At 46.0% G+C, this 57,671-nt stretch carries 48 protein-coding genes (2 of these 48 cut by a window edge); 33 read left to right on the top strand and 15 right to left on the bottom strand.

Features of this window, described 5'->3' with window-relative positions; translation table 11 throughout:
* The 15 genes from AC4OGX_RS04815 to AC4OGX_RS04745 form a co-directional block, all read left to right on the top strand.
* Nucleotides 1–382 carry the 3' portion of a toxin-antitoxin system HicB family antitoxin gene (locus tag AC4OGX_RS04815; protein ID WP_493328811.1) on the top strand. It extends 194 nt beyond the left edge of the window, so only the last 382 of its 576 coding nucleotides appear in the window; its start codon lies off the left edge, out of view; it ends in the stop codon at nucleotides 380–382.
* 1 nt (nucleotide 383) lies between these two features.
* A complete protein-coding gene (locus AC4OGX_RS04810) occupies nucleotides 384–680 on the top strand; it encodes a type II toxin-antitoxin system RelE/ParE family toxin (RefSeq protein ID WP_493328810.1) in 297 nt (98 codons plus the stop codon).
* A 58-nt stretch (nucleotides 681–738) separates the two neighbouring features.
* Entirely contained in the window at nucleotides 739–1,725 is a 987-nt protein-coding gene (holA, locus tag AC4OGX_RS04805; RefSeq protein WP_493328809.1) for a DNA polymerase III subunit delta, read from the top strand.
* 219 nt (nucleotides 1,726–1,944) lie between these two features.
* On the top strand, nucleotides 1,945–3,309 hold the full coding sequence (gene pepV, locus AC4OGX_RS04800; protein WP_493328808.1) for a dipeptidase PepV: 1,365 nt from the start codon (nucleotides 1,945–1,947) through the stop codon (nucleotides 3,307–3,309).
* Between the two features lie 111 nt (nucleotides 3,310–3,420).
* On the top strand, nucleotides 3,421–5,235 hold the full coding sequence (lepA, locus tag AC4OGX_RS04795) for a translation elongation factor 4 (protein ID WP_493328807.1): 1,815 nt from the start codon (nucleotides 3,421–3,423) through the stop codon (nucleotides 5,233–5,235).
* 10 nt (nucleotides 5,236–5,245) lie between these two features.
* The gene (gene hemW, locus AC4OGX_RS04790) at nucleotides 5,246–6,469 is read left to right on the top strand and encodes a radical SAM family heme chaperone HemW (protein WP_493328836.1); all 1,224 of its coding nucleotides are present in this window, start codon (nucleotides 5,246–5,248) and stop codon (nucleotides 6,467–6,469) included.
* A 372-nt stretch (nucleotides 6,470–6,841) separates the two neighbouring features.
* The gene (gene hrcA, locus AC4OGX_RS04785; RefSeq protein WP_493328806.1) at nucleotides 6,842–7,891 is read left to right on the top strand and encodes a heat-inducible transcriptional repressor HrcA; all 1,050 of its coding nucleotides are present in this window, start codon (nucleotides 6,842–6,844) and stop codon (nucleotides 7,889–7,891) included.
* A 27-nt stretch (nucleotides 7,892–7,918) separates the two neighbouring features.
* Nucleotides 7,919–8,626 (top strand): nucleotide exchange factor GrpE, encoded by a 708-nt coding sequence (gene grpE / locus AC4OGX_RS04780; RefSeq protein ID WP_493328805.1) that lies wholly within the window; start codon nucleotides 7,919–7,921, stop codon nucleotides 8,624–8,626.
* Between the two features lie 30 nt (nucleotides 8,627–8,656).
* Complete coding sequence (dnaK, locus tag AC4OGX_RS04775) at nucleotides 8,657–10,525, top strand: molecular chaperone DnaK (protein WP_493328804.1); 1,869 nt, start codon at nucleotides 8,657–8,659, stop codon at nucleotides 10,523–10,525.
* Between the two features lie 131 nt (nucleotides 10,526–10,656).
* Nucleotides 10,657–11,856 (top strand): molecular chaperone DnaJ, encoded by a 1,200-nt coding sequence (dnaJ, locus tag AC4OGX_RS04770; protein ID WP_493328802.1) that lies wholly within the window; start codon nucleotides 10,657–10,659, stop codon nucleotides 11,854–11,856.
* Nucleotides 11,857–12,575: 719 nt separating this feature from the next.
* Nucleotides 12,576–13,238 (top strand): response regulator transcription factor, encoded by a 663-nt coding sequence (locus AC4OGX_RS04765; protein WP_493328801.1) that lies wholly within the window; start codon nucleotides 12,576–12,578, stop codon nucleotides 13,236–13,238.
* A 4-nt stretch (nucleotides 13,239–13,242) separates the two neighbouring features.
* A complete protein-coding gene (locus tag AC4OGX_RS04760) occupies nucleotides 13,243–14,154 on the top strand; it encodes a sensor histidine kinase (protein ID WP_493328800.1) in 912 nt (303 codons plus the stop codon).
* A 65-nt stretch (nucleotides 14,155–14,219) separates the two neighbouring features.
* A complete protein-coding gene (locus AC4OGX_RS04755) occupies nucleotides 14,220–14,894 on the top strand; it encodes an ABC transporter ATP-binding protein (RefSeq protein ID WP_493328799.1) in 675 nt (224 codons plus the stop codon).
* Nucleotides 14,895–14,897: 3 nt separating this feature from the next.
* Complete coding sequence (locus AC4OGX_RS04750) at nucleotides 14,898–17,771, top strand: ABC transporter permease (RefSeq protein WP_493328798.1); 2,874 nt, start codon at nucleotides 14,898–14,900, stop codon at nucleotides 17,769–17,771.
* A gap of 147 nt (nucleotides 17,772–17,918) precedes the next feature.
* Entirely contained in the window at nucleotides 17,919–18,728 is an 810-nt protein-coding gene (locus tag AC4OGX_RS04745) for a DUF5808 domain-containing protein (protein ID WP_493328797.1), read from the top strand.
* A 192-nt stretch (nucleotides 18,729–18,920) separates the two neighbouring features.
* Here AC4OGX_RS04745 and AC4OGX_RS04740 read toward each other — a convergent pair whose 3' ends face one another.
* On the bottom strand, nucleotides 18,921–19,259 hold the full coding sequence (locus tag AC4OGX_RS04740; protein ID WP_493328795.1) for a LysR family transcriptional regulator: 339 nt from the start codon (nucleotides 19,257–19,259) through the stop codon (nucleotides 18,921–18,923).
* A 120-nt stretch (nucleotides 19,260–19,379) separates the two neighbouring features.
* Between AC4OGX_RS04740 and AC4OGX_RS04735 the strand changes: the two genes are divergently transcribed.
* Nucleotides 19,380–20,969, top strand: coding sequence for a carboxylesterase family protein (locus AC4OGX_RS04735; protein WP_493328794.1), 1,590 nt, complete (start codon nucleotides 19,380–19,382; stop codon nucleotides 20,967–20,969).
* A 310-nt stretch (nucleotides 20,970–21,279) separates the two neighbouring features.
* On the opposite strand, the gene glgX is transcribed toward AC4OGX_RS04735, so the two are convergent.
* The 3 genes from glgX to AC4OGX_RS04720 all read right to left on the bottom strand — a co-directional run bounded on the left by glgX (nucleotide 21,280) and on the right by AC4OGX_RS04720 (nucleotide 25,227).
* Nucleotides 21,280–23,406, bottom strand: a complete 2,127-nt coding sequence (gene glgX, locus AC4OGX_RS04730) for a glycogen debranching protein GlgX (protein ID WP_493328793.1) — start codon at nucleotides 23,404–23,406, stop codon at nucleotides 21,280–21,282.
* 142 nt (nucleotides 23,407–23,548) lie between these two features.
* Nucleotides 23,549–24,172, bottom strand: coding sequence for a response regulator (locus AC4OGX_RS04725; protein WP_493328792.1), 624 nt, complete (start codon nucleotides 24,170–24,172; stop codon nucleotides 23,549–23,551).
* Between the two features lie 23 nt (nucleotides 24,173–24,195).
* Entirely contained in the window at nucleotides 24,196–25,227 is a 1,032-nt protein-coding gene (locus AC4OGX_RS04720; RefSeq protein WP_493328791.1) for a sensor histidine kinase, read from the bottom strand.
* A 395-nt stretch (nucleotides 25,228–25,622) separates the two neighbouring features.
* On the opposite strand from AC4OGX_RS04720, the gene AC4OGX_RS04715 reads away from it, so the two are divergent.
* The 6 genes from AC4OGX_RS04715 (at nucleotide 25,623) to AC4OGX_RS04690 (ending at nucleotide 33,137) form a co-directional block, all read left to right on the top strand.
* The gene (locus AC4OGX_RS04715; protein ID WP_493328789.1) at nucleotides 25,623–26,552 is read left to right on the top strand and encodes an ABC transporter ATP-binding protein; all 930 of its coding nucleotides are present in this window, start codon (nucleotides 25,623–25,625) and stop codon (nucleotides 26,550–26,552) included.
* Between the two features lie 10 nt (nucleotides 26,553–26,562).
* On the top strand, nucleotides 26,563–27,693 hold the full coding sequence (locus AC4OGX_RS04710) for an ABC transporter permease (RefSeq protein ID WP_493328788.1): 1,131 nt from the start codon (nucleotides 26,563–26,565) through the stop codon (nucleotides 27,691–27,693).
* The gene (locus tag AC4OGX_RS04705; RefSeq protein WP_493328787.1) at nucleotides 27,680–28,831 is read left to right on the top strand and encodes an ABC transporter permease; all 1,152 of its coding nucleotides are present in this window, start codon (nucleotides 27,680–27,682) and stop codon (nucleotides 28,829–28,831) included. Before AC4OGX_RS04710 ends, AC4OGX_RS04705 begins: the two co-directional genes overlap by 14 nt.
* A gap of 143 nt (nucleotides 28,832–28,974) precedes the next feature.
* Nucleotides 28,975–30,366: an MATE family efflux transporter gene (locus AC4OGX_RS04700; RefSeq protein ID WP_493328786.1), complete on the top strand. Its 1,392-nt coding sequence runs from the start codon at nucleotides 28,975–28,977 to the stop codon at nucleotides 30,364–30,366.
* A gap of 73 nt (nucleotides 30,367–30,439) precedes the next feature.
* Nucleotides 30,440–32,170 carry an AAA family ATPase gene (locus AC4OGX_RS04695; protein WP_493328784.1) on the top strand — a complete coding sequence of 577 codons (1,731 nt, stop codon included), beginning with the start codon at nucleotides 30,440–30,442 and terminating at the stop codon, nucleotides 32,168–32,170.
* A 139-nt stretch (nucleotides 32,171–32,309) separates the two neighbouring features.
* The gene (locus AC4OGX_RS04690; protein ID WP_493328783.1) at nucleotides 32,310–33,137 is read left to right on the top strand and encodes a P-loop NTPase; all 828 of its coding nucleotides are present in this window, start codon (nucleotides 32,310–32,312) and stop codon (nucleotides 33,135–33,137) included.
* 46 nt (nucleotides 33,138–33,183) lie between these two features.
* Here AC4OGX_RS04690 and AC4OGX_RS04685 read toward each other — a convergent pair whose 3' ends face one another.
* Together AC4OGX_RS04685 and AC4OGX_RS04680 are read right to left on the bottom strand one after the other, a co-directional pair.
* Nucleotides 33,184–33,474, bottom strand: coding sequence for a hypothetical protein (locus tag AC4OGX_RS04685; RefSeq protein ID WP_493328782.1), 291 nt, complete (start codon nucleotides 33,472–33,474; stop codon nucleotides 33,184–33,186).
* Between the two features lie 130 nt (nucleotides 33,475–33,604).
* Nucleotides 33,605–34,300, bottom strand: a complete 696-nt coding sequence (locus AC4OGX_RS04680; protein WP_493328781.1) for a S1 RNA-binding domain-containing protein — start codon at nucleotides 34,298–34,300, stop codon at nucleotides 33,605–33,607.
* 394 nt (nucleotides 34,301–34,694) lie between these two features.
* Here AC4OGX_RS04680 and AC4OGX_RS04675 point away from each other — a divergent pair, with 394 nt between their 5' ends.
* Entirely contained in the window at nucleotides 34,695–36,347 is a 1,653-nt protein-coding gene (locus AC4OGX_RS04675) for a putative manganese-dependent inorganic diphosphatase (protein WP_493328780.1), read from the top strand.
* A 119-nt stretch (nucleotides 36,348–36,466) separates the two neighbouring features.
* A complete protein-coding gene (locus tag AC4OGX_RS04670; RefSeq protein ID WP_493328778.1) occupies nucleotides 36,467–37,069 on the top strand; it encodes a flavin reductase family protein in 603 nt (200 codons plus the stop codon).
* A 196-nt stretch (nucleotides 37,070–37,265) separates the two neighbouring features.
* Here the strand turns inward: AC4OGX_RS04670 and galT are convergent, their stop codons facing one another.
* From galT to AC4OGX_RS04655, 3 genes are read right to left on the bottom strand one after another with little or no spacing between them, the layout of a single operon-like run.
* Nucleotides 37,266–38,756: a UDP-glucose--hexose-1-phosphate uridylyltransferase gene (gene galT / locus AC4OGX_RS04665; protein ID WP_493328777.1), complete on the bottom strand. Its 1,491-nt coding sequence runs from the start codon at nucleotides 38,754–38,756 to the stop codon at nucleotides 37,266–37,268.
* Between the two features lie 3 nt (nucleotides 38,757–38,759).
* A complete protein-coding gene (galE, locus tag AC4OGX_RS04660) occupies nucleotides 38,760–39,758 on the bottom strand; it encodes a UDP-glucose 4-epimerase GalE (RefSeq protein ID WP_493328776.1) in 999 nt (332 codons plus the stop codon).
* Nucleotides 39,759–39,799: 41 nt separating this feature from the next.
* Complete coding sequence (locus tag AC4OGX_RS04655) at nucleotides 39,800–40,969, bottom strand: galactokinase (protein ID WP_493328775.1); 1,170 nt, start codon at nucleotides 40,967–40,969, stop codon at nucleotides 39,800–39,802.
* A 135-nt stretch (nucleotides 40,970–41,104) separates the two neighbouring features.
* Between AC4OGX_RS04655 and AC4OGX_RS04650 the strand changes: the two genes are divergently transcribed.
* Nucleotides 41,105–41,983: an AraC family transcriptional regulator gene (locus AC4OGX_RS04650; RefSeq protein WP_493328774.1), complete on the top strand. Its 879-nt coding sequence runs from the start codon at nucleotides 41,105–41,107 to the stop codon at nucleotides 41,981–41,983.
* A gap of 40 nt (nucleotides 41,984–42,023) precedes the next feature.
* Here the strand turns inward: AC4OGX_RS04650 and AC4OGX_RS04645 are convergent, their stop codons facing one another.
* Both AC4OGX_RS04645 and AC4OGX_RS04640 read right to left on the bottom strand, forming a co-directional pair.
* Complete coding sequence (locus tag AC4OGX_RS04645) at nucleotides 42,024–44,666, bottom strand: FtsX-like permease family protein (RefSeq protein ID WP_493328772.1); 2,643 nt, start codon at nucleotides 44,664–44,666, stop codon at nucleotides 42,024–42,026.
* A 282-nt stretch (nucleotides 44,667–44,948) separates the two neighbouring features.
* Nucleotides 44,949–46,340, bottom strand: coding sequence for an MATE family efflux transporter (locus tag AC4OGX_RS04640; protein ID WP_493328771.1), 1,392 nt, complete (start codon nucleotides 46,338–46,340; stop codon nucleotides 44,949–44,951).
* 130 nt (nucleotides 46,341–46,470) lie between these two features.
* Here AC4OGX_RS04640 and AC4OGX_RS04635 point away from each other — a divergent pair, with 130 nt between their 5' ends.
* The 4 genes from AC4OGX_RS04635 (at nucleotide 46,471) to AC4OGX_RS04620 (ending at nucleotide 50,895) form a co-directional block, all read left to right on the top strand.
* Nucleotides 46,471–47,202 carry a polysaccharide deacetylase family protein gene (locus AC4OGX_RS04635; RefSeq protein WP_493328769.1) on the top strand — a complete coding sequence of 244 codons (732 nt, stop codon included), beginning with the start codon at nucleotides 46,471–46,473 and terminating at the stop codon, nucleotides 47,200–47,202.
* A 61-nt stretch (nucleotides 47,203–47,263) separates the two neighbouring features.
* Nucleotides 47,264–48,058, top strand: a complete 795-nt coding sequence (locus tag AC4OGX_RS04630) for a tRNA threonylcarbamoyladenosine dehydratase (protein ID WP_493328835.1) — start codon at nucleotides 47,264–47,266, stop codon at nucleotides 48,056–48,058.
* Between the two features lie 270 nt (nucleotides 48,059–48,328).
* Nucleotides 48,329–49,177, top strand: a complete 849-nt coding sequence (locus tag AC4OGX_RS04625; RefSeq protein ID WP_493328767.1) for a YitT family protein — start codon at nucleotides 48,329–48,331, stop codon at nucleotides 49,175–49,177.
* Nucleotides 49,178–49,578: 401 nt separating this feature from the next.
* The gene (locus tag AC4OGX_RS04620; RefSeq protein ID WP_493328766.1) at nucleotides 49,579–50,895 is read left to right on the top strand and encodes a replication-associated recombination protein A; all 1,317 of its coding nucleotides are present in this window, start codon (nucleotides 49,579–49,581) and stop codon (nucleotides 50,893–50,895) included.
* Here the strand turns inward: AC4OGX_RS04620 and AC4OGX_RS04615 are convergent.
* From AC4OGX_RS04615 to AC4OGX_RS04605, 3 genes are read right to left on the bottom strand one after another with little or no spacing between them, the layout of a single operon-like run.
* Nucleotides 50,872–51,384, bottom strand: a complete 513-nt coding sequence (locus AC4OGX_RS04615; RefSeq protein WP_493328765.1) for a DUF4364 family protein — start codon at nucleotides 51,382–51,384, stop codon at nucleotides 50,872–50,874. The genes AC4OGX_RS04620 and AC4OGX_RS04615 overlap by 24 nt on opposite strands.
* Nucleotides 51,377–52,303: a tRNA modification radical SAM protein MnmL/YtqA gene (gene mnmL / locus AC4OGX_RS04610; protein ID WP_493328764.1), complete on the bottom strand. Its 927-nt coding sequence runs from the start codon at nucleotides 52,301–52,303 to the stop codon at nucleotides 51,377–51,379. Before mnmL ends, AC4OGX_RS04615 begins: the two co-directional genes overlap by 8 nt.
* A complete protein-coding gene (locus AC4OGX_RS04605) occupies nucleotides 52,304–53,452 on the bottom strand; it encodes an NAD(P)-dependent malic enzyme (RefSeq protein ID WP_493328763.1) in 1,149 nt (382 codons plus the stop codon).
* Nucleotides 53,453–53,764: 312 nt separating this feature from the next.
* Here AC4OGX_RS04605 and rho point away from each other — a divergent pair, with 312 nt between their 5' ends.
* Entirely contained in the window at nucleotides 53,765–55,114 is a 1,350-nt protein-coding gene (gene rho, locus AC4OGX_RS04600; RefSeq protein ID WP_493328762.1) for a transcription termination factor Rho, read from the top strand.
* A 92-nt stretch (nucleotides 55,115–55,206) separates the two neighbouring features.
* Here rho and AC4OGX_RS04595 read toward each other — a convergent pair whose 3' ends face one another.
* Nucleotides 55,207–55,968 (bottom strand): sulfite exporter TauE/SafE family protein, encoded by a 762-nt coding sequence (locus AC4OGX_RS04595; RefSeq protein ID WP_493328761.1) that lies wholly within the window; start codon nucleotides 55,966–55,968, stop codon nucleotides 55,207–55,209.
* A gap of 274 nt (nucleotides 55,969–56,242) precedes the next feature.
* Between AC4OGX_RS04595 and rpmE the strand changes: the two genes are divergently transcribed.
* From rpmE to prmC, 3 genes are all read left to right on the top strand, one after another.
* On the top strand, nucleotides 56,243–56,443 hold the full coding sequence (rpmE, locus tag AC4OGX_RS04590; protein WP_122643086.1) for a 50S ribosomal protein L31: 201 nt from the start codon (nucleotides 56,243–56,245) through the stop codon (nucleotides 56,441–56,443).
* A 130-nt stretch (nucleotides 56,444–56,573) separates the two neighbouring features.
* The gene (locus AC4OGX_RS04585) at nucleotides 56,574–57,581 is read left to right on the top strand and encodes a DUF1385 domain-containing protein (protein WP_493328760.1); all 1,008 of its coding nucleotides are present in this window, start codon (nucleotides 56,574–56,576) and stop codon (nucleotides 57,579–57,581) included.
* A gap of 4 nt (nucleotides 57,582–57,585) precedes the next feature.
* Nucleotides 57,586–57,671: the 5' portion of a peptide chain release factor N(5)-glutamine methyltransferase gene (prmC, locus tag AC4OGX_RS04580; RefSeq protein WP_493328759.1), read on the top strand. 781 nt of this gene lie beyond the right edge of the window; 86 of the gene's 867 nt are visible here — the first part of the coding sequence; its start codon is at nucleotides 57,586–57,588; its stop codon lies beyond the right edge, outside the window.

Here is a 57,671-nt window from a genome sequence, read left to right as displayed (position 1 = left end):
ACCAAACAAAAGTTACAAGGGTACCTTTAATGTCCGTATTGCACCAAAGCTTCATAGGAAAGCTGCATTATGTGCGGCAGATGAAGGTATTTCTTTGAATGCATTGGTAGAAAAAGCAATTTTGGCTTATACGGATAATAATTATAATGAAATAGCGGATATTTGTAAAAGTACCCATGAACCTGTTTTTTTGACAAAGAGTGGTGAAGGTGATCTTGTGGTTATGGATATTGAAACCTACAATAATAGAGAAACAGCGTTAGATCTGCGCGAACATTTAAGTGAAGTGGAGGAACTGAGGAGAGGTGGGGTGAAAGACATTCCGGTTGAGGAGGTCAGTGAACGTATGAGAAATGTGATTAAGGGGCGACTTCATGTATAGGGTGGTTGTAGCGCCAATAGTCTCAGATATTTTATTGGGATATGCAGACAGGTTTGCGATTGATAATGGTCTGGAATGTGCTATGAACTTTGTAGAAGCTTTTGATGAAACAGTGGATTCATTAAAAGAACTACCACAGCGCGGAGTGAATAAATTACGTTATATCCCTGCATGTTATCATATGATTCCATTATGGAAGCATTTATGGCTGGTTTACCAAATAAACGAGGCAGACAAGAAAGTTTATATTGATTATCTGATCGATGACCGCTCTGATTACGGGCGTCTATTCAAATAGCAGAGGATCAGGAAAATATTTTGCAAAATATAGAACTTTCCTATATAATAATCATATTATGAAAAGTTTGAATGAAGATTTAAAAACAGGACAATTTAAGCAGATCTATCTTCTCTATGGGGAGGAGAATTATCTGAAGAAGCAGTACAAGAATCGGTTTATCAAAGCGATGCTTCCGGACGGGGATACAATGAATTACGCCTATTATGAAGGGAAGGGTGTAGAGGTCAGGGAGGTCATCGACCTTGCAGAGACGCTGCCGTTCTTTGCCGAGCGCCGTCTGATCGTGTTTGAGAATACCGGGTTCTTTAAAAGCGCCGGGGCGGACCTGGCGGACTACATCAAAGAGATGCCGGATACCACATATTTTATTTTTATTGAAAATGAGGTGGACAAGCGCAGCAAGCTTTTCAAGGCTGTAAAGGCAAAGGGCCATATTGTGGAGCTGCCGTTCCAGGATGAGATGACGTTAAAGAAGTGGATCCTGGGGCAGGTGCGTAAGGAGAATAAGCAGATATCAGAGTCTACGGTTACTTATCTTTTGAACAAGGTTGGAACTGATATGGAGAACATCCAGAAGGAGCTGGAAAAGCTGTTCTGCTACACCTTGGAAAAGGACAGCATCCTGCCTGAGGATGTAGACGCAGTCTGTGTTACACAGATTTCCAACCATATTTTTGACATGGTCAATGCAGTTGCTGAAAAAAGGCAGGAGAAAGCACTGGATCTGTACTATGAGCTTCTTGCGTTAAAGGAGCCTCCGATGCGAATCCTATATCTGATGACCAGGCAATACAGGATACTGCATCAGGTAAAGGATCTAATGAAGAAAGGATATGGAAGGAAAGAAATTGCATCCAAAGCCGGACTTCACCCATTTGCAGCAGGAAAATATATGGACCAGGCGAAGCAGTTCCGAAGCGGGGAGCTTAGGGCTGTGATGGAGGACAGTGCGGATATTGAAGAACGTGTGAAGACCGGGCGGCTGACAGATACACTTGCAGTTGAACTCTTTATCGTAAAATATTCATCTAAACGGAGTTAAAGGGGAGCAGACAATGGAAGTGGAGGCGGCATATTTTAGCCGTTCGTTTTCATCGTCTGCTTCCTGCTATTTCAACAGATAATACAAATTTGGTGTTGCTCTTGAGGTACAGTAAGACAGATCCCCAACCATAGGTGAGGCCTTTTACGAGTCTTGGATTCATGGTATAATGGGCTTAATTTGTTTGGACGAGTATAATAAAATCATAGGAGGATAAAAATGGACTATACGAATTTAAATCAAAAGCTTGACGAAATGAAAGATGAAATCATTGCCGGGATCAGGGAGAGCATCCAGATTCCCAGTGTGAAGAGTGCCCCGATGGAGAATGCTCCTTATGGGACCGGTCCGAAGAACGCACTGGAACATGCATTGAAATTAGGAGAACAGTTAGGGTTTCAGGTGAAGAATGTAGATGACAGAGCCGGATGGGTGGAATTTGGTGAAGGAGAAGAAATGGTCGGAGTCCTGGGACATCTGGATGTAGTTCCGGCAGGAGCAGAAGGATGGGACTATCCTGCATTCGGAGGTGAAATCCATGATGGTATCATGTATGGACGGGGCGTTCTGGATGATAAAGGGCCTACAGTCGGGGCAATCTATGCTCTTAAAGCTATCCGTGATCTGGAGCTTCCTATAAATAAAAGAATCCGGGTAATCTTTGGAACAGATGAGGAAAGTGGAAGCAGCTGTATCCGCCACTATGTTGAATCAGGGGAAGAGATTCCAAGTATCGGATTTACCCCGGATGCAGAATTCCCATTGATATTTTTTGAAAAGGGAATGACTGTCCTGATCGCCGGAAGGAAACAGGCAGAGCAGGGAAGGATCCGAGTGTTAGAATTCCAGGGCGGTACGGCTCCCAATATCGTAATGGAGAAATGCCGTCTGGTTTTAGAAGGAATCCATGAAATTCCACATAAGGAACATATTATTGTCAGCACAAAGGACGGCAATACGGTTATTGAAGCAGAGGGAATAGGTGCTCATGGGAGCAAGCCGGAACTGGGAGTCAATGCAGCAGTCCTTCTATTGGAGGCGGTGAAGGACATTGAAATCGGCGGCACCTTCCAGCAGGTGAGAGACTTTATCCTGGATCAGGTTGGCAAGGAGACGAATGGAGAGACACTGGGAATCCTCTATCAGGACGAGGAGACTGGCGAGACAACAGTGAACTTAGGAATGATAGGTCAAAAAGAAGGAGAATTTTATTTTACACTGGATATCCGCTATCCGAAGAATGGAGAGCATGACAGGGTTTACAATAATCTTGCAGATATCCTTACAAAATACGGCCTGGAGGTGCTTCACCATGACACGGTTGATCCATTGTATATGCCCAAGGACTCTGAGCTGGTACGGAAGTTAATGAAAGTTTACAGGGAACTGACCGGCAGAGACGAAGAGCCTCTGGCGATCGGTGGGGGAACCTATGCAAAAATGCTGCCGAATATGGTAGCATTTGGCCCGGCTTTTGCATGGAATGCGGATGTCATTCATAAACCAAATGAAAGAGTACTGGCAGAGGAACTGATCTTAAGTATCAAGCTGATCGCTGACGCAATGGTGGAACTGGCGCAGTGATGAAAAGCTGCCATTTTTTCCTGCTTTTTTCAAGAAAGAGTTGCAAAGCGGTGAAGCGGCGTGATAGGATAACAATGTTCATTAGATAGGAATAAATTGGAGGAATGTAAATTGTCAGGAATAGATCAGAGTAAAATACGGAATTTTTGTATCATTGCGCATATCGACCACGGCAAATCTACTCTGGCAGACCGTATTATTGAGATGACCGGACTGCTTACAAGCAGGGAGATGCAGTCACAGGTCTTAGATAATATGGAACTGGAGCGGGAACGCGGGATCACGATCAAGGCGCAGACGGTCCGCACCGTATATAAAGCGAAGAATGGGGAGGAGTATATCTTCAACCTGATTGATACACCAGGACACGTGGACTTTAATTATGAGGTATCCCGAAGCCTTGCAGCCTGTGACGGGGCGATCCTGGTCGTGGATGCGGCCCAGGGTGTGGAAGCGCAGACGCTGGCGAATGTGTATCTTGCATTGGATCATGATCTGGATGTTATGCCGGTCATCAATAAGATCGACCTTCCAAGTGCCGAGCCGGAGAGGGTAAAAGAAGAGATCGAGGATGTAATTGGAGTTGATGCAGAGGATGCACCGCTGATCTCCGCGAAAACAGGTTTGAATGTGGAGGAGTTGCTTGAGCAGATTGTTGAGAAGATCCCGGCACCGGGCGGAGATCCGTCCGCACCGCTTCAGGCATTGATCTTCGATTCTGTTTATGATTCTTATAAAGGAGTCATTGTATTCTGCCGGATCAAAGAAGGTTCAGTCAAAAAAGGGACTCCGATCCGCATGATGGCTACCGGAGCAACGGCAGATGTGGTAGAGGTCGGATATTTTGGAGCAGGCCAGTTCATTCCATGTGAAGAACTCAGCGCCGGAATGGTTGGTTATATCACCGCCAGCCTCAAAAATGTAAAAGACACCCGTGTGGGTGATACGGTAACGAATGCAGAAAATCCATGTGCAGAGCCATTGCCGGGATATAAGAAGGTCAATCCAATGGTCTACTGCGGGATGTATCCGGCAGACGGGGCAAAATATCCTGACCTTCGGGATGCCCTGGAAAAATTACAGCTTAACGATGCGGCACTCCAGTTTGAAGCGGAGACATCCGTTGCGCTGGGATTTGGTTTCCGCTGCGGTTTCCTGGGACTCCTTCATCTGGAGATCATACAGGAGCGTCTTGAGAGGGAATACAACCTGGATCTGGTAACGACAGCGCCGAGTGTTATCTATAAGGTGCATAAGACAAACGGAGATGTGATTGAACTGACGAATCCGACGAACCTGCCGGACCCCGCAGAGATCGAATACATGGAGGAGCCTGTCGTAAAGGCGGAGATTATGGTGACCTCTGAATTTATCGGAGCCATCATGGATCTCTGCCAGGAACGCCGCGGAGAATATCAAGGAATGGAATATATAGAAGCAACACGTGCGGTGCTGCATTACCATCTCCCGCTGAACGAGATCATCTATGATTTCTTTGATGCTCTGAAGTCACGTTCCAGAGGATACGCTTCCTTTGATTATGAGATGCTGGGATATGTGCGGTCTGAGCTTGTGAAGCTGGACATCCTTATTAATAAAGAAGAAGTGGATGCGCTTTCCTTCATCGTCCACAGCGGTACAGCCTACGAACGTGGCAGAAAGATGTGCGAGAAGCTGAAAGAGGAGATCCCCCGCCAGCTCTTTGAGATCCCGATCCAGGCTGCAGTAGGAAGTAAGATCATTGCCAGAGAGACGGTGAAAGCGATGCGTAAGGACGTTCTTGCAAAATGCTACGGCGGTGATATTTCCCGTAAGAGAAAGCTTCTGGAAAAGCAGAAGGAAGGAAAGAAGCGTATGCGTCAGGTGGGCAGCGTAGAGATCCCACAGAAGGCATTTATGAGCGTGTTAAAGCTGGATGACAAGTAGAAGTGAAGAAATGAAAGAAGAACTGGAATTATATCTGCATATTCCATTCTGTGTGAAAAAATGTGCTTACTGCGATTTTTTATCTGCTCCGTCAGATGAAAAGACTCGGCAGGAGTACGTGCATACACTGATACAGGAAATAGAGGGATATGGGGCAGATTTTTATGACAGATACCGGGTGTCTGCCATTTTCGTTGGAGGAGGAACCCCTTCTATATTGGAAGCAGGACAGATCGAAAAGATATTTGACGCACTGCGCCGGAATTTTCAGATTGCAGAACATGCGGAGATCACGATTGAGGTCAATCCGGGGACGGTGACACAGGACAAGCTTTCGGCCTGGAAGAGGGCAGGGATCAACCGTCTGAGCATCGGCCTGCAGTCCACTGATGACAGAGAGCTTAAAATGCTCGGCAGGATTCATACCTGGGAGCAGTTTCGTGAGACCTATCACATGGCGCGGGAGCATGGATTTGATAATATTAATATTGATCTGATCTCAGCCATCCCCGGGCAGACCGTGGAAAGCTGGACAAAAACGCTCAGGCAGGTGGCAGGTTTAGATCCGGAGCATATTTCAGCGTACAGCCTGATCATAGAAGAGGGAACACCTTTTTATGAGCGGTACGGAAAGGAAGAGCCAGCACAAAGGAATTCTTTTGAAAAACAGGCCAAAGATCCCTTGCTGCCGCCACTTCCCGATGAAGATACGGAGAGGGAAATCTATGAATTGACCGTTGATCTGTTGTCTGGATACGGTTACAACAGATATGAAATTTCGAACTATGCAAAAGAAGGTTTTGCCTGCCGCCACAATCTCGGATATTGGGAGCGTACAGAGTATCTCGGTATCGGACTGGGCGCTTCCTCCCTGCTTAGCAGCAAACGCTTCCATAATACTGCAGATTACAGGACTTATATAGAGAAGGTAAAGAAAAAAGAAGATATCAGAGAAGACATAGAATTACTGTCTAAGAGCGAGGAGGCTGAGGAATTTATGTTTCTGGGGTTAAGAAAAACCAGAGGGATCTCAGCGAAAAGATTTTGTGATATTTTCGGAAAGCCTGTTCTGGAGGTCTATGGAGCGCAGATAGAAAAGTTATGCAAAGAAGGCCTGCTTGAGATATCAGGAGATGATATCAGATTGACAGAACATGGGATTGATGTCAGCAATACCGTGTTTGTAGAATTTTTGGACCCGGATTTTTTTCACGGGCATCCAATAGAACTTTAGAGGCACTTAAAGGTCCGGCACAGCATTTTATGGATGGAATTTGATGTACGGCATCAAATTCCATTGAGGGCTGAGCCGAGTTTTCATCAGGAAAACTCAGCGAATCCCTCATATTCCGCAAAATACTGCGCCGGACCTTTTAGTGCCTATTAGTGAACGATACAGCCCGAAAAAACGGCATCTCCGTGCTCCGCCGCCCCATAACAGACGAGTGAACTGTTACTATTAAAATTTAAAGTATAAAAAATATATAAAGAGTGTTGACAAAAGGAAATCTCAGTGCTATCTTAATATACGTAAGGTGTTAGCACTCAAAACTAAAGAGTGCTAATAAGCAGAAAATCAATACTCTGCGAAGGAAAGGAGGAGCCTATGGCAGGAATCACAGAACTGAGTGAGAGAAAAATGGTTATTCTTAAAGCGATCATTCAGAATTATCTGGAGACGGGAGAGCCGGTTGGTTCGCGAACCCTTTCTAAATACACGGACTTGAATTTAAGTTCAGCAACGATCCGCAATGAGATGGCAGACTTAGAGGATCTGGGGTATATTTTCCAGCCTCATACTTCTGCAGGACGTATTCCTTCTGATAAGGGATACAGGCTCTATGTTGATATGCTGATGGTAGAAAAGGAGCAGGAGATCATAGAGCTGCGCAACACCATGCTTGAGAAGACGGATGAGGTCGATAAGGTATTAAAGCAGGCCGCCAAGGTTCTTGCAGCGAATACGAATTATGCGACCATGATCTCAGCACCGGTCAACAGCAGGAACCGGTTAAAGTTCATCCAGCTTTCCCAGGTGGATGAAGAGCAGATCGTAGCAGTGATCGTGATGAACGGCAACGTCATCAAGAATAAGATCATTGAAGTCAGTGAAACCTTAAGTAATGAACATTTATTTAAATTGAATATGCTGCTCAACACGACATTGAACGGAATGTCGATCGAAGAGATCAACTTAGGGCTGATCGCAAAGTTGAAAGAGCAGGCAGGCATTCACAGCCAGGTAATCAGTGATGTTCTGGATGCGGTAGCCGAGATCATACATGTGAGTGATGACATGGAGATCTACACAAGCGGCACCACCAACATTTTCAAATATCCGGAACTAAGCGACAAGGAAAGCGCACAGGAGATCATCAGTGCATTTGAAGAAAAGCAGCAGCTGGCGGAGCTCGTTACAGAGACCCTTGCCAGTGAAGAGAATCATGGAATTCAGGTATACATCGGAGATGAAGCGCCAGTGAAGACCATGAAGGACTGCAGCGTTGTGACAGCAACCTACGAATTGGGCGAGGGCATGAAGGGTACGATCGGTATCATAGGTCCCAAGCGTATGGATTACGAACATGTCATGAAGTCGCTGAAGACTCTGCAGAACGAGTTGGATGCAATTTATTACAAAGACCCAAAAGAATAGGAAGGTGAATAGCTGGTGGAAGAAAATATGAGCAAAGAGGATATGGTAAAAGAAGCAGTAGAAGAGGCGAAGGCAAAGGCGGCGAAAGAGGCCGAGGAAGCTGCGAAATGCGCTGAGGAAGCCAAAGCCTGTGAAGAAGCCGCCGATACAGAGGATGCGGCAGCAGAAGAGGCCGAAGGCGAAGCAGAAGATTCTGCAGATGAGACAGCAGATGATGCAGATACCGAGGCAGAAGCTGAGGATGGTAAAGAGAAGCCGGGCAAAGAAAAGAAGCTGTTCGGCAGAAAGAATAAGAAAGATAAAAAGGACGAGAAGATTGAAGAGCTGACTGACCGGCTCACTCGTCAGATGGCAGAGTTTGATAACTTCCGCAAGCGTACGGAAAAGGAGAAATCCCAGATGTACGAGATTGGAGCGAAAGATATCATAGAAAAGATCCTTCCGGTCGTTGATAATTTTGAACGCGGCCTGGCAGCTGTGCCAGAGGAGGATCAGTCCAATCCTTTCGCACAAGGGATGGAAAAGATTTATAAACAGCTGATGACTACATTGGAAGAGATCGGTGTCAAGCCGATCGAGGCAGTAGGCAATGAGTTCAATCCGGATTTCCACAATGCAGTGATGCATGTTGAGGATGAAGAGCTGGGAGAGAACATCGTAGCCGAGGAGTTTCAGAAGGGCTACACATACCGCGACAGTGTAGTGAGACATAGTATGGTAAAAGTTGCAAATTAATTTGAGAAAATAATTCAGGAGGAAATGATCATGGGCAAAATCATTGGTATTGATTTAGGTACAACAAATAGCTGTGTAGCAGTTATGGAAGGCGGACAGCCGGCAGTTATCGCGAATACAGAAGGAGCAAGAACAACTCCGTCAGTCGTAGCATTTACAAAGACAGGGGAGCGTCTGGTAGGTGAGCCTGCAAAACGTCAGGCAGTAACAAATGCAGACAAGACAATCTCTTCCATCAAGAGAGAGATGGGTTCTGATTATAAGGTAACAATCGACGACAAGAAGTATTCTCCACAGGAGATTTCTGCAATGATCCTTCAGAAGCTGAAAGCAGATGCAGAAGGATACTTGGGAGAGAAGGTTACAGAGGCAGTTATCACAGTTCCGGCTTATTTCAACGATGCTCAGCGTCAGGCTACAAAGGATGCTGGTAAGATCGCAGGTCTGGATGTAAAACGTATCATTAACGAGCCTACGGCAGCAGCTCTGGCTTATGGACTGGATAACGAAAAAGAGCAGAAGATCATGGTTTACGACTTAGGTGGAGGTACATTCGACGTTTCCATCATCGAGATCGGTGACGGAGTTATCGAAGTATTATCTACAGCAGGTAACAACAGACTTGGTGGAGATGACTTTGACCAGAAGATCACAGACTACATGTTAGCAGACTTCAAGGCAAAAGAAGGTGTTGACCTGTCTACAGATAAGATGGCTCTCCAGAGATTAAAAGAAGCAGCTGAGAAAGCAAAGAAAGAGCTTTCTTCTGCAACAACAACAAACATCAACCTTCCGTTCATCACAGCAACAGCTGAGGGACCGAAGCATTTCGATATGAACCTGACAAGAGCAAAATTCGATGAATTAACTCATGATCTGGTTGAGAAGACAGCAGAGCCAGTCAGACGTGCACTTTCCGACGCAGGAATCGCTGCATCTGAATTAGGCCAGGTACTGTTAGTAGGTGGATCTACACGTATCCCGGCTGTTCAGGAGGAAGTAAAACGCCTGACAGGAAAAGAACCAAGCAAATCCTTAAACCCGGATGAATGTGTTGCACTTGGTGCTTCCGTACAGGGTGGTAAGTTAGCAGGAGATGCAGGCGCAGGCGACATCCTTCTTCTGGATGTTACACCACTGTCACTTTCTATCGAGACTATGGGCGGTGTTGCAACAAGACTGATCGAGAGAAATACAACGATCCCGACCAAGAAGAGCCAGATCTTCTCAACAGCAGCAGACAACCAGACAGCCGTAGATATCAACGTTGTACAGGGTGAGAGACAGTTCGCAAGAGACAACAAGTCCCTCGGACAGTTCAGACTGGATGGAATTCCGCCGGCTCCACGTGGAATCCCGCAGATCGAAGTTACATTCGATATCGATGCAAACGGTATTGTTAATGTTTCCGCAAAAGACCTCGGAACAGGGAAAGAGCAGCACATCACGATTACAGCAGGCTCCAACATGTCTGATGATGACATCGACAAGGCTGTAAGAGAAGCAGCTGAATTCGAGGCTCAGGATAAGAAACGTAAAGAAGCGATCGACACAAGAAACGAAGCAGACGCTATGGTATTCCAGACAGAGAAGGCAATCAAAGAGGTTGGCGACAAGCTGGATGCAACAGATAAAGCAGCAGTTGAGGCTGACTGCCAGGAATTAAAAGATATCCTTGCAAAATCAGCTCCGGAAGAGACGACAGAGGCTCAGGTTGCTGAGATCAAAGCAGCAAAAGACAAACTGATGGAAAGTGCTCAGAAACTTTTCACCAAGATGTATGAGCAGGCTGGTGCAGCAGGAGCAGGCCCGCAGGCAGGCCCGGCACCTGAAGCAGGTCCGGCACCGGAAGGATTCACAGGTGACGACGTAGTGGACGGAGATTACAAAGAAGTCTAAGATGTCCGTAAGGATGTGCCAAAAAAATGGCGGCACATTCATGAAAAAGGGTTCTACGAGGCCGCGAAAAGCGGTTTCGTAGAATTTCTTTGTACCAAATCATAAGCAGACAGATGAAAGGGTAGAGTGTTATGGCAGAGTCAAAAAGAGATTATTACGAGGTGCTTGGCGTAGGCAGGGATGCTGACGATGCAGCGATCAAAAAAGCATACCGTGTCTTGGCGAAAAAGTACCATCCGGATATGAATCCGGGCGATGCCGAGGCTGAGAAGAAGTTCAAAGAGGCATCCGAAGCGTATGCAGTACTTAGCGACCCTGAAAAACGCCGCCAGTATGACCAGTTTGGACACGCAGCATTTGAGGGTGGAGCAGGCGGAGCCGGAGGCTTCGGCGGATTCGACTTCAGCGGTGCTGATTTCAGTGATATATTTGGAGATATTTTCGGAGATTTATTCGGCGGAGGCGGCAGAAGAGGCGGCCGTGCTAACAATGGTCCGATGAAGGGCGCCAATATACGCAAGAGCATCAGGATCACATTCGAAGAGGCAGTCTTTGGATGTGAGAAAGAGATGGAGGTCGTTTTAAAAGACCCATGTACTACATGTAACGGAACGGGAGCAAAACCGGGAACATCACCTGAGACCTGTCCGAAGTGCGGAGGTAAGGGACAGGTGGTCTACACATCCCAGTCCTTCTTCGGTACCGTACAGAATGTTCAGACTTGTCCGAACTGCGGCGGCTCAGGAAAGGTGATCAAGGAAAAATGTTCCTCCTGTTCAGGAACTGGATTTACATCAAGCAAGAAGCGGATCCAGGTATCCATTCCGGCAGGTATTGACAACGGCCAGAGTGTAAGGATCCGTGAGAAAGGTGAGCCGGGAGTCAACGGCGGACCAAGAGGAGACTTGCTGGTAGAGGTGAACGTATCCAGACATCCGATCTTCCAGAGACAGGATATGCATATCTTCTCAACTGTGCCGATCACATTTGCACAGGCAGCATTAGGCGGAGATGTGAGAATTCCGACAGTGGACGGAGATGTCATCTATACCGTAAAAGCCGGGACAAAGACAGATACAAAAGTACGCCTGAAAGGAAAAGGTGTACCTTCCTTAAGAAATGCACAGGTGCGCGGAGACCACTATGTAACACTGGTGATCCAGACACCGGACAAATTAAGTCCGGAGGCAAAAGAAGCGCTGCGTGAGTTCGACAGACTGTCAGGGAATTCTCTGAATCAGGATGTAAGTACAGGAAACAGCAGCGGGAAATCCGGTAAAGGGAAGAAAAAAGGGTTCATGGATAAGATGAAAGAGGCCTTTGACGAGTAATAGAATTGTGAAAATAAAGAGTGTACCGTCCCTGAAATGAATAGACGGTACACTCTTTTTGTATACTAATATCTTTTATAGATATCACCTCGATTGCCTGCATCTACGACACATATAATTAAATTGCCATTATCTATAGATAATGCGATATGTGCCTACACGTAACAGATTATATCCTTGGTATCCTTGTAATGGTTTGGTGTCACCATTCGGTAGATTATAGATTGCTTTATAGATTAAAGTCCTTTTGTCTTTTGGCTGTTTTAGAATAAACTTTTGGGCTTTTTTATCAATATCAATTTTGTAAGTCATTGATTGTCAGTCCTGCCTCTCTTAAAGCATCCTCAAAAGGAATGGTATCATGCTCAGATTCGTTTAGATATTGCTCTGCTAAACGCTCACAGGACATGTCGTCCTCTATCTCATCATGTAAAAGGTGAGTGTAAAGTCTATGAAATTAACAAGTTATGTTTTTAAAAATACTTACAAAAAACCATTGATAAATATAACCCAAAAGGTTATGGTTAAAACAAGTCAAAGATACGCAAACAAAGCCGCATCGTAGATACAGTATACAAAAGAAAATATTCAGATGATAAAATAGACGACAAATTGCTGCCAATTAATAATAGAATAATGCATTTAAGAGGAGTTTTTTGAAAGTGCAAAAAACCAGGCATTGAAAAAAAGAAGCAGCTATAAAATTCAGGGAGACGATTATGACAGTGGCAATTATTGAGGATGACAGATTATTAAACCAGGCGTTAGATATTGCCCTGAGGAAAGAGGGCTATCGCACGCTGTGTTTGTATACAAAGGAGGAGGCGCAGCACGCAGTGAGTGACAGTGCTGATCTTCTTCTCATTGATATCGGGCTTCCCGACGGGGACGGCATCGGGCTGTACCGGGAAGTAAGACAAAAGTGGAAGATCCCGGCCATCTTCCTGACTGCGAGGGACGAAGAAGAGGATATACTGGCAGCTTTTGATGAAGGGGCGGAGGATTATGTCGTAAAGCCGTTTTCTATGAAAGTGCTGCTCAAGCGGGTTGAGACAGTATTGAGAAGAAGCAGTGAAGACCGAAAAGTTACTTTCCGGGATATTGTATTATACATCGACAGAAAGCAGGCATTGATAGAGGGACAGCCGATCGGACTGACCTCCAGGGAATACCAGCTGCTGGAATATCTGATGATGAATCAGGGACGGGTGCTGACCAAAGAAAATATTCTGGAAAAAATCTGGGGAGTGGACGGGCAGTTTGTGGTGGACAATGCAGTAAGTGTCACGATCAACCGTCTGAGAAAGAAGCTTGGGACAGAATCAGGAAAACCGGAATACATTAAGAATGTATTTGGATTGGGATACCGGATGGGAGAGTAAGCACATGAATTTCGAGATGCTGGTAGTCGTTATGATCAGTCTGTCTGCCGGGGCAGGGATGATGTTTTTTAGACAAAGGAGCTGCAGGAAAAGGGAACTAAAACGGCTTGAAAAGCTTACATACGATATTTTGAATGAGCGCCGGATCCAGGCAGGGGCAGTGGGCGAAGAGACACTGTATGGGAAGATAGAATATCAACTGATGCGGGTGCAGGAGATGCTGGTGGGAAGAAAAGAGGAGGCAGAAAAGAGCCGTGACCAGATACAGAAACTGATCTCGGAGATCGCCCATCAGATGAGGACGCCGCTGACGAATATGGAGACCTATCTGGGATTTATGAAGGACGAGCCGGAGGAAGTAACACCGGAATATGTGGCGGCACTTAAACAAAGCGAGGAGAAGCTGCACTTTCTGGTTGAAAGCTTTATCAAGATGTCCCGTCTGGAGCAGCACATCATTCAGATACATAAAGAAGAAATCGACATGCTGCAGACTGTGCGAAACGTGTTAGGACAGATCCAGGGCAATGCAGAGAAAAAAGAGATTCAGTTTGACATTGCATTTCCCGAAAAAGCGGTCTGCGCCCATGATGCCAACTGGCTTGGAGAGGCGCTTTACAATATCTTAGAGAATGCAGTAAAGTATAGTGAAAATGGCGGGAGAGTAGAGGTGACCGTCTCGGAGAATGAAATGTTTATGAAGATCCGGGTGAGAGACTATGGGCTTGGTATCAGTGAGGGCGAAGAAAACAAGATTTTCCAGAGATTTTACCGGGGAAGGCTTGTTACCACACAGGCAGGATTCGGAATCGGTCTGTACCTTGCAAGAGAGATCGTAAGCCTCCACGGCGGGTTTCTGACAGCCAGGAGGATGAAACAGGGATTATTGATGGAAATCAGGATTCCGGTTTGTTAGAAGTTTGTTAGATTTCTGCCTTACACTAAGTGTATCAACGTAAAAACAAAAGGAGAACACACTTTATGGAGATGTTAAGGGCAGCAGGTCTGAAAAAATATTATATCACGGACACCTACGAGGTTCATGCACTGGACGGGGTGTCTTTTTCAATTGAGGACGGAGAATTTGTAGCAGTCATCGGGACATCGGGCAGCGGAAAAACGACCCTGCTTAATATGCTGGGCGGTCTGGACATCCCTACAGAAGGGGGCGTCTGGATCCGAGGGAATAGTCTGAAAGACATGGAACCCGAGGAGCGGACGATTTTTCGCAGGCGCAGCATCGGTTTTGTGTTTCAACAGTATAATCTTGTTCCTGTGCTTAGTGTATACGAGAATATTGTTCTGCCGTTGCGGCTGGACGGGGCGGAAATTGATGAAACGCTGCTGGACGAAATTACAGAGCTTCTGGGAATCCGTGATAAGCTGGAGCGTTTACCGGAGACTCTATCAGGAGGTCAGCAGCAGAGAGCGGCGATCGCCAGGGCACTTATGGTAAAACCAGCCATTCTTCTGGCGGATGAACCCACAGGAAACCTGGATTCCGCGACCAGTATGGATGTAGTCGGACTTTTAAAGTCCTGCGCTGCAAGATTTCATCAGACAGTTATCGTGGTCACACATCAGGAAGAGATCGCGCAGATGGCAGACCGCATCATCCGGCTGGAAGACGGGCGGATCGCCGGGCAGGAGGGGTAAATCATGGCAGGAAAAGGAGTTACCCCAAACAACAACCATTTTGTAATAAAAATGCTTTCCAAAGAATTTGCGAAAAGCAATAAAGGCAGGAACCGAATCCTTTTGGGAGCAGTGATTTTGTGTATTGTTACGCTGACGGTGGTGTTCGGTATTTCTTATGGAAAGGTGCAGGCAGAGTGCACAAAAGCAGCCAGGGCGGCGGGCACAACCGCGTCTGTAAGTATTCAGGATGCGGATGCGTCCCAGTATGCGGTCGTAAAGGGGCTTGATTTTGTAAAGCAGGCGGGAAGACACGTAAGCGTGGGCGAGGCAGAGGCAGAAGGAAAGCCTGTCTGCAGGATAAAATGGCTGGATGAACAGGCGTGGGAAAATCTGATAAAGCCTGCCTATACCGGAATTCATGGGGAATATCCCAGAAAAGAGCAGGAGATCATGCTTTCCAGGAGAACGCTGAGAGCCCTGAAAATTGACCAACCGAAAAAGGGGATGATGATCAGCCTTGAAGTATCGGTGGGGATTTTTAGGACCAAACAGGAGAAGTTTCGGTTAAGCGGATGGTATACAGATTACATGGATGAGACCTCCGGTCCTGCCCCGGGCTATGTTTCCGATGCAAAGCTTATGAACTGGGGGTTTTGGCCGGATGAAAGTGCAGATATTTTAATCCGTCAGTCCGATAAGATGGACTGGCAGGAGACAGAAGAAAAATTGTACAGTAAGGTGCCGATGAAGAGCTTGGGCCAGCGGATTTCAGCATCTAATACCTATGCCTATGATGCGGTCAGCCAGCTGGCGGGAGGGTATGGGATGGCGGTACTGGGGGCCGTTGTGGTCTTAAGCGGCATGTTCTTTCTGCTTTATAATGTGATGCAGATCTCAATGGCAGGAGATGTGCGGCAGATGGGGCTTTTGAACACCCTCGGGACAACGAGAAAACAGATCCGTAAGATCTATTATGGACAGATTGTAAGGATACTGATTCCGGGAGTGTCAGTCGGTGTATGTTTGTCCTCTGGCATTTTAGTGGCGCTTCTCCCACGGATTCTGGGGACACAATACCTGAACGGATATGGCGGAGCAAAAGAACTTGTGATTTTCCGTCCTGAGATTCTGGCTGCTTCCGTGGTATTTGTGAGTCTGCTGACGATGGGGGTGGCGGCAGGAGTTGTTTACCGTGTGGTCAATGCATCCTGTGTAGAAAGCATGCATTATACGGGGGTGACGGCCGGGAAGAAACTGCAAAAGGTAAGACCGGGAAAGAGAAAAAAGAGAGGTGCCGGCCTGGAACTGTGGTATATGGCGTGGCAGAATCTGCTCAGATACCGGGGACGTTTTCTTGTGACGGTACTGTCTCTGTTTCTCGGAGCGGAGGCGTTTCTTGGAGTGATCGTGGTTACTTCAGGAAGCGATTATACACATGTGATAGAGAAAAGGCCGGATTTTCTGATTGCCGGACAGTTTGGCAATTTTGGGCAGGAGATGGGATATGGCAGTGAGTATAAGTCACGGGATGCCGGCGAGGACCCCATGAAGACCGAAGGGGATGCATTTGTGTTACTGTATGGAAATGACTATGATGAATTTTCACCGATTTCTTCCGATGTTAGGACAAAATTATTAAATCTGGATGGTGTGGATCAGGAGAAGTCTTATATCATGGAAGGCGGGTATATGATTTCTACGATATCCCGGAAAGGCATCCGGCCTATGCAGAGTGAGGATACAGAGTCTCAAAGTGAGGATACGGATTCTCAAAGCGGGAGTGCAGAGTTCCAAAGTGAGGACACAGGGGCTCAAAATGAGCACCTGGAAGAAAAAGAGGGCGTTGGTTTTGGCTATGATTCTGGGTTTGGAATGGTGGAGGGGTTCAATGAAGATGTGATCCAGATTTTGAGCCGGGAAGAAATTAAGGATCTGAAGAAATATGTGGAGGCGAAAAAACTTCCGGTAGATATAAAAAGCCTGGAGCAGGGAACAGGCGTTATGATCCTTCATGACCATAAAATGACGCCGGCACAGGAAAAGCTGGCACAGGAGAGTGTGGGGGAACCGGTGTATTTTACCAGCCTTATGTCGAAGCAGGAGAAGATTAGGTGGAACCAGATGACAGCCGGGGAAAGAGAATCAGCAGTAGAAAGAGGAGAGGGAAGAGGGAAGCAATCGGAAACTTTTCAGATCAGCGGTTACCTGGATAACCAGGCAGACGGATTTCCCCATATCCGTCAGACATGGCACGGATCAGAGGGCGATCTTTACTATCTGATCAGCAGGGAAGGCTTTGAGAAGCTTCCGACAGAAAAGAAGACTCTTTATATGGAGCTGAATGTGGAGAAAGAAAAAGAGCCCAAAATCAAACGTGAGATACAGAAGATTGTTTCTCTGGAAAATATGAGCCGGGCGCAGGATAGCGGGACAGATGTGGATGCCGGAACCGGAGAGGCGGGAATTTTCTATATCAGTAAATCGGATCTGCATTCCGAGGCAGCTGCTTATATACGCGGCACCCGGCTGATTTTGGGCAGTATCAGTGCAGTACTTCTATTTGCCGGACTTACGAATTATTTTAATGTTGTGATCACCGGGATCTTGGCGCGGAAAAAAGAGCTGGAAGTGATGTATAGCATTGGAATGACAAAAAAGCAGATGTGGAACATGTTTTTGGCTGAGGGAGGCTTTTACTGCGGACTTTTGGGACTTCTGACGCTGACTGCAGGAAGTTGGATCCTGCAGTGGATTTCTTTCTATATGGAGAAAAAGCTTTCCTACTTTGAGTTTCATAATCCGGTTGGATGGGGGCTTGTGCTGTTTGGCGGGTTTGTGGTAATCTGCCTGGCGGGGACTGAGGCTGCGGTACGCAGCAGGGAGAAATGCAGGTGATGATTCGCTGCTGAATCTGCAATACACATGAAAGGGTACCGCTAAAACTAGATTGTTGACAAAATAGTAAAAAAGTGGAATAATTTTTTCAGGAGTTCCAGAATTTATTGTAAAAGGTACAGTGCCATAAGTTAGGAAGTGATATAAATGCTTTTAATTCTCGATAGTGTAATTCTATTAGAAAGTGTTATGTTTGGAATATTCAGTTCAGATCATCGTAAGAAGAATAGGCTGTTTTTATTGGGAGTTTTTATTGCAGGAATCCTTTCTTTGGCTGGAGTAATGCATAATAATGTGTTGATCTGGGGGATGTTTATTGCAGGGCATATTATTTTGCTTGCGATATATTTAATAAGTTATTATCATGAAATAACGAATCATGTTGATCAACAAGATCTAAAAACGTTATTAAGGAAGTATGTAAAAATACCAACTTGTTTTTACTTATTATTGATTATAGCTGTTTCATATGCTCTATTAGCGGAAACGAACTCTGGCGATTTTGTTTCTGTTACAATCATATTGATTCTAGTTTTTGCAGCGGGAATTTATAATTTTGTGGAAAATAAGATTATTAATAATTTGTCCGATGAACAGATTAAGAAAATAGAACCACAAGATTTAAGACAATATATATATAGAAAGAATGCTCTTGTGGGTATATATTCTATTATTTTTTCTATATCGGTAGGCATATTTTATATTTGTATGTTCGATTCCATGAATGAAAATACAGTTGTATTAATATTCTTCTTAGAACTTATAATAAATATGACCATTTATGGGGTATGTTACCATAAAGTAAAGGGCAAATTCATGGCAGAAGATCAATATCCCAAGTGGCAGTTAATGGTCCCTAAAAGAGTTGGTGTAGGATATACATTCAATTTTAATTGTCCTTTTACTTACATTATATTAGGGATCGTAGTTGTAGTAATCATAATATCGCTTTTATAATCTATAAATGTAGAGGTGAAAGGCCAGGAGAATTTTTTGAGGAATTAGATAATACCTAGAATAGTGGTAAGAAGGACTGATTTAGTAATTCTTGACAGGCGTAGCAGTTTCGATAGCTGCTACGCTATTTTTGTGGACAGCGTTATTATTTATATAGTTTTAAAACTATATAAACATAGAAAAATATATATTTTACATTATATCAAAACACCTATCCGGCAGCAAAAAGGAAGCTGCTTCTACACAGAAGGAGACCTGGCGCGAGGGATTCTTTGACAGGCTGGCCAGTTCCGACTTGGCATCTGTGATGGCCCCCAGGATCATATCCGTATACTTTAAGAAAATCTTCCCGCTTTCATTCAGCCGGATCTGTTTTCCGATGCGGTCAAATAAAGGGGTGCCTAATTCCGTTTCCAGGCGTTTGATCGTCTGGCTGAGTGATGGCTGGGCGATATGCAGTTCCCGGGCGGCAGCAGAGATCTGCTGGCAGCGGGCAGTGGCCTGAAAATAGTAGAGCTGAAGCAGTTCCATGATAACTCCTTTCTGGAAACAGTAATGAGATCTATAAGACAGTATATCGGATAACTGATATCAGCGCAATACAGTTACAATAATAGGTTCAAATAAAGGAAAAAGTGGAGGAAAAAGGAAATGACAAACTCAGAGAACGTGGCACCTGGCAGTATGAAAAGAGAAGCAAAAATCTGCAGAGTAAAAATGAAAAGCGGAATTCTGCGGGGAACCTGTGAGGAGGGATACTTATGTTTCCGTGGGATCCCTTATGGGCATGCAGAGCGTTTCAAAGCACCGGAAACAGCGATATGGGACAAAGAGCTTGATTGTACTGTATTTGGGAAAAAAGCGATCCAGGTTTATGATATCCCAAGACCATGGATAAAGGAGCTGCCAAAGCGTGAGGAATTTAGCGAGGACTGCCTGAACCTGAATATTTATGTTCCATCCCAGGAACCGGCGGATATACCAGAAAGCGGTCTTCCTGTGCTGGTAGAGATTCACGGCGGCTCCTTTCAGAATGGCAGCAATCAGGGGCACTCACCACAGAGGGTGATCCGGGATCATTCGTTTATCTATGTGGCGATTAATTACCGGCTTGGCGCTCTTGGATTTTTACCTTTGGAGGGGATGCTCGGGGAAGAGTATAGGGGCAGCGGCAACTGTGGGATACTGGATCAGCTGTGTGCACTCAAATGGATTCATGAAAATATAGAAGCCTTCGGCGGGAATCCGGGCAAAGTAACATTACTGGGAAGTTCAGCCGGAGCAAAATCAATTGGTGCGCTGATGATGATGATCGATAAAACCAATGATTACGTGGATCAGGTGATCTTATCCAGTGGTGCTTCACAAAGTATCCGAAGCATGGACACGGGTACAAAAACTACACAGAAGTTCTTGGAAACGGCAGCAGAAGTTTTGGGATATCCGGTAATGGCAGTGGATTTGTTGACATTACCAGCAGATGACATCCTGCGAGTGCAGAAGCAGTTTGTGGACTGTCAGGGGAATACCTGCATGTTTGGTCCTGTAGCAGATGGGTTTGTACTGCCTGAAAATTGGGAAGCTTTTGCACAGGAAGGGACACTGTGGTCCGGCAATGCCATGATCGGCAGCAGCCGGAATGAGCTGTGGTTTATGGAAATGATGAATCCTCTGCTCTATCAGAGTGCAGAGGCCGAGGCCAGGGGGCTGTTCGGATGTAATGCACCTCTGGCGGTATCTGCGTATGAGAAATTGACAGCATGTGAGAGAGAAAAAAGTGGATGCGAACCAACAGTTGAGTTTAAAAATCGAACCTGGGTCAGAGTTTTTTCGGATTATATGTACCGGATGTACAGCTATAGACTGGCTGCACGGCTGAGTGAAAAGGGCTGTAAGGTATGGCAGTATAGTGTTGAATTTCCGCCTGCAATGCATTGCTTCGATCAGACGCTGGCCTTTGAGGATCCCTCCATGATTTTTATGGGGAATAAGGATGGCCTGGAGACGGCAGAGGCTGTAGGGAAAGCGATCTATGAGAGCTTTGCCGGATTCGTCGAGTATGGAGCACCCAATGGTAAGCCTAAGGATAGCTGTGAAGAGATCCCGGAATGGCTTATGGAATGGCAGCCGCTGTCTGATGAAAAGGCCTGCCAGATGTCCTGGGATAAAAACAGCAGAGTGGTGGAGATACCTGAGGATGATGTGCTGGAAGGATTCCCGGAGGGGGTGTACAGGCTGTAGTCAGTACAAAGTTCATGTAACGCCGGACGAAAAGATTAATCATTCCCCTGTTTCCTGCAATTCCTGTAACATGATTTGCTCAATCTTCATTACGTCCGGCTGCGTTGAGGTAAAATGCACCGCTCTATGCAGCAAATTATAGACTACCCGCTATAATTTTCAGTCTCTGCTTTATCTCCTTAGAAAATAAGTCTCCTGCCTTTTAGGACAAGAGACCTACAAACTTTTTCACGGCCTATTTATGATTCGCATGGGCGGAAGCGAACTACGTTTCCGCGGTCTATTTCTATTTCGCATGACCGGGAGCAGACTACTTTTCAAGATGGCTGCCCAACCCTGCCACAAACACAATCACCGACCGTCCCCCCAGCAGTACGCTTCCGTCCGCCCTAGGCATCCTGCCTTCTGCAAAGGTAGTATGCCGGGGATCTCCGGTATTCACCGCAATATACCATTCCCTTCCTTTTGGGAGCTTTGGCAGCGCCAGATCCAGCGCTCTCCAGTAAGGATTCACCGCCACATACACCACATCATCCTTTTTCTTTTCCAGGTCATAGCCTGCAAACATAACGCAGACAGTCCTGGATTCCGGATCTGTATCCAGTGTCCATGGCATCAGCCCGTGAACGCTTGTATGAGGAAAACCATAAGTACTTCCTTCCAGATCTTTCCGTATGACATCATGTTCCTTGCGGAATGCGATCATATACCGGAAAAATTCGAACAACTCTTTGTTTTTCTCAAGCAGGCTCCAGTCCAGCCAGGAGATCTCGTTATCCTGACAATACGGATTGTTATTGCCAAACCGGGTATCTCCAAATTCATCTCCGGAAAGAAACATCGGGGTCCCCCGGCTGCACATCAGGACAGCGCAGGCGTTCATCATCATCCGAAGCCGCAGCGAAAGCACATCAGGGTTGTCTGTCTCCCCTTCCACACCGCAGTTCCAGCTGTTATTGTCGTCGGAACCGTCTGTATTATTCCATCCGTTCGCCTCGTTGTGCTTCTCATTGTAGGAATAGAGGTCATTTAAGGTAAAACCATCATGACAGGTCAGAAAATTGACGGAGGCGCTTAAGCCTCTGGAATCGGGATCATAAAGATCCGGGGATCCCAGCATTCTCTGCGCGGCAGCCTGTGCAAGCCCGCCGTCCCCTTTTAGGAAACGTCTCATATCATCCCTGTATTTTCCGTTCCATTCGGCCCAGCGGCGCCAGGAGGGGAAGGAACCGACCTGATAGAGTCCCCCGGCATCCCAGGCCTCGGCGATCAATTTGACTGTACCAAGGATCGGGTCAAAGGCAAGACTCCTTAATAGAGGCGGCTGGTTCATAGGGGAGCCGTCCTCATTTCGTCCCAGAATGGAGGCAAGGTCGAAGCGGAAGCCATCCACCCGGTAATCCGTCACCCAGTAGCGCAGGCAGTCCAGGATCAGCTGCTGAACCACAGGGTGATTGCAGTTCAGTGTATTGCCGCAGCCGCTGAAATTGTAATAATAGCCATCCGGGGTGAGCATATAGTAAATGTTGTTATCAAATCCTTTGAAACAGAAGCTAGGTCCTAATTCATTGCCCTCGGCAGTATGATTGAACACCACATCCAGGATGACATCGATCCCGTTGTCGTGAAGCGCCTTGATCAGTTCCTTTAATTCCCGTCCTTCCCGGTTATATTCGATGGAGGAGGCATAGCTGGTATTGGGGGCAAAAAAGCAGACGGAATTGTATCCCCAGTAATCCAGAAGCATTTGGTCATTGACCATTCTGACATCCCGCATCTCATCAAATTCAAAGACCGGCATCAGTTCCACGGCGTTGATCCCTAACTTTTTCAGATAAGGAATCTTATCATTGAGTCCCAGGAATGTGCCGGGACAGCAGACATCGGCGGAGTCATCCCTTGTAAAACCACGCACATGGGTTTCATAAATGATCAGATCCTCCATGGGAATCTGCGGCTGCGCTTCCAGACCCCAGTCGAAATTATTGCGGACCACTCTGGCACGGTAGCCGTGCTCACAGCAGTTTGTGACGCCCCAGCGGCTCTGCCCCGTCACGGCTCTTGCATAGGGGTCGAGGAGAATCTTGGACTTATCGAAACGAAGCCCCCTTTTCTCATCGTAAGGGCCGTCCAAACGGTAGGCGTATTCGAATTCTTCAATGTCCAGGCCGAATACGATCATGGAATAGACGAAGCCGATCTTATAATTGTCCGGAAACCGAAGTGCCGCGAATGGTTCTTCTGCCATGCGGTGGAAGAGCAGCAGCTCGCAGGATGTGGCGCCGTGTGACTGGATCGTAAAATTCACCCCGCCGGGGATAATCGTTGCACCGAAATTATTGAAAAATCCGGGACGGACCTGAAAGCCTTCTATGGTATCTAAAGGTTTTAACTGGTCAGTGGGGACAAGAGACAGGTCAGTAGCATGTACAGTCATAGAAACATCCTTTCTTCTGCAGAACAGTTTGTGATGATGCAGAACGTTCTGAAATCAAAGTTACTATTTACAGTCAGATAGAAGCAGTAACAAAGAAAATAGTGACAAATAAAGTAGTGACAAATAAGATGGTACCGTTCGGTCAGGACTTATGCTGGTAATAGAATACGGCCACCTGAGTCCGGTCCCGCAGGTTCAGTTTTTCTAAGATAGAACTCAAGTAATTCCGCACGGTTCCCTCACTTAAATAGAGCCGGGAGGCGATTTCTTTGTTGCTCATCCCTTCTGCGATCAGTTCGATGATCTCCAGTTCCCTGTCGTGGATGTCATAGTCCTCATAGCAGAAGGCAGGTGTTTTCTGCAGCAGAGAGGGGATCTTCGATACGATCTCATTGCCAAATACGGTCTGCCCTGAGAACACGGCGCGGATGGCAGGAACGATATTCTGGTAATCCTGTTTCAGCAGATACCCCTTTGCCCCAAGCTTTAGAGCCTTGATAATATATTCATCATCCGAAAATGTGGTCAGCAGAAGGATCCGCGCATCCGGGAATTCTTTCAGGATCTGGGCAGAAGCATCCAGCCCGCTCATTTCCTTCATGCGGATATCCATAAGCAGTACATCCGGCCGGAACCTGCGGTACAGAGAAACCGCCTCGGTCCCGTCGCTGCCGCATGCCGGGACATGAAAATCCTTCTGTGCCTCCAGGATCGTTTTCAGCGCTCCTGCCACCAGGAAATCATCGTCTACGATTAATATGTTCATAATAACACTCCTTTAAAGAAAATTTATGAAGAACGCTCCTTTGGGATCGTAATAAAGATCCGAAAGCCATTTTGTGTCTGGATCTGGATATTGCCTTTCAGGGTATACACCCGTTCCTTCATATTGATCAGACCGATCCCCTGGTCCGTCAGGTCTGTGCCTGTTCCGTTATCTTCGATACAAAGCTGGTATAGGGCAGGATGCTCCCTCATGACCAGACGCACCTGTGAGGCATGGCTGTGTTTGATGATATTGGAAAGAGCCTCTTTCGTGATACTGATAAAACTGTATTTGATGTCTCTGGGAATTTCCCGGTCCATATCATACTGAAAGAAAACAGAACAGAATGTAAAATCTTTTAGAAGTCCTCTGATGGCCTCCTCTAAGTTTATGGCTTCATCGTGAAGGTCATGCACACTGCTTCGGATGCTGTCCATCGCAGAATTCAAGGTGGACTCCAGGGTATTCAAAGAATCAGAGAGCCCAGGCGCCTGATTCACTGCCTTCAAGGCTCCCACCATTAAGATGGAGCGGGAGAGAAGGTGCCCCACATTATCATGGATCTCCCGTGCGATCCGGTTGCGTTCCTTTAAGGTTGCCGTATAGATCTCATAATCCTGTTTCTCTAAAAGTGCGTGGTTCTTCTCCGTGAGAAGCAGGTTTAATTCCCTGCTGTCATCACGGGTGTGCCTGTATAATGAATCCAGCTGTTCATAACTTCTTGTTCCCCATTCCAGATAATAGGCCAGCGCGATCCCAAACAGGCTGAGACACAATGGAAATATATCTGTGGTTCTGATCCAGAAGAAATAGAGGCTTACACAGCCCCCTGCCAGAACAGCGAAGTATGCATTTCTGCGAAAAAGTACATATGAAACAGCAGGGAAAAAATACAGGAATGCCGGATCGAACCAGGCAGCGGCCAGAAAAAGAAGTGTATAGATAAGGATAAAAGGGCGGCTGTCTATAAAATAGTCCATACAGCATAAAATCAGTGCAGTCAAAAGAGCCAGTACAAAGTAAAAATCTGCACTGACAGAAAAAAGTGTAAACAAACAAAAGACAAATAACAGGCAAGAATCCTTCATACTTCTCATGGAATACTCCTTCATGCCGACCAGTAAGGTATACTTATTGGACTACTAATGTCCAATAAGGTATAAATAAGTTACCACCAGTATACCACAAATGCTAAGCTCGTAAAACACCTCGCTAAGGATTTGGGTATATGTCTTACTAAAGTGCGGAAATACCGCACTAAGTGCGAACATTATACCACAAATGCTAAGCTCGTAAAACACCTTGTGTCTGATTCGATTACTAATGTGACATTTGTCATGTGCATGTTATGACGGATGACACTACTATCCCTCATGAGATTCCTTTATACTATGAGTATAGAAAAGCGGTCACGGCAATACATAGGGATCGGAATATAGGAGGAATGAACATGATTAAGATAGAGAATCTGGTTAAGAGCTATGGCAGTCTTGTGGCACTCGATCATCTGAATCTGGATATAAAGGAGGGTGAGATCTTTGGTCTGCTGGGACCTAACGGCTCAGGGAAAACAACCGCGATCAGCTGTATGCTGGCACTCTTGAAATATGAGAAGGGCACCATAGAGATCATGGGGGAGAAGATGACCCCGGACAATTATAAGATCAAGCAGCAGATCGGGATCGTGCTGCAAAATGTGGCAGTGTTTGATGAGCTGACAGTCTACGAAAATATCGACTATTTCTGCGGGCTGTACGTGAAAGAGAAAGCACGAAGAAAGGAACTGGTAGAGGAAGCCATCCGGTTTGTCGGTCTGGAAGAGTATGTGAAGATGCGGCCAAAGAAGCTGTCGGGAGGCCTGCTTCGAAGGCTCAATATCGCCTGTGGGATCGCACACAAACCCCGGCTGATCATCCTGGATGAGCCGACGGTTGCAGTAGATCCTCAGAGCAGAAACCGGATCCTGGAGGGGATCAAGGAGCTGAACAGACAGGGCTCTACCATTATTTACACCTCACATTATATGGAAGAGGTAGAGCAGATCTGCACCCGGATTGCCATCATGGATCACGGCAGGAGTATTGCAGTGGGAACCAAAGAAGAGTTAAAGAGTATGATCAAGACGGGCGAGACAGTTACCATAGAGGCGGTCGTGCTGGAAGAGGAACACATCCAGGCAGTCAGGAAGCTTCCACATGTGTTTGATGTGAAATACGAGTCACAGATCCTGACGGTCCGCTGTACCGGGGCAAAGCACAATCTGGTCAGGATCCTGAATTATCTGCAGGACGAGAATATTTCTTTCGGAAGAGTCTTCTCGGAGCTGCCGACGCTAAATGATGTTTTCCTGGAGATCACAGGAAAAGAGCTGAGGGATTAGGAGGGAGCATATGTTACATTTAATGAAATATGACGTGAAAGTAAAGCTTAGGAATTTCAATGAGATCTTCTGGCCTTTGATATTTCCTTTGATCCTGGGCACATTTTTCTATCTGTCATTCGGAAAAGTAGAGGAAGCTGATTTCGAGACCGTGCCGGCGGCAGTTGTGGTCTCACAGGAGGAAGGGGCAGATGAGACGTTTCTGGAATTCCTGGATGGAGTAGAGTCGGACGATACAAAATTGATCGAGACCCGTAAGATGAAAGAGAAGGATGCCCTTGAGGCTTTGAAAGAGAAGAAGATAGCCGGGATCTTTTATGCAGGGGAGAACCCGTCGTTGAGTGTGGGCGGTGTGGGATTTAAGGAGAGTATTCTGCAGTCTCTTCTGGAAAGCTACGAGGATGCAAAGAAGACGATGGAAACGATCGCGGCAGAGCATCCACAGGGGCTTATGGCGGCTGCTAAGCAGATGGAAAGTTATCAGGAGCTGGTGAAGCAGGTTTCTCTCGGAGGAAAGACGACGAACGGCAATGCCTCCTTTTTCTACGCGCTGATCGCAATGGCCTGCATGTACGGCTGTTTTATCGGATTTGGCTCCGCTATGGCGCTGCAGGCGAACCTGACGGCCCTGGCGGCAAGAAGATGTGTGACACCGACTCATAAGATGAAACTGATCCTTTCGGAAATGCTGACGGCATTTGGGCTTCATTTTATGAATGTGGTGATCCTGATCTTATATCTGCGTTACGGCCTTCACATGGAGTTCACCGGGCAGATGCCGCAGATGCTGCTTGTGTCCTTTGTGGGCTGCATGATCGGGGTATCCATGGGTCTTTTTATCAGCAGTCTGGGAAGGATGGGGGAAGGAATCAAGACTGCCATTCTTCTGGGAGTCTCTATGATCTGCAGTTTCCTGGCGGGCCTGATGAATGGAAATATGAAAGATATCGTGGAGCGAAACTTACCGATCATCAACCGGATCAATCCGGCGGCACTGATTTCGGACGCATTTTACTGTATCAATGTCTATGATGATCCGGCACGGTATACGCGGAATCTGGTAACACTGGTCATCTTTTCGGTGATATTGACGGCAGGCTCATTTTTGGTAGTCAGGAGGGAACGTTATGACAGTATTTAAAGGCTATCTTAAGATCATAAAACAAAACAGACCCATCATCCTCTTATATATGGTCATCTTTTTTCTCATTACGCTGATGATCCAGGCAGCTACAAAGCAGAGCTTAAGCGGCGCTTATCAGGCGGAGAGCGTGAAGATCGGGTTTGTGGATGAGGATGGCGGCAGCCTGGCACAGGGACTTAAGGAGTATCTGGGAAAGTACCATCAGGTGATTCCTATGGAGAATCACAAAGAAGAGCTGCAGGAAAATCTGTTTTATGGGAATATACAGTATATTGTGAAGATTCCTGCCGGATTTGAAGAAAAATGTCTCAGGCAGGATGAAAAGCTGTCGGTGACCAAGATCCCGGGGTCCTATACAAGCTTTTATGTTGACCAGCAGATCAACAGCTTTCTAAACAGCGCGAAAACCTATGATGCTGCAGGTTATACGCTTGAAGAGACAGTGAAAGCCGTCAATCAAAAGCAGGAAGTCAAAGTCACCATGCTGGATGAAAGCGGCAATGCGGGAGTTTTTCCCGGATACAGCTCTTACTACCGCTTTATCCCGTATATGATGATCAATATTTTATGTTATGTGTTGGGAAATATCCTGTCTGCGTTCCATAAGGAGGATATCCGCAAAAGAATGCAGGCAAGCGCTGTTTCAGTACAGCGGCAGAATCTGGAAGCCCTGCTGGCAGCATTTTTGTTCGGCGTTGTCCTCTGGGGGATCAGTGTTGCAGGCTCGTTCCTGCTGTACGGGAAAGAATTCATGAATAGTGAAGGAATCCTGTATTATATCCTGAATGCCTTTATTATGCTGATCGTAGCGCTGGCAATGTCCTATCTGGTGGGGATGCTGACGAGTAATATCAATGCGTTAAACGGAGTTGTCAATACCCTTTCTCTTGGAATGGGATTTCTGTGCGGCGTATTCGTTCCTATGGAAATGCTGGGAAAGGGCGTTAAGACGGTGGCCCAGTTCTTTCCGGTGTACTGGTACGAGAAGATCAACGATCTGCTGGCCGGGTTTGGAACGGTCACCGGAAGTATCCGGACGGAGATCTTCCAGGCGTATGCCATTCAGCTGGTGTTTGCGGCGGCGATCCTGTGTGTGGCAATGGTCGTGGGAAAGAGAAGGCAGCTGGGAAATTAACCGGAATTTAGAAAATTTTGTCCTGTACCTTTTGGTAAATTTATGGTAAACTTCTTGTAGAAAAGATGTTCTCTGTCATATGCGGAGGACATCTTTTCTAGTGCGTATCTGAATGCAGAATAAGGAAAGGTTATGGATAGGAAATGTTTGGAAAAAACAGGGTACATAAAACGAATGAATTAGACATCAACTGGGGAAAATTTTATAAAAGTGTATTTGCTTTAGTGATCCCCATGGCGCTGCAGAACCTGATCAATGTGGGAGTGACTGCGGCGGATGTTATTATGCTGGGAAAGGTGGGGGAGACGGCGCTCTCCGGTGCATCCCTTGCAGGGCAGGTCCAGTATATCATGGTTCTCTTTTTATTCGGGCTGACCTCCGGTGCGACGGTGCTGACGGCCCAGTATTGGGGAAAAGGAGACAAAAAGGCGATCGAGAAGATCCTGGCGCTGGGAATGAAAGCGGCGATTGCTGTCACAGCTGTATTTACGATTGCGGCACTGGTGATTCCAGGGGTGCTGATGAAAATTTTTACGAATGACCCGGCTGTCATTGCGCAGGGAATCCTGTATCTTCGAATCGTAGCATTTTCTTATGTGCTGATGGGAATTACACAGGTATATTTGTACGTGATGCGGAGCGTGGAACGGGTGGTCGTGGCAACGGTGGTGTATCTGGTGTCTCTGATCGTCAATGTGATCTTAAACGCCATCTTTATTTTCGGCCTCCTGGGATGCCCGGCTATGGGAATACAGGGCGCGGCACTGGGAACTCTCGCTGCCAGGTTCGTGGAATTGATCCTGGTCTTTGGATATGCAAGGCTGTTTAATAAAGATATTAAGTTCAGGATCGGATATTTCCTGAGATCGGATAAGCCGCTTATGCAGGATTTTCTGCGTTATGCACTGCCGGTTGTGATGAATGAGGTCATGTGGGGGCTTGGGACGGCAGCAAATACGGCGATCCTGGGACATATGGGAAGTGCGGCTGTAGCTGCAAACTCCGTGGCACAGGTGGCAAGACAGCTGGCAACCGTGGTCGCCTTTGGACTGTCCAGCGCTACCGCGATCTATCTGGGAAAGACCATCGGGGAAAAGAAATTCGAACATGCAAAGGCATATGCCCGTCATTTTTTCATCCTCAGTGTTGTGATGGGGGCCATCGGCGGTGTGCTGATCCTGATCGCATCTCCGATCGCAACATCATTTTTGTCACTGACGGATGCGGCAAAGGAATATCTGCGTTTTATGTTCTTTGTAATGTCTTATTTTGTAGTTGCACAGGCGTATAACACGACCATGATCGTAGGCGTGTTCCGTTCCGGCGGTGATACCCGTTTTGGTCTCATACTGGATGTTTCAACCATGTGGGGCGGATCCATCCTCTGCGGGTGGATCGCGGCGTTTGTATTCAAATGCAGCGTCCCGGTTGTCTATATGATCCTCATGTGCGATGAATTACTGAAAGTACCGGTCAGCGCAATCCGGTATCGAAGCTATAAGTGGATCAAAGATATTACGCGTGAAATGGAGTAAAGCAGGATAATCGTTGCTTTTATCCGCCAGGACAGGTTATAATTGAGGAAATGAGTAAAAGGAAGGTGAATCTATGCCAAAAACAGTAAGCATTGGTCTTCAGGATTTTGGGAAAATACGTGAGCTGGATACCTTTTATATTGATAAAACGAGATTCATTGAAGAATGGTGGAGCGCAAAGGATGATGTGACTTTGATTACGCGTCCAAGAAGATTCGGAAAAACACTGAATATGAGCATGGTAGAACATTTTTTTTCTACAGAATATGCGGGCAGTAGGCTGTTCGAGGGACTTTATATTTGGGGAAAAGAAGAGTATCAAAGGCTTCAGGGATCATATCCGGTGATTGCGCTCAGCTTTTCTGATATAAAAGAGAATAATTATCAGCAGGTGCGCAATAAAATATGTGAAAACATCGTGGATCTATATAATCATTTTGACTTTCTGTCAGAAGGAACTTTGCTGAATGACCGCGAAAAGGAGTATTTTAACAGAGTATCAGCGGATATGGAGGATTCAGAAGCATCCATCGCACTGCGGCGGTTATCAGGATACTTGTATAAATATTATCATCAAAAGATCATTATCCTGCTGGATGAATATGATACTCCGATGCTGGAAGCGTATACCGGTGGTTACTGGGATGAACTGGTCACCTTTATCAGGAGCCTTTTAAACGCAGCATTTAAGAGCAATCCATATCTGGAACGCGCGATTATGACCGGAATTACCAGGATCAGCAAAGAATCTATTTTTTCTGATCTGAATAATCTGAAAGTTGTGACAACGACATCGAAGGAATACGCGGAATGTTTTGGATTCACGGAGGAGGAAGTATTTGCAGCTTTAGATGAATACCAGTTATCCGAACAGAAACAGGATGTTAAAGAATGGTATGATGGTTTTACGTTCGGGGAGACTACGGATATTTATAATCCATGGTCCATCATCAATTTTCTGGACACCGGGAGTCTTAAGACATATTGGGCAAATACCAGTTCAAATACACTGGCGAACTCTTTGATCAGAGGGGGAAGTAAGGACATTAAGATCGCCTTTGAGAAGCTGCTTCAGGGAGAAGCAATCAAGACGCAGATTGATGAGCAGATTATTTACGAGCAGCTACAAGAGCGTGAAAGTGCCATATGGAGTCTTTTTTTAGCCGGCGGATATCTGAAAGTGGAGAGCGTGGAGTTGATCAGGCAGACAGGCCGCACATATTATTACCTGTCATTAGTCAATCAGGAAGTCCGGATTATGTTTGAGAATATGATACGTGGGTGGTTTGCTGATTATGACAGCAGTTATAATGATTTTGTGAAGGCACTATTGGAAAATGATGTTAAGGCCATGAATGTATATATGAACCGCGTTGCATTGACTACGTTCAGCTTTTTTGATACTGGCAGGAAGACATTTGGAGACCATGAGCCTGAAAGATTTTATCATGGATTTATCCTGGGTCTGATCGTGGAACTGGAGGAACGTTATACGATTACATCCAACAGGGAGAGCGGTTTTGGACGGTATGATGTGATTCTGGAACCCAGATATGCAGAAGACGATGCTGTTATTTTGGAGTTTAAAGTTCAGGATCCTGATGAAGAAAAATCCTTGACCGATACGGTAGAAAAAGCGTTAAAGCAGATCAACGAGAAAAAGTATGAGACCGTTCTCATATCGAAGGGGATCACGACAGACAGAATCAGAAAGTATGGATTTGCGTTTCAGGGGAAAAAGGTTTTGATCGGGGATGAAAAATATTGTCGGATGCTGAACGCTAAAGATGAGGCAGGCAATTAGAAGAGAACGCTTGACAGATGAAATCCCAAGCGAAGTCTTTAATGAAACAAAAAATTGTGGTATAATGCTAAAGGATCGTGCCATCCGGGCAGTCCAATTTGTGAATTTAACTATTTATAGAAAGAGAAGGTAGATCGATATGGCAGAAGAATGCAGCAATGGATGCAGCGAAGAATCCTGTGCAGGATGTGCGCATGCAGGTACATGTGAGAGTAAAAAAGAGGACTTTCGGGTTCCGGGCAATAAGTACTCTCAGGTTAAGAAGGTGATCGGCGTTATCAGCGGAAAGGGCGGCGTTGGCAAGTCTCTTGTGACAGGTTCACTCGCCAGAATGATGCGTGAGAAGGGATATACAGTCGGAATCCTGGATGCAGATATCACAGGTCCGTCCATCCCTAAGATGTATGGGATCCATGAGACGGCACAGGGAACTGAGGAAGGGATATTCCCTTGTATTGCAAAGGATGAGACCAGGATCATGTCTGTCAACCTCTTATTGGAGGATGAAGACACTCCGGTTATCTGGAGAGGTCCGGTCATCTCAGGGGTTGTAACACAGTTCTGGACAGATGTTATGTGGGGAGATATTGATTATCTGTTCGTGGACATGCCTCCGGGAACTGGCGATGTGCCGCTCACGGTATTCCAGTCACTTCCGGTAGACGGTGTTGTCATCGTGACATCTCCCCAGGATCTGGTACAGATGATCGTGAAGAAAGCCTACAATATGGCAAAGCAGATGAATATTCCGGTACTTGGTATCGTAGAGAACTACAGCTATGTGAAATGTCCTGACTGCGGTAAGGAGATCAAGGTATTTGGTGAGAGCCACATTGATGAGATCGCGGCAGAGATTGGCGTTCCGGTGCTTGGAAAGATGCCGATCGACACGAAGATCGCAGAAGCAGTAGAGGCTGAGAAGTTCTATGAGACCAAGAATCCTTACTTGCAGGATATTGAATTGTAGTAAATGAAAGAAAACCGTTGCAGAGGTTTTTGCGGCGGTTTTTCTATCATTTGTGGCATTCATCCAGATATGTGATCTCACGGCCGGAGAGATAGTGCTTGTGCGTGTAGTATAGCAGGGAAACCAGCCATATTGCTGGATTTTCTCTTGAAGGTGCAAAAGAAAAAGTATCGGCCATACAGAGAATATTTGTGAATAATTCTTTTACACGTCCTGAGAAAACACAAGGTTCTATATAAATATTAGCGGATATGTATCCAAAATATTCTGTGACATCAGCATCTAGTTCGTATTCTGTAGAAAAAGTAATGATCTTATCGATATTCTGATGAAACATTTAAAATAGGGAAATTCATATAAGAAAATTAATTTATGTAAATTAGTATATAAAAAAGACTGATAAACAGCGGCTTTTTAGTTTAGCCAATGCTTATCAGTCTTTGCTCGTTAATTGTTGATCGAACGCTTTACAGCTTAATGTTCTTAAAGAGATCTCCCAGGTTCGTTCCGATATTCTCACTCTTCGGAATCTCTACCTTTTCTTCCACTTCCTCCTGAACTTCTTCCAGAGCTTTCATGCTCAGGCTGATCTTCCCGTCTTTGATACCGATCACTTTAACTTTCACAGTATCCCCAACCTTGAGGACATCACCAGGAGTCTTGATTCTCTTCTGGGAAATCTGGGAAATATGAACCAATCCGGACAGTCCATTGTCTAACTTCACGAATGCACCATAGTTCTGGAGAGTCTCAACAGTACCTTCCATAACAGTGCCTGTCTTGATGCTTGCGATCTGCTCGGCACGTGCCTTCTGCTCTTTTTCTTTTAAGATCTCACGGGCAGATAACACAAGGCGGTTGTTAGCCTGATCCACATCAATGACGCGTACCTCAATGTCCTGTAATAAATAAGTCTCCAAATCCTCAATATATGAAAGAGAAAGCTTGGATGCAGGGATGAATCCACGTAAGCCCTCTACCATAGCGATGGCTCCTCCGTTCACGATCCCTTCTACTTTAACAGGCAGGATGGTCTTCTTTTCCATGTAGTCAAGAACCCTGTTCCATGGATTGGCATCATCAAAATGATCCTCATAATCGGCCATTGTCTCAACAGGTTCTTCGTTTGTCTGTAATTCTTCTGTTTTCATTTCTTCACTCATCGTAGCACCTCAACTTATCTTATTAATTCGTGTGTAACCACACCGCAGCCACATGGAAACTCTGGAAATGAACTATGCGGACTGCAAAACGGTATAAATTCAGTATAACATATGTGTCTCCAAAAACCTACTAAAAATTTGATTATCCGTCAAAAATACAGCATCTTAAAAGCCGGACAAATAAGAAAAACATAACTGCTTTATCCGTAATATAGTGATTTTAAAACTGTTTTATAGTATAATTATTTCAGCTGAATCAGGGCTTCATCTGCACAGAAGGAAGCACAAAAATCATGCCGCCGTAAAGAAGATCCTGAAATTCTGGTTGACGGATGAACGAAAAGATGGCAAGCTACTAAGTAAATGAATGGAAAATGATAAAGGATGATATGAGATGGATAATGGAGTGAATAAAAGAAAAATTTATGTGGTAGGGCACAAGAACCCGGATACGGATTCTATCTGCTCAGCGATCGCTTATGCAAGGCTGAAAAGTAAACTGACAGGGGAGGAGTACACCCCGCGAAGGGCCGGACAGCTCAATGAGGAGACGCAGTATGTCCTGGAACGTTTTGGAGTAAAAGTACCAGCACTTCTCTCGGATCTGCGTGTTCAGGTGAAGGATGTGGATCTAAGAAAAATAGAAGGGTTAAACGGAAGCGTTTCTATCAAGACAGCCTGGGCCCGTATGAAGGAGCTGAACATCAAGACTCTGCCGGTCACAAGGGAAGGCCGGCTGGAGGGGCTGATCACGATCGGTGATATTGCGACCTCCTACATGGATGTGTATGACAGTACGATCCTTTCCACAGCCAGGACTCAGTACCGCAACATTGCAACGACCATAGGCGGAAGAGTTGTGATCGGGAATGACCACAGCTATCTGTTGAAGGGAAAGGTCGGGGTGGCTGCATCCAGCCGGGATCTTCTGGCAGATTTTATAGAGAAGGACGACCTTGTCATTTTAGGTAATCGAAAGGAAGCACAGCAGTGCGCGATCGATCTGAATGTGGCGTGTATGGTCATCTGCCAGGGGGCTGAGATATCCGACGATATTATTCAGCAGGCAAGGGAGAAGGAGATCGTGATCATCAGTACTCCTCATGATACCTTTACTGTTGCCAGACAGATCAATCAGAGTATACCGGTCAGACATTTTATGACAAAAGAAGGATTGATCACATTTAAGATGCGTGACTATGTGGATGATGTTAAAGATGTTATGGCACATAAGCGTTTCCGTGATTTCCCGATCGTGGATAATAAGGGAAACTTCTTAGGCTTTATTTCCAGGCGCAGACTGCTCAACAGCAGGAAAAAACAGGTGATCCTGGTAGACCATAATGAGAAGAACCAGGCGGTCGACGGGATCGAGGAGGCAGATGTGCTGGAGATCATCGATCATCATAGATTAAGCAGTATTGAGACCATGGGTCCTGTATTTTTCAGAAATCAGCCGGTGGGATGTACCGCAACGATCATTTACCAGATGTATCAGGAAGAATGCGTGGAGGTAGAACCTGAGACTGCGGCACTTCTGTGCTCCGCGATCATCTCCGATACGCTGATGTTCCGTTCCCCGACCTGCACCGCTCTGGATGAGCTGTCAGCAAGGAAGCTGGCAGAGATCGCGGATATAAATATAGAGGAGCTGGCACTGGAGATGTTCAATGCGGGAAGCAACTTAAAGGGCAAGAGTGCAGAGGAGATCATATTCCTTGATTTTAAACAGTTTACAGTGAATGAGACAGTGATCGGTGTAGGGCAGGTTAATGCCATGAGTGCAGATGAACTCAAAGAAATCAAGGCAGCTGTACTGCCGCACATGGAGAAGGCAAGAAAGTCACACAGGCTGGATATGATTTTCTTCATGCTGACCAATATCGTGACAGAATCCTCCGAACTTCTCTGCTGCGGACTGGATGCACGCTCAAAGGTGATCTCCGCATACGATCTGCGTGAAGATACAGAAGACCTTCTGTTAAAGGGCGTTGTATCCAGAAAGAAACAGCTTGTTCCGACACTGGTCGGAGCACTGCAGCAGTAAGACAGCAGATTTACAGGCAGGCCTGCGGTCACGCAGTAAAGCGGTGGGGCTGCGGTAAAACATAAAATTGTAGAACATAAAGATTAGAAATAGAATTTGGAATAGAAAAGAGAAGAAGTATGAGCAGACAAACATGGAAACCAGGCAATATGCTGTATCCTCTCCCGGCGGTCATGGTAAGCGTGGGAGATAAGTCCGGCAGGACAAACATCCTGACGATCGCATGGACCGGAACGATATGTACCAATCCGGCAATGGTCTATATTTCCGTACGCCCGGAGCGTTATTCCTACGATATCATTCGGGAATCCGGTGAGTTCGTGATCAACCTGACCACTGAGAAGCTGGCAAGAGCCACGGATTACTGCGGTGTCCGTTCCGGCAGAGATGTGGATAAATGGAAGGAGGCAAAGCTGACTCCCAAAAAGGCAGAGACATTAGAATATGCGCCGGTCATAGACGAATGTCCGGTCAGCATCGAATGTAAGGTGACTGAAATAAAAGAACTCGGAAGCCACCACATGTTTCTTGCAAAGGTAACTGCAGTCCAGGTCGATGACGCATATATGAATGAGCAGAACAAGTTCGAACTGAACAAAACCGGACTGCTCGCCTATTCACATGGAGAATATCTTGGATTGGGCAAAAAGATTGGAACCTTCGGATACAGCGTCAGAAAGAAAAAAAGAAAGACAGGCGGAAGTAAAAAGAAAAAAGCATGATGAAAAGATAGTATCTGTACCGTCCACCCTCTTAGGCCTTTGCCTGTTTCTATATCTTCAAAAAGGAATACCAGGAAAGCAAACAGATTTAACAAATATGAAAAACTAACCGGAGTCTGCCGATGGAATTTCTAAGATCAAATTCCATCGGCAGACTCCGGCTGCTTTTTGGTTAGTACTGCTTAATTTTGTTTCACTAGAGGGATGCAATAAACCGTCTGAATCCTTCCAATCCCTTTTCATCGCATTTATATACGCCTGCATCTTCAAGTACCTGGCAGAATACCTTTCCGATTTCAAGCTTTAGGATATCCTCCACATTATCTGCATTCAGCTCCGGGTGCTGTGGCAGGAAGTCATCTACCCAGTCAGCGTGCTTCTTTAAAACTTCACTGCTTCTGATGTCTTTCTTTTCCAGTATGTAAGTTTTCAGAAGTTCCATCTCGTCTTTTAACCGTGAGGGCAGTACGGCGAGTCCCATGACCTCGATCAGACCGATATTTTCCTTCTTGATATGGTGCAGTTTAGCATGAGGATGGTATACGCCCAGAGGATGCTCCTCTGTTGTGATATTGTTGCGGAGGGTCAGGTCCAGTTCATAAAGGTCCTCATGCATTCTGGCGATCGGTGTGATCGTATTGTGAGGCTGCCCGTCAGTCTCGGCATAGATGAATGCTTCCTCATCAGTATATCCTCTCCATGCTGTCAGGATATGGCCGGCAAGCTCGATGATCCTGCTTTCATCTTTCCCCTGGAGACGGATCACGGAGAGCGGCCATTTTACGATCCCGGCTGTCACATCCTCAAATCCTTTTACGGTAAATGTCTCTGTCATGGGTGCTTTCGCCATGGCAAAGGTGTAATTTCCTCCCTGGAAATGGTCGTGGCTCAAGATAGAACCGCCGACGATCGGCAGGTCAGCATTGGAGCCAAGGAAGTAGTGCGGAAATAGTTTAATAAAATCAAACAGCTTCCGGAAGGTGTTTTTTTCGATCTTCATCGGCACATGCTCACCGTTTAAGACGATACAGTGCTCGTTATAGTAAACATAAGGAGAATACTGGAATCCCCAGGCACTGTCATTGACCGTAATCGGCATGATCCTGTGATTCTCCCTGGCCGGATGGTTCGTGCGTCCGGCATAGCCCTCATTCTCTACACAGAGCAGACACTTTGGATAAGAGGATGCTTTTGCATTCCTTGCCGCCGCGATTGCTTTCGGGTCTTTTTCCGGTTTGGACAGATTGATCGTGATATCCAGTGTGCCATAATCCGTATCCACGGTCCACTTCATATCCCTGCAGACACGGTATCTGCGGATATAATCGCTGTCCTGGCTCAGCTTGTAGTAATAATCTGTGGCATCCTTTGGGGATGCTTCATAACGTTTCCAGAATTCAGCCTGTACCTGGGAGGGGCGCGGCATGAGACAGTTCATGATCTTGGTATCAAACAGATCCCTGTATACGATACTGTCTTCAATGATCCCGCGTTCACAGGCTTCGTCCAGAAGTTCTTTTAAGATTTCTTCCAGATTAAGCTGAGAAAGGTCACAATTCACATCTGAGTATTCATCCTCGTGGAAAAGCTCCAGCAGAAGATTAGTCGTATAGATGCGTTCACATTCAGGAGTCAGACCAGTGTCGATCCCATATTGAACCAGTTTTTTTATCGCTTCATTTAACATGATCTATGCCTCCTCTTTCTTGAATCCATGAGGATGGGTGCTGTGCCATTTCCATGCGGAAGTAATGATCTCCTCCAAATCGGCATGCTGCGGGTTCCAGCCAAGGATCTGTTTTGCCTTGTCACTGGATGCGATCAGCCGGGCAGGATCTCCGGCGCGTCTTGGAGTTACCCGTTCTGCGATGTCGAGCCCGGTTGCCTTTTTTGCTGTCTCAATGACTTCTTTTACAGTAAAGCCGACTCCGTTGCCCAGGTTAAAGGTGTTGCTTTCTCCGCCGTCCAGCAGATATTTGACAGCCAGGATATGTGCCTGTGCCAGATCAGTCACATGGATATAGTCGCGGATACATGTGCCGTCCTTTGTATCATAATCATCGCCGAAGATACTGATAAATTCACGCTGTCCTAATGGTACCTGCAGGATCAGCGGGATCAGATGTGTCTCCGGGCTGTGTGCCTCTCCGATGCAGCCGCTCTCATGCGCACCACAGGCATTGAAGTAGCGCAGTGCCACATATTTCAGGCCATGGGCAACATCTGTCCATTTCATCATCTTTTCCATGGCAAGCTTGGTTTCACCGTATGTGTTAGTTGGACAGGTCCTGTCATCCTCCAAAATCGGGATATTCTCTGGCTCCCCATAAGTTGCAGCGGTGGAAGAGAAGACGATCTTCTTCACATCATGTGCGATCATAGATTCCAGAAGTACCTTCGTGCCGCAGACATTATTGTCATAATATTTCAGAGGATCGACCATGCTCTCTCCGACGAGGGAGTTGGCAGCAAAATGGATGACTGCATGGATCTCTTCGTTTTCAAAGACAGAATCAACGAATCCCCGGTTACGGATATCGCCTTTGTAAAAACGAGCCTTTGGATGTACTGCTTCGATGTGTCCTGTCTCCAGATTGTCGACAACAACGACATCTGCTCCTTTATCAATGAGTTCATAAACTGTGTGTGAGCCGATGTAACCGGCCCCTCCTAATACTAAAATTGCCATTTTGACTGCCTCCTTTTTTGAATCTGTGATCTGGTTACCGATTAATCAAGCTTTCCGGCCCCGCCGCCGATGTCTACGGTATAGAATTCAGCATCATGTCCGACTTTTTCTTTATATGCTTTCCCGATAGTATCGATAAATGCATCTACCGCTTCATTTTTTACAATGCTGACGGTGCATCCGCCGAAACCGCCTCCTGTGATTCTGGAACCGATCACGCCAGGCACCTTCCATGCAAGGTCAACGAGGATGTCGATTTCTTCACAGGATACTTCATAGTCATCCCGAAGGGAGATGTGGGACTGGTTCATCAGCTCTCCGAAGCGTTCAATGTTCCCTTCTTTTAATGCCTTTACCGCCTCGATCGTCCGCTGGTTTTCTGCAACGGCATGTTTTGCGCGTCTGACCTGTACAGGATTTTTGATGACTTCTTTGAACTTCTCAAAGGTATCCATATCTAAATCGCCTAAGGCGTTGATATCCAGCTCTGTCTGGAGAGCAGCCAGTGCATCAGAACATTCCTGGCGGCGTTCATTGTATTTGGAATCTACCAGGCTGTGTTTTACCTTGCTGTTTGTGATGATGATCTTTGCATCTTCCAGAACAACAGGTGCATATTCATAATTTAAGGTCGCAGTATCCAGGAAGATCGCGTGGTCTTTTTTACCCATCGCTACGGCAAACTGATCCATGATACCGCAGTTGCAGCCGTTGAAATTATTTTCCGAATACTGTCCGATCAGGGCCAGGTCTGTCATACTGAACTTTGTGATCCCAAAGAGATCTGTCAGGATCACGCCTGTGAGTACTTCCAGAGAAGCTGAAGAGGAAAGACCGGAACCATTCGGGATATTTCCCCAGATCACCATATCAAAGCCGCTGTCCAGCTTCACTCCTTTTTCAGCAAAAGCCCAGACAACACCTAAGGGATAGTTAGCCCACCCGTAAGTACTCTTGTTAGTGAGATCATCCAGATCAGCCTCCACAACGCCGAAGCTGTTTAAGTTCATGGAATAAAAGTGCATCTTCTTGTCAGAACGTCTCTTTGCCATGCCGTAAGTACCAAGAGTCAGTGCACATGGAAAGACGTGGCCGCCGTTATAGTCTGTGTGTTCTCCGATCAGATTCACGCGCCCGGGTGAAAAGTAGAATCCCGCGCCCTCAGCGCTTCCGAACAGTTCTGTAAATTTTGCGGATAATTTTTCTTTCATATGAAATCCTCACTTTCGTCTTTATTTTAGTAGTTAAAGATTCGTTCTTTATTATGTCTTCATTATAGCGGAAAGGAGAGGGAATGTATATAAAAAATCCGTGCAAAGATATGTAATTATGTTGCATGGGAAGCGATGGGAAGTTATAATGAGAAAAACACGGGAAAGGAGAAACAGAAATTGGAGGGCACCTATAAATATTCATATAAGGTCGGGGAAAGTCTCCTGACTTCCCTGTCTGTCTACAACGTGGGACATCAGAAATGCGGGCCGGGTTACCAGTGGGGGCCTGGAATCAGGAATCACTATTGCATCCATCATATCATTTCAGGTCACGGATATTATAGTGTCAATGGGGAGACTCACAGATTGTCTGCCGGAGATACCTTTATCCTTTACCCTGATACCGAAGTGAAATATTATGCAGACACAGAGAAACCCTGGGAATATGCCTGGGTCGGCTTTATGGGAACAGATGCGTCAACGATCATCCGTTCTACAGATTTTACGAAGGAAAAGCCATTTATCAAAGGCGGAGGGCCTCCCAAACGAGTCCTGAGAAGTCAGCTGGGGAGGATCTATGAAGTAAAAGGCAACAGTCATGAGGCATCGGTAGCCATGACCGGGGCCCTCTATACACTTTTGTCTACCTTGATGCATTACTCCGCGCAGAAGGAGAATGCCAGGGATATCCAGCTTACTTATGTGGAGAAGGCCAAGAATTACATCTCAACCAGTTATTCCTATCCCATAACAGTGGAGGATGTGGCGGCATATGTGGGGATCAGCCGCAGCCATCTGTACCGTTCCTTCCAGGCTTATCAGCAGCAGTCTCCAAAGGAATACTTAAGCAGCTTCCGCATCAAACAAGCCTGCCGTCTGCTCAAAGAGACGGATCTGTCTGTTGCCACGATCGCCTATTCTGTGGGATTTGAGAATAACCTTTACTTTTCAAAAGCATTCAAGAAGCTGATGGGGATGAGCCCTTCAGAATATAAAGGGATGCCAGGATAACATCATATCCAAGGGCATCCCTTTATCTATAGTAATCTTTCTATTCACCAGGCTTGATCGTCAGATCCTCTATCTTTTGGAGGAATCCCTTAGTCAGAAAATGAGTGCCCAGCCAGTATAAAAGTGTATATACGGCCAATACGCCCAGCAGGATCAGGAAGTACTTTCCTGTCTCATTCCCTCTGTAAAGCCTCATGAAAGGCATTGCGGTACTAAAGATCAAAGAGACTAAAGCCGCGCCCAGGAAAGACCATTTAGAATGGACTGCCATCTCACTGCGGAGAAGACTGACACGGTCATGGTCATTCATCCCCACCGCCTCGAGAAGCTGGCTTTTGCGTCTCATCTCCTCGATCTCCAGACTGTACTTCAGGTAGAAGATAAACAGGCTGCTGAGTAATAAGATGCAGGCAGTAATGAAAAAGGCAATTTTCTTGAAAAAAAGATCCCCTTTTGCAGCAGTTATTTCCGTCTGTTTTTCATAACATGGGTAGACAGAGGGCTGCAGGTATGTATCCGCGATATTTTTTTCGGAGAATACCCTCAGGCTGTCTGCAATGCTCTGGTAACTTCCCTTTGCGGCCCGTAATGTGACTAACTGTGTAGGCGTCGGCTCCTCCTTAAGCTGGTCGAAAACAGACTGACAAAGCTTCGCAAAGTATTCGTCAGAGAAGACCACAATATCCTCCTGGTCACCCCGCTGGAACATACCGGTCAGGATCAGCTTTTCCTGGCTTTTCACCGAGTAAGGGGGATAAATATCGTCCCGGGTCTCGATGTCATATCCGGCCCGGACACCCGGGTGCAGTCGGGGGCTGTTATCCAGATCTTCCATCGGGGAGATATACCAGTCCAGCAGACGGGCGCGCTGTGAGGTGTCCTGCTGGAAAACAACATGGATCTCTTTTCCTGTCAGTCCGGGAGAACTCTTGTCATCCGGGGAAATAACTGCTTTCAGCTTCTTATATGTAGTTTCAGAAATTCCAATATGTTGTCCCTGGGGAGAAACGACACCGTCGAATCCCGTGCGTATTTCAGTACGGTAGGAGAAGGGCTCCGCCAGCAGGGTGTTAATTCGGATCATTGGATAGGTTTCCATTTCTACATTATGAGAGGACTTGAGATCCTCGAAAAATGTCTCATCCTCCTCATGTGCCATACATACAAAATCATAAGGATAGAGCTTATCGGCGGCACCAGCAGTCAGGCAGGAGGCCAGCCGGGGCAGATAGACAGCCAGCGCAAATAACTGGATGGTAAATAAAAGGAACAGATACTTGGCATTAGTCTTAAACCGGTACTTCCAGGGCAGAATTGTAAACAGGTGCTTTAAATACCGCTCCTTTTTCTTCATGAAACGCGTAAGGAGCTTTGTGCCTCCGCAGTACATAAGGAGCAGAAATCCAAACAGCATGATAGCAAAACGGGACATCCCTTCCATCCAGGAGCCGTGCAGATAAGCACGGATACCGGATTGGATACAGTAAACTCCATAGATCAGGCCCGGGATCAGTAGATGGGAGGGCAGCGGTTCCTTTTTTACAGCCTTAAATGAAGAGGTCGTGATATCCACATGCTCAAACAGATGATAATTGATGAGTGTAGACAATCCTGTCATAAGAAGGAAGACGACTGTAGTAATCAGTACCAGAGCCCCATATTCTGTGGAAACAGAGTCAGAGATCCCCAGGCTCCTTAGAAAGAAATGCTTCATAACAGGAAGCCCCAGATTTCCAAGGAGCAGCCCGACCGCCAGTGAAACAAGGATACAGGTGAGATACTCGAGGGCAATGATCAGTTCCAGCGTCTTCTTGCGGATACCCAGGCTGATAAAGATCCCGTAGTTTTTCATGCGTGTCTTAATATAGTTAGAGATGATAAGCACCAGGAGCATGATGGACAAAAACAGGACGATCATAAACACTTCCTGGAAAATGTTCATGACTCCCGAATACTTCATCCCATCCTGTCCCGGGTCCAGTGCCAGGATGGCGGACAGTGCCCCGATCATAATATAAAGAAAAGTAACCGCAGCGGAGGCTGCAAATATAAAGAGCAGATAGCCCTTTAGATTACTTTTAAAGTTCGCAAAAATAACCGTATAGAAATCCTTGGAATAATGTCCCGGAAAGCGCATCCGCCGGATCTTATCCAGCCGTGCCTGTTCCTCCCTGCGCTTTAATTCCCGCGCCTGCCGGTTCATCTCGTCCCCCTCCAGGATCAGTCTGGTCCCGATATAATCGGCTACCATGAGTATCATGGAGACAGTCAGAGCCGGACGTACTGTATAGGAGTTAAAAAAGACAGAGATAAGGTAGAGGAATCCAACCCAGTAGGAAATGATGGAGAAGATATCCGCGGCCTTTTTTTTGCATAACAGTAATACGGACCGGATGATCAGTACTGCAGCAAGCAGAAACGGCAGCAAAAGGAAAAGGTAGGCAGGAACGATACTGCTTCCTGTAGCCGCCACCTCCTCGGCAGTCTCGAAAGCGGAAGAGAAGGCCGAGATCCCGCCGTATCGGCGGACCGTAGCATAAAAACCAAGAATCGTATAGGCGGTGCCCTTATAGGTAAACCATTTGGCAAAAATAATCAGAAAGGAAATAATAAGACCTATCACAACCTGAAAAAGTCCTGCCGCCTTTTTGGTATCCCTAAATTGATATGCAAGTCGTTTCATATTCTTTCAAGCCTCCATTTCCGGTCAGAAATCCTGTAAAAATCCTGATGGTTATGCTTCTTATTATACAACCATCCCGGTATAAATCACAAGCTAATCCGGTGAAAATCAGAAACATTAAAATAGATGAAAGACCGGAAATCAAACGGGGAGAAAAGCTGGAATCAAAAGAGGCAGTATCGTGATCTGGCCGACACGATACTGCCTTTGTTTTACATAAAACAGAATGCCGGGGTTGTCCCCGGATTTTTCAATATTTTTTGACGCCTTATGCAGGGCTTTTTACTGCTGGCTGCCTTTGGATGCCACAGGTATCTCCAATGGCTGGATCTTCTGGCGTTTGATCCGTTTAAACAGCAGTGAGGACAGTACCACGGAAACGATCTCTGCGATCGGGATCGCCCACCATACCATATTCAGTCCAAATAACTCGGCAAAAAGATAGGCAGCCGGAAGGATCACAAACAGCTGTCTGGCTACAGAGACGATCAGGCTGTATACCCCGTTTCCAAGCGCCTGGAAAACAGAACCTACGATGATACAGTATCCGGCAAAGATAAAGCTCAGGCTGATGATACGAAGTGCAGGTACTCCGATCTCCAGCATATGTTCGGATGCATCGAAAAGCCGAAGAAGCTGCGCCGGGAAAAACTGGAAGATGCCAAGTCCTATGATCATGATGCCCACCGCGATCAGGACGCTTAGATCGATCGTTTTCATGATCCTTTTCTTATCTCTTGCACCATAGTTATACGCAACGATCGGGATCATACCATTATTCAGCCCGAAGACCGGCATAAAGATAAAACTCTGGAGCTTGAAATATACTCCAAATACTGCAGTGGCAGTGGAAGAGAAGATCATCAGGATCTTGTTCATTCCAAATACCATGACAGAACCGATGGACTGCATAATGATGGAAGGAACACCGACCTTATAAATGTTGGCAATAATGATTTTGTTTGGACGGAATCCTTTCATATTCAGATTCAACTCCGTATTCTTTTTGCAGTTAAAGTATAATGACATCGTTACGGCGACAAGCTGTCCGATCACGGTTGCAAGAGCAGCACCGGCGACCTCCATTTTCGGAAGTCCGAAGAGGCCGAAGATCAGGATCGGATCGAGCACGATGTTGATCACCGCTCCGGTTCCCTGTGTGATCATATTGTAGATCGTCTTTCCCGTGGACTGCATCAGACGCTCGAATGTGATCTGCATGAAGATTCCGATGGATGCAACCGTGATGATCAGCATATACTGAGTACCATAGCGGATGATCAGCGGATCATTTGTCTGTACAGTGAAGAACAGATGGGAGCCGGCCAGCCCTATTATGGCCATCACAATATAACTGAGCATGCCAAGGAAAATACCATTCCTTGCAACAGTGTTGGCCTCCTCGAATTTTTTCTCCCCCAGATTTCTGGATAGCAGCGCATTGATCCCGACGCCGGTTCCTGCTGAAATGGCGATCATCAGGTTTTGCACCGGGAATGCCAGCGAAACAGCAGTCAGTGCCGCCTCATTGATCTGAGCGACAAACACACTGTCTACAACATTATAAAGAGCCTGCACCAGCATTGAAATGACCATTGGCAGGGACATTGTGATTAAAAGCTTCGGAACAGGCATGACGCCCATTTTATTTTCCGTCTGTATTGGTTTTTCCATATAAATTCCTCCTCTGAATGTGACACAGAGGCCATTATAGCACATATTTAAGCCTTATGTAAGAGAAATATGAAAGCATCCATAAATTTTGAGAGAGGAGCATATATATAAAAGAAGTGGAATAAAGGTCGTGGACAGTTTGCGTTTAAAAAGATTGATGCAGGGGATGGGCCTGGTCTATGTTTTGCTCTTAATAGGAATGGTGTATCCGGGATTTCTTACAAAAAATACAGCAGAGGCTGGGGAACAGGAGATATCCAGTCCCAATGCGATTGCATATGTGGCTGAAAATATGGTGGAAAAACCCAAAATCGCGCTTACCTTTGACGATGGGCCTAGTAAGGTCTATACGCCAAAGCTCTTAGATGGATTGAAGGAAAGAGGTGTGAAGGCTACATTTTTCCTGATCGGGCAGAATATAGAGAAGGACAATAATAGGGACATTGTAAAACGGATGTATGAGGAAGGACATCTGATCGGAAATCATACATACCACCATGTTGAGATCACAAAAGTGAGTAACGAGAAGGCTTATGAGGAGATTACCATGACAAATGACCTGATCAAGGAGATCACAGGGAAAGATGTGCAGTTTATGAGACCGCCCTTTGGGCTTTGGCAGAAGGACCTAGAACAGAAGATCCATGTGCTCCCTGTGATGTGGAGTATAGACCCTCTTGACTGGGCCACGGAAAATGTAGATGAAATTGTGAATAAAGTAGTGACGGAAGCAGAAGAAAATGATATCATTCTGTTGCATGACTGTTATGACAGCTCCATAAAGGCTGCTCTAAAGATCGTAGACCAGCTTACTGCCAAGGGGTATGAGTTCGTAACGGTGGACGAATTGATGCTGGATTAGCAGCCAGGAAAAACATGATTTTACAAAGAAGGTACGATTGATATAGGAGAAGATGAAAAAGATGTTAAATGAGTATTCAAGAACAGAATTATTAGTTGGAAAAGAGGGGATAAAACGGCTTGAGGAAGCTTCGGTCATGGTATTTGGCGTGGGCGGCGTCGGGTCCCACTGTATCGAGGCACTTGCCAGGAGCGGTGTGGGAAAATTGATCCTGGTAGATAATGACACCGTCTCACTGACCAATATCAACCGTCAGTCCATCGCCTATCACAGTACGATAGGTCAGTATAAGACGAAGGTGATGGAGGAAAGGATCAGGGATATCAATCCGCAGATCCGGGTTGAGACATTCGAGATGTTTGTCCTGCCGGATAATCTGGAGACACTGTTTGGAGGAAAAATAAAAACGGACGGCTCCATGGAAGAGAATTCATACACTGAAGAATCAGAAGGCGGGATTCCAAGAGGTGAAAAACCAGATTATATCATAGATGCCATTGATACGGTCACTGCAAAGCTGGCTCTGGTGGAGCTGGCACTGAAACTGGATATCCCTATCATCAGCAGTATGGGAACAGGAAATAAGCTGCATCCGGAGCTGTTTGAGATTTCAGATATTTCAAAGACAAGTGTCTGCCCGCTGTGCAAGGTGATGCGCAGGGAGCTGAAAAGCAGGGGGATCACCCATTTAAAGGTGCTGTTTTCTAAGGAAAAACCTATCGATACCTCAGGGAGAGAGACAGGGGAAGACAAGGGACAGAGGCGCAGCATCCCAGGCAGTATTTCTTTCGTGCCTCCGGTCGCAGGACTTTTGATCGCAGGAGAAGTGATCAGGGAGATCGCAGGCGTACAGTAGCCAAAAAATCATTGGGGGAATCAGTCAAAGATAGAAGTGCAAAGTATCAGATCTTGTAGTATAATGATAGAAAATGTACGGTTTATATTGTGAAAGGGGAATCGCAGATAAACAAGGTACAGACTACACTACGAAAGGGGATTCGTGGAGATGAGGGCTGCTGCAATTTCTGTCGGTTATAGTAAGGAAAATGATTGAGATACAGGTCTGGTTTTGAAAAATCTGGGGTTAGGAAAAAGGTAAATATGTCAAGAAGAGGAGAATTTAAAAATGAACTCAAAGAAAAATGCAATCCGTGAGTTTTTTATTATTACGTTTGGAATGATGCTGGTGGCTGCTGCAGTGTATTTCTTCATGGTCCCAAGCAAGATCGTTGTGGGCAGTATTTCCGGTCTGGGCCTGGTTATTTCCCAGCTTACCGGGATCCAGCTTTCCATCATCACATTCATATTGAATGTGGTACTCTTAGTCATTGGATTTATATTTATCGGGAAGGAGTTTGGTGCGAAGACCGTCTATACATCCATGCTTCTGCCGGTATTTTTGTGGATTTATGAGCGGATCATCCCCGTGACCAAGTCTGTAACGGGCAACCCGGTGTATGATCTGATCACGTATATTTTGATCGTAGCACTTGGACAAGCACTTTTATTCCACGTCAACGCTTCCTCAGGCGGGATTGATATTGTAGCGAAGATCATCAATAAGTTTACCCATATGGAGATCGGAAAGGCCGTGACAGCAGCGGGGATGGTGACGGCAGCAACTTCCCTTTTGGTATACGATTTTTCCACATTTGTTGTCAGTATCCTGGGTACTTACGCAAATGGGATCGCCGTAGATTATTTTATCGATGGATTCAATAAGCGGAAAAGAGTTTGTATCCTCTCGGACGATTATCAGGAGATCCAGGAATATATTATGAAGGAATTGAACCGGGGAGTTACGCTCTATGAGGCACACGGAGCGTATGACAATAAAAAGCGCATAGAACTTATCACGATCCTGACCCAGCAGGAGTATAAGATTCTGCTGAACTACCTGCATATGAACCAGAAGCAGGTATTTGTCACAGTTTCCACTGTGAATGAAGTGATCGGACAGTGGAACGGGAAATAAAGGAATCAGAGATTGAATATTAAATTTCTAGAAAGCACGCAAAGAGAGAAATACTCCTGCGTGCTTTTTGCTTTGTTTCGTGAATAAATGGAATAAGATTATTTATGAGACCTGCTTTAATTGTGTTCTTTCTTAGAAGGATATATAACCGATCTGCATAAAAAGTATAAGCAGAAGACGGTAAAACGTAAGCTGGCCAGCGTGAAGGCTTTTTATAATTATCCGGAAGAGGAAGGAATCATTACGGAGCATGCATCCAAGGAATCCTATCCCCCTATTGATTTTCTCCCCATTTTGGACTAAGATGTTTATCAGCCACACCTGTTTATTTCTAAGAAAGGAAACGTATGATACACACTTTTGAATAAGTAAAGTCATTATCATACAGGGTTTGAAAAATTATGGATTTATTTGATTATATGAGAGAGACGAAGCAGGAGAAGGAGTCTCCGCTTGCATCCAGGATGCGTCCGACTACCCTGGACGAGGTCGTAGGGCAGCAGCATATTATCGGAAAGGACAAACTGTTATACCGTGCCATCAAGGCAGATAAGCTTGGTTCCCTGATCTTCTATGGGCCTCCGGGGACTGGCAAGACAACGCTTGCCAAGGTGATCGCCAATACTACAAGCGCGGAGTTTAAGCAGATCAACGCGACCATTGCCGGGAAAAAGGACATGGAGGAGGTTGTAAAAGGGGCGAAAGAGCTTCTCGGGATGTACCAGAAGAAAACAATACTATTCGTCGATGAGATCCACCGTTTTAATAAGGGGCAGCAGGACTACCTTCTTCCTTACGTTGAGGATGGCACGATCACGCTGATCGGTGCGACGACAGAAAATCCGTATTTTGAAGTGAATGGGGCCCTCCTGTCACGTTCCAGTGTGTTTGAACTGAAATCTTTAAGTAAAGAGGACGTGAAGACTCTTTTAAAACGTGCAGTTTATGATGATAAAAAGGGAATGGGGAGTTTTAAGGCGGAGATTGATGAGGATGCTTTGGAATTCCTGGCTGACGTATCCGGCGGTGATGCGAGAAATGCCTTGAATGCTGTAGAACTGGGAATACTGACCACACAGCGAAGTGAAGACGGTAAGATACATATCACCCTGGATGTGGCATCGGAGTGTATCCAGAAGAGGGTAGTGAGGTATGATAAGACCGGAGATAACCATTACGATACGATCTCGGCCTTCATCAAAAGCATGAGGGGGTCTGACCCTGATGCAGCCGTTTACTATCTTGCGAAAATGCTTTACGCAGGGGAGGATGTGAAATTCATTGCAAGGAGGATCATGATCTGTGCTTCCGAAGATGTGGGAAATGCGGACCCGATGGCATTGACTGTGGCCGTTTCCGCAGCGCAGGCAGTGGAGCGGATCGGAATGCCGGAATCCCAGATCATCCTGGCACAGGCGGTGACCTATGTCGCCTCTGCACCGAAAAGTAATTCTGCTACAAATGCGATCTTTGCGGCCATGGAAAGTGTCAAGCATGAAAAGACGACCGTACCGTCACACCTCCAGGATGCGCATTATAAGGGGTCACAGAAATTGGGCCATGGAATCGGCTACAAATATGCACATGATTATCCGAACCACTATGTAGACCAGCAGTATCTGCCGGATGAAATAAAAGACGCCAGGTTCTATGAACCGGGCGTCCTGGGTTATGAAAAAACGATCAAAGAACATTTAGAGAAGCTTCGTCAGGAGTAAAGTATAGATATCCTGACTCTGGCTCGTCCAGTTATTTGCGATGGTTTCGGCCTCGACCTCCGTAGGAACAGTAAGTTTCAGGTCGATCAGGCTGAAACCATTTTCTACGATCTGGCACTGTACCTCATATTCATGGTTCGTGTTCAGATAATAGTCAGATTTGATGGCAACCTCTTCCTTGAGATCATATCTTTTTTCTTTTAAAAATTCATCGATATCCTTTTGTATAGCAGGAGAAATTTTATTCTTAAAAAACTGAATGGTTTCTTCTCCGCCTGTTGTCAGATGATACAAGGTCCTGTTATGTGTGGTCTCAACCCTTAAAAGGCCGGAGTCCACCATCTCTGCCAACGTTTCCTGCAGTTTGAAGTAGGTGGTGTATCCCTTATCCAGTATAAACTCTGAAATCTGAGAAGTCGTCAGCGGAAAATCGACTCTTTCTAACATGTATAAAACAATCAGCTTATATAATGTAAATGTTTCACTCATGATACTCCTTTCCCTGCCAGATATCCTGTTCTTTCAGATAGCGGTGCAGTGTGTTTAGTACAGTCCTTTTCTGGCTGGTCCATAGAGGGGCAACCAGAAGATCGCTTGGTCCGTCCCCTGTCAGCCGGTGAATGGTGATCCGGGGATTCAAGTGTGAGACACATGTTCCTAAAAACCTGATATATTCCATCATATCAGGAACTGGGAATGGCCGTTTCTCATATTCTGCCGCAAGGTCTGTCCCTTTTAAGATATGCAGAAGCTGAAGCTTTATTCCTTGAATATCCATATGATTAAGATAATCCAGGGTTTCAAGCATCTGTTCCTTAGTTTCTCCGGGGAGGAACAGGATCGTATGGACGATCACCGTGATGCCCAGTTTTCGAAGGTCCCTTACTGCCTTTTCAAATACAGGGAGCTCATAGCCTCTGCGGATAAAAGAGGCGGTGTCAGGGTGGATCGTTTGTAATCCAAGTTCTACCCACACAGGCTTAATCGTGTTGATCCTTCCAAGCAGTTCCAAGACATCATCTCCAAGACAGTCAGGCCTGGTGGCGATGGAGAGGATCCTGACTTCTTCATCCTGGACCGCCTCCATGTACAGCCTCTCAAGCCGTCTGACCGGGGCATAAGTATTGGTGAATGCCTGAAAGTACGCGATGTAGGAGTGGACCGGGCGTTTCCCGTTCAATTCCTTTTTCCCGCGGTTTATCTGTTCGGAAACCGGGAGGGATCTGGAACCTGCAAAATCACCGGAACCACTGGCACTGCAGAAAATACAGCCGCCTGTTCCGACTTTCCCATCCCGGTTCGGACAGGTCATTCCGCCGTCTAACGTGATCTTATAAACTTTTTCTCCATAAATCTGTTTCAAATCATAATCGAGTGAGTGGTAACGTTTTTCACCCCAACGGTTCATCTATATCAATTCCTTTACCGCTTTGCTGACTGCCTCGGCAACGCGCGGATCAAATGCCTCTGGAAGGATATTGTCCTCATTGAGGTCCTCATCGGCTACCAGTCCTGCGATCGCTTTGGCAGTTGCTAGTTTCATATCTTCTGTAATCTGAGTGGCTCTTCCTTCTAATGCACCTTTGAAAATGCCGGGGAATGCAACTACGTTGTTAACCTGGTTCGGGAAATCAGAACGTCCTGTTCCAACGACCCTGGCACCAGCCTCTTTTGCAAGGTCCGGCATGATCTCGGGCACCGGGTTTGCCATGGCGAAAAGAATCGCGTCCTGATTCATGGAAGCTACCATTTCTTTCGTAACAATATTCGGAGCAGATACGCCTACGAAAATGTCGGCTCCAACGAGCGCATCTGCCAGAGTTCCTGTCTTTCCTTCCAGGTTGGTGACCTCGGTCATCTGTTTCTGCATCCAGTTCAGGTTTGGGGAGGCTTTGCTGATAATACCGTTGATATCACACATGGTCACATTCGGGAAGCCGTATGTAAGAAGCAGTTTAGTGATGGCGACTCCTGCGGAACCTGCACCGTTTACAACTACTTTACAGTCCTCCATCTTCTTGCCTGTCACTTTTAATGCATTGATGATCCCGGCCAGTACAACAATGGCGGTACCGTGCTGGTCATCATGGAAAACAGGGATGTCCAGGAGTTCCTTTAGACGCGCTTCGATCTCGAAGCAGCGCGGTGCACAGATGTCTTCCAGGTTGATCCCGCCGAAGGCAGGGGCAATGTTGACAACGGTTTTGATGATCTCTTCTGTATCCTGGGTATCCAGGCAGATCGGCACTGCATTGACTCCGCCGAATTCCTTGAACAGGACAGCCTTTCCTTCCATGACCGGCATGGCTGCTCTGGCACCGATGTTGCCAAGTCCCAGGACTGCGCTTCCGTCGGATACGACAGCTATCGTATTTGCTTTGATGGTATATTTATAAGCGGCATCCGGGTCGCCGGCGATCACCTTGCAGGGTTCAGCCACACCTGGAGTATAGGCAATGGCAAGGTCCTCTCTGGAATTCACATGAGATTTGGCCGTGGTCTCGATTTTACCGTTCCATTGTTCATGCATTTGTAATGCTTTTTCACTGTTTGTCATTTTGTTACCTCGCTGTCTATAAATTTTCTTCTTATTACTTATATCTGTTCATTATCATATCACTCTTGGAAAAGCAACGCAAGCGTGAAAGGTGGAGGATTCCAACACTTTTTCAAAAAAAACTTTCCTTTTTACCAGGGATGATGTATAATGGGTTCAGATTTGATATATATCTTATTGGAGACAGGCATACAAAGATGTGTCTGATTTCGGACAAGTCACTTCAGACTAAGGTTCCCGCAGCATTTTTTATAAAATGAATACATGGACAAAGTAACAGTGATCAATCGTTTATAGAAAGGAAAGGTATTTATGACAAGAGAAAAGTATGAATCTCTGCCTCTTGCTACGCTCAAAGACCTGGCAAAGGCAAGAAAAATGAAAGGTGTATCCACCATGAAGAAGAGCGAGCTTATTGATGCTATGCTTGCACAGGACGAAAAAGAAAAGATGGAAGAAGCGAACGCAGAAGCAAAAGAAGAAGTAAAAGAGGAAATGAAGGACAAGAAGGAAGCGACAGATATCGAGCAGCTTGACAGCGGGGAGACTGCTGACGGTATCCTGGAAGTCCTGCCGGATGGATATGGATTCATACGCTGCGAGAACTATCTGCCGGGAGAAAAGGATGTTTATGTTTCTCCGTCCCAGATCCGCAGATTTAACTTAAAAACGGGTGATATCATTACCGGTAATAAAAGGATCAAGACACAGTCTGAGAAGTTCAGTGCTCTTTTGTATGTTTCAACTATAAATGGATTGAAGCCGGCAGAAGCCATGAAACGCAGTAATTTTGAAGATCTGACCCCGATTTTCCCGAACCAGCGCCTGCGTCTGGAAACACCGGGAAGCTCTACGGCTATGAGGATCGTAGACCTGCTTTCCCCGATCGGTAAGGGACAGCGTGGTATGATCGTTTCTCCTCCGAAGGCAGGTAAGACGACCCTGTTGAAGGAGGTCGCACTTTCCGTACAGAAGAGAGAGCCGAATATGCACCTGCTGATCCTTTTAATCGATGAGCGTCCTGAGGAGGTAACAGACATCAGGGAGGCGATCGCAGGACCGAATGTGGAGGTTATCTATTCAACATTCGATGAGCTCCCGGAACACCATAAGAGAGTATCTGAGATGGTGATCGAACGTGCGAAACGTCTGGTGGAGCACGGAAAAGATGTAATGATCCTTTTGGATAGTATCACAAGACTGGCACGTGCATACAACCTGACTGTACCGCCGTCAGGAAGAACTCTGTCCGGTGGTCTTGACCCGGCAGCACTTCATATGCCAAAGCGTTTCTTTGGTGCCGCAAGAAATATGAGAGAGGGCGGAAGCCTGACGATCCTTGCAACAGCGCTGGTTGAGACAGGAAGTAAGATGGACGATGTTGTATACGAGGAGTTTAAAGGTACCGGTAACATGGAGCTTGTCCTGGATAGGAAGCTGCAGGAAAAGAGAGTATTCCCGGCCATCGATATTCCGAAGTCAGGAACAAGAAGAGAAGATCTGCTGCTTTCCAGAGAAGAGCAGGATGCAGTATATATCATCCGCAGGGCACTCAACGGATTGAAAGCAGAGGAAGCTGTGGACAACCTCTTGACGATGTTCTCACAGACCAAAAACAATTCAGAACTGGTACAGACTGTTATCAAAAAGAAATTTATATAGTATCCTCTTAAAATAAGCGGATATTTTAAATGAGTCGAAATATAAAAACCGGGAATCTTTCTAAGCAGATTCCCGGTTTGTAAAAACATTGCCTAATACACTTTCAGTACCTTTAAGAGTAAAAGAAACAGAACCAAAAGGATACTCGGTTTTACGATCTTTGAGCCATTCTTCATGACCATCCCTGCACCCAGGTAGCCGCCTGCCATGTTGCAGAGTGCTGCAGCGATCCCTACAGGGATCAGTACCTGGCCGTTCAGCAGGAAGATCACAAGAGAGGTAATATTTGTAGTGAGGTTGATGACCTTGGCCTGACCGTTGGAGGTCTTGATGCTCAGCTTTGCGAACACGGTAAATGCAATGATCAGGAAGGTTCCGGTCCCCGGACCGTAAAAGCCGTCATACATGCCTATGATCAGGGCTGCGATCGTGGCTGTGAGATAGGTCCTTTTATCCAAGGTGACCGTATCGCTGCCATTGTCATGGAACAGTTTTTTATTTAGTACGAGAAAAGCAGATACCGGCAGGATCCCGATCAGTACATACAGCATGATCTTCTCCGGGACGATCATAGAAATATGCGCTCCGATGGAAGATCCAATGATCGCCGCGATGACAGAAGGGATGGCGAGTTTAAAGTTGACCAATCCGTTTTTGATAAAGCGGAAGGTGGCAAGTGCTGTCCCGCATGTGGAAGACATTTTGTTTGTAGCAACAGCCGTATGAGGCGGCAGTCCCGCGATCAGATAGGCCGGCAGTGAGATGAGTCCGCCGCCCCCGCCGATGGCATCTACCAGTCCTGCGAGGAATAAAAAGGGACAGACTATCATGAATGTAGTAGCAGTGATTTCCATAAAAAAGCTCTCCTTTGTAATAAACTTACGCAGGAAAAGTATATCATAAATACAAACTTCGTGAAAGACTTTAATAAGTGTTCGGGTATATGTCTTACTAAAAATCAGGTTCAGCATAGTTATGTATGAGTATGAAACCATGAAAAAGATTTTTTTCAGGGAGTTTCACAGATTATTCTGAAAAATAACTTGCAAAACTAGAAATCTTATGATACAATAACAAAGCTGTTTAGAGATTATAATAACTATATTTTGAAATAGAGAGGTGAAAATCATGAGAGAAGGAATCCATCCAGAGTACCATCAGGCAACAGTAACCTGCAACTGCGGGAACACATTTGTAACAGGATCTACAAACAAGGAGATCCACGTAGAAATCTGTTCTAAATGCCATCCATTCTACACTGGACAGCAGAAAGCTAACCAGGCTCGTGGACGTGTTGATAAGTTCAATAAGAAATATGGTATTAAATAAGAATGATTTTTTGCAGGCTGAGGTGAATATCTCAGCCTGTTGTTAAATTACATATCATATATCATAAAGGTCAGCAACTTCCGGGGGAAGGAACTGACCCTTTTCAGGTATATTAAGGACAGGAGGGAACATGAAGTCATCTAATATAGGCGGTCAGGCAGTACTGGAAGGCATTATGATGAAGAATAAGGATCAGTATGCCGTTGCAGTGAGAAAGCCTGACAAAGAAATTGCAGTAAGTGTTGAGACATATAAGAGCGTGATCCCGTGGAAAGCGGTAACGAAGATCCCGTTCATCAGAGGCATTTTTAACTTTGTGGATTCCATGGTTCTGGGTATGAAGACGCTGATGTTTTCCGCAAGCTTTTTTGAGGAAGAGGAGGAGACTAAGGCGGTACTTACCGAGGAGGAGATGGAGAAGCGGGAGAAGAAAGAGAAGATGCTCATGAATCTTACCGTAGCCTTTTCCGTAGTGCTGGCGGTAGCTATCTTTATGGTCCTTCCGTACTTTTTGAGTAATATCCTGAGAAAACATATCTCCTCCAGGGGAGCAATCACCATTTTAGAGGGGATCATCCGCGTCGGGATTTTTCTGGCATACATTCTGCTTGTATCAAGGATGGAGGATATCCAGAGGACCTTCATGTATCATGGTGCGGAGCACAAATGTATCAACTGTATAGAACATGGTCTCACTTTAAATGTGGAGAATGTCAGGAAAAGCTCCAAGCAGCATAAACGCTGCGGGACAAGCTTTTTGTTTTTTGTTATGATCGTGAGTATCATCTTCTGCTTTTTTATTACTACGGATTCCCAGATCATGAGGGTAGTGCTGCGTATTGCGCTTTTCCCGCTGATCGCAGGGGTATCCTATGAGATTATCAAGCTGGCAGGGAACAGCGATAATTTTCTGGTCAATCTTTTGAGCAGACCGGGACTCTGGGTACAGAACCTGACGACAAAAGAACCCGATGACAGCATGATCGAGGTTGCGATCTGTGCAGTTGAGGCGGTATTTGACTGGAAATCATATCAGGCAGAGAATTTCGGCGGTCAGGATGAGGCGGGAAAGCCGTGTGAAAATACTATGCAGATTCCTTCATCTGACAGGCAGACAGGGTCTGCTGCGGAGGTCTAGTGCTATGACGATGCAGGAAGCATATGAGCAGGGGGAAAAACGTCTGACTCTAGCAGGGATCGAAGAGGCACGCCTGGATGCATGGTATCT

The sequence above is a fragment of the Faecalicatena sp. genome (assembly GCF_058819085.1).
The sequence above is the reverse complement of the archived record's forward strand: the minus strand, read 5'-3'. Positions and strand labels throughout refer to the sequence as shown.

Bases quoted from the DNA above. Each gene is read 5' to 3' on its own strand.
- holA (WP_493328809.1), top strand. From the start codon at position 739: ATGAAAAGTTTGAATGAAGATTTAAAAACAGGACAATTTAAGCAGATC.
- pepV (WP_493328808.1), top strand. From the start codon at position 1,945: ATGGACTATACGAATTTAAATCAAAAGCTTGACGAAATGAAAGATGAA.
- hemW (WP_493328836.1), top strand. From the start codon at position 5,246: ATGAAAGAAGAACTGGAATTATATCTGCATATTCCATTCTGTGTGAAA.
- hrcA (WP_493328806.1), top strand. From the start codon at position 6,842: ATGGCAGGAATCACAGAACTGAGTGAGAGAAAAATGGTTATTCTTAAA.
- grpE (WP_493328805.1), top strand. From the start codon at position 7,919: ATGAGCAAAGAGGATATGGTAAAAGAAGCAGTAGAAGAGGCGAAGGCA.
- dnaK (WP_493328804.1), top strand. From the start codon at position 8,657: ATGGGCAAAATCATTGGTATTGATTTAGGTACAACAAATAGCTGTGTA.
- dnaJ (WP_493328802.1), top strand. From the start codon at position 10,657: ATGGCAGAGTCAAAAAGAGATTATTACGAGGTGCTTGGCGTAGGCAGG.
- AC4OGX_RS04765 (WP_493328801.1), top strand. From the start codon at position 12,576: ATGACAGTGGCAATTATTGAGGATGACAGATTATTAAACCAGGCGTTA.
- AC4OGX_RS04760 (WP_493328800.1), top strand. From the start codon at position 13,243: ATGAATTTCGAGATGCTGGTAGTCGTTATGATCAGTCTGTCTGCCGGG.
- AC4OGX_RS04755 (WP_493328799.1), top strand. From the start codon at position 14,220: ATGGAGATGTTAAGGGCAGCAGGTCTGAAAAAATATTATATCACGGAC.
- AC4OGX_RS04750 (WP_493328798.1), top strand. From the start codon at position 14,898: ATGGCAGGAAAAGGAGTTACCCCAAACAACAACCATTTTGTAATAAAA.
- AC4OGX_RS04745 (WP_493328797.1), top strand. From the start codon at position 17,919: ATGCTTTTAATTCTCGATAGTGTAATTCTATTAGAAAGTGTTATGTTT.
- AC4OGX_RS04740 (WP_493328795.1), bottom strand. From the start codon at position 19,259: ATGGAACTGCTTCAGCTCTACTATTTTCAGGCCACTGCCCGCTGCCAG.
- AC4OGX_RS04735 (WP_493328794.1), top strand. From the start codon at position 19,380: ATGACAAACTCAGAGAACGTGGCACCTGGCAGTATGAAAAGAGAAGCA.
- glgX (WP_493328793.1), bottom strand. From the start codon at position 23,406: ATGACTGTACATGCTACTGACCTGTCTCTTGTCCCCACTGACCAGTTA.
- AC4OGX_RS04725 (WP_493328792.1), bottom strand. From the start codon at position 24,172: ATGAACATATTAATCGTAGACGATGATTTCCTGGTGGCAGGAGCGCTG.
- AC4OGX_RS04715 (WP_493328789.1), top strand. From the start codon at position 25,623: ATGATTAAGATAGAGAATCTGGTTAAGAGCTATGGCAGTCTTGTGGCA.
- AC4OGX_RS04710 (WP_493328788.1), top strand. From the start codon at position 26,563: ATGTTACATTTAATGAAATATGACGTGAAAGTAAAGCTTAGGAATTTC.
- AC4OGX_RS04705 (WP_493328787.1), top strand. From the start codon at position 27,680: ATGACAGTATTTAAAGGCTATCTTAAGATCATAAAACAAAACAGACCC.
- AC4OGX_RS04700 (WP_493328786.1), top strand. From the start codon at position 28,975: ATGTTTGGAAAAAACAGGGTACATAAAACGAATGAATTAGACATCAAC.
- AC4OGX_RS04695 (WP_493328784.1), top strand. From the start codon at position 30,440: ATGCCAAAAACAGTAAGCATTGGTCTTCAGGATTTTGGGAAAATACGT.
- AC4OGX_RS04690 (WP_493328783.1), top strand. From the start codon at position 32,310: ATGGCAGAAGAATGCAGCAATGGATGCAGCGAAGAATCCTGTGCAGGA.
- AC4OGX_RS04685 (WP_493328782.1), bottom strand. From the start codon at position 33,474: ATGTTTCATCAGAATATCGATAAGATCATTACTTTTTCTACAGAATAC.
- AC4OGX_RS04680 (WP_493328781.1), bottom strand. From the start codon at position 34,300: ATGAGTGAAGAAATGAAAACAGAAGAATTACAGACAAACGAAGAACCT.
- AC4OGX_RS04675 (WP_493328780.1), top strand. From the start codon at position 34,695: ATGGATAATGGAGTGAATAAAAGAAAAATTTATGTGGTAGGGCACAAG.
- AC4OGX_RS04670 (WP_493328778.1), top strand. From the start codon at position 36,467: ATGAGCAGACAAACATGGAAACCAGGCAATATGCTGTATCCTCTCCCG.
- galT (WP_493328777.1), bottom strand. From the start codon at position 38,756: ATGTTAAATGAAGCGATAAAAAAACTGGTTCAATATGGGATCGACACT.
- galE (WP_493328776.1), bottom strand. From the start codon at position 39,758: ATGGCAATTTTAGTATTAGGAGGGGCCGGTTACATCGGCTCACACACA.
- AC4OGX_RS04655 (WP_493328775.1), bottom strand. From the start codon at position 40,969: ATGAAAGAAAAATTATCCGCAAAATTTACAGAACTGTTCGGAAGCGCT.
- AC4OGX_RS04650 (WP_493328774.1), top strand. From the start codon at position 41,105: ATGGGAAGTTATAATGAGAAAAACACGGGAAAGGAGAAACAGAAATTG.
- AC4OGX_RS04645 (WP_493328772.1), bottom strand. From the start codon at position 44,666: ATGAAACGACTTGCATATCAATTTAGGGATACCAAAAAGGCGGCAGGA.
- AC4OGX_RS04640 (WP_493328771.1), bottom strand. From the start codon at position 46,340: ATGGAAAAACCAATACAGACGGAAAATAAAATGGGCGTCATGCCTGTT.
- AC4OGX_RS04630 (WP_493328835.1), top strand. From the start codon at position 47,264: ATGTTAAATGAGTATTCAAGAACAGAATTATTAGTTGGAAAAGAGGGG.
- AC4OGX_RS04625 (WP_493328767.1), top strand. From the start codon at position 48,329: ATGAACTCAAAGAAAAATGCAATCCGTGAGTTTTTTATTATTACGTTT.
- AC4OGX_RS04620 (WP_493328766.1), top strand. From the start codon at position 49,579: ATGGATTTATTTGATTATATGAGAGAGACGAAGCAGGAGAAGGAGTCT.
- AC4OGX_RS04615 (WP_493328765.1), bottom strand. From the start codon at position 51,384: ATGAGTGAAACATTTACATTATATAAGCTGATTGTTTTATACATGTTA.
- mnmL (WP_493328764.1), bottom strand. From the start codon at position 52,303: ATGAACCGTTGGGGTGAAAAACGTTACCACTCACTCGATTATGATTTG.
- AC4OGX_RS04605 (WP_493328763.1), bottom strand. From the start codon at position 53,452: ATGACAAACAGTGAAAAAGCATTACAAATGCATGAACAATGGAACGGT.
- rho (WP_493328762.1), top strand. From the start codon at position 53,765: ATGACAAGAGAAAAGTATGAATCTCTGCCTCTTGCTACGCTCAAAGAC.
- AC4OGX_RS04595 (WP_493328761.1), bottom strand. From the start codon at position 55,968: ATGGAAATCACTGCTACTACATTCATGATAGTCTGTCCCTTTTTATTC.
- rpmE (WP_122643086.1), top strand. From the start codon at position 56,243: ATGAGAGAAGGAATCCATCCAGAGTACCATCAGGCAACAGTAACCTGC.
- AC4OGX_RS04585 (WP_493328760.1), top strand. From the start codon at position 56,574: ATGAAGTCATCTAATATAGGCGGTCAGGCAGTACTGGAAGGCATTATG.